The sequence below is a fragment of the Corynebacterium sp. NPDC060344 genome, assembly GCF_042725215.1.
In the GTDB taxonomy this organism is placed as follows: Bacteria; Actinomycetota; Actinomycetes; order Mycobacteriales; family Mycobacteriaceae; genus Corynebacterium.
Genome location: NZ_JBHXCS010000003.1, coordinates 1 through 57,671 on the forward strand (window position 1 = coordinate 1; position 57,671 = coordinate 57,671).

At 70.2% G+C, this 57,671-nt stretch carries 44 protein-coding genes and 1 pseudogene (1 of these 45 running past the window's edge); 22 read left to right on the forward strand and 23 right to left on the reverse strand.

What is annotated here, in order from left to right:
- Nucleotides 1–67: 67 nt before the first annotated feature.
- The 3 genes from ACFWGD_RS04995 to ACFWGD_RS05005 are packed head-to-tail and all read right to left on the reverse strand — an operon-like array spanning nucleotide 68 to nucleotide 2,764.
- Entirely contained in the window at nucleotides 68–784 is a 717-nt protein-coding gene (locus tag ACFWGD_RS04995; RefSeq protein ID WP_377777493.1) for a methionine ABC transporter permease, read from the reverse strand.
- Nucleotides 781–1,878 carry a methionine ABC transporter ATP-binding protein gene (locus ACFWGD_RS05000; protein ID WP_377777494.1) on the reverse strand — a complete coding sequence of 366 codons (1,098 nt, stop codon included), beginning with the start codon at nucleotides 1,876–1,878 and terminating at the stop codon, nucleotides 781–783. Before ACFWGD_RS05000 ends, ACFWGD_RS04995 begins: the two co-directional genes overlap by 4 nt.
- Nucleotides 1,868–2,764: a MetQ/NlpA family ABC transporter substrate-binding protein gene (locus ACFWGD_RS05005; protein ID WP_377777495.1), complete on the reverse strand. Its 897-nt coding sequence runs from the start codon at nucleotides 2,762–2,764 to the stop codon at nucleotides 1,868–1,870. The genes ACFWGD_RS05000 and ACFWGD_RS05005 overlap by 11 nt, the downstream gene beginning before the upstream one ends.
- A 250-nt stretch (nucleotides 2,765–3,014) precedes the next feature.
- Here ACFWGD_RS05005 and ACFWGD_RS05010 point away from each other — a divergent pair, with 250 nt between their 5' ends.
- From ACFWGD_RS05010 to ACFWGD_RS05035, 6 genes are all read left to right on the forward strand, one after another.
- Nucleotides 3,015–6,419: an error-prone DNA polymerase gene (locus ACFWGD_RS05010; RefSeq protein WP_377777496.1), complete on the forward strand. Its 3,405-nt coding sequence runs from the start codon at nucleotides 3,015–3,017 to the stop codon at nucleotides 6,417–6,419.
- A gap of 80 nt (nucleotides 6,420–6,499) precedes the next feature.
- Nucleotides 6,500–8,374: an alpha/beta hydrolase family protein gene (locus ACFWGD_RS05015; protein ID WP_377777497.1), complete on the forward strand. Its 1,875-nt coding sequence runs from the start codon at nucleotides 6,500–6,502 to the stop codon at nucleotides 8,372–8,374.
- Between the two features lie 218 nt (nucleotides 8,375–8,592).
- Nucleotides 8,593–9,210: a tRNA (cytidine(34)-2'-O)-methyltransferase gene (locus ACFWGD_RS05020; RefSeq protein WP_377777498.1), complete on the forward strand. Its 618-nt coding sequence runs from the start codon at nucleotides 8,593–8,595 to the stop codon at nucleotides 9,208–9,210.
- A 59-nt stretch (nucleotides 9,211–9,269) separates the two neighbouring features.
- Entirely contained in the window at nucleotides 9,270–10,124 is an 855-nt protein-coding gene (locus ACFWGD_RS05025) for a bifunctional methylenetetrahydrofolate dehydrogenase/methenyltetrahydrofolate cyclohydrolase (RefSeq protein ID WP_377777499.1), read from the forward strand.
- A 10-nt stretch (nucleotides 10,125–10,134) separates the two neighbouring features.
- Nucleotides 10,135–10,560, forward strand: coding sequence for a DUF3017 domain-containing protein (locus tag ACFWGD_RS05030; protein WP_377777500.1), 426 nt, complete (start codon nucleotides 10,135–10,137; stop codon nucleotides 10,558–10,560).
- Between the two features lies 1 nt (nucleotide 10,561).
- Nucleotides 10,562–10,957: a hypothetical protein gene (locus tag ACFWGD_RS05035; RefSeq protein WP_377777501.1), complete on the forward strand. Its 396-nt coding sequence runs from the start codon at nucleotides 10,562–10,564 to the stop codon at nucleotides 10,955–10,957.
- Between the two features lie 12 nt (nucleotides 10,958–10,969).
- On the opposite strand, the gene ACFWGD_RS05040 is transcribed toward ACFWGD_RS05035, so the two are convergent.
- The gene (locus ACFWGD_RS05040; protein WP_377777502.1) at nucleotides 10,970–12,082 is read right to left on the reverse strand and encodes a homoserine O-acetyltransferase; all 1,113 of its coding nucleotides are present in this window, start codon (nucleotides 12,080–12,082) and stop codon (nucleotides 10,970–10,972) included.
- Between the two features lie 52 nt (nucleotides 12,083–12,134).
- Nucleotides 12,135–12,728: a TetR/AcrR family transcriptional regulator gene (locus ACFWGD_RS05045; protein ID WP_377777503.1), complete on the reverse strand. Its 594-nt coding sequence runs from the start codon at nucleotides 12,726–12,728 to the stop codon at nucleotides 12,135–12,137.
- Nucleotides 12,729–12,833: 105 nt separating this feature from the next.
- On the opposite strand from ACFWGD_RS05045, the gene ACFWGD_RS05050 reads away from it, so the two are divergent.
- The 3 genes and pseudogenes from ACFWGD_RS05050 to ACFWGD_RS05060 all read left to right on the forward strand — a co-directional run bounded on the left by ACFWGD_RS05050 (nucleotide 12,834) and on the right by ACFWGD_RS05060 (nucleotide 19,043).
- Nucleotides 12,834–13,385 (forward strand): DUF1707 domain-containing protein, encoded by a 552-nt coding sequence (locus ACFWGD_RS05050; protein ID WP_377777504.1) that lies wholly within the window; start codon nucleotides 12,834–12,836, stop codon nucleotides 13,383–13,385.
- 8 nt (nucleotides 13,386–13,393) lie between these two features.
- A pseudogene (locus ACFWGD_RS05055) lies at nucleotides 13,394–18,226 on the forward strand (DEAD/DEAH box helicase); the annotation flags it as partial.
- Complete coding sequence (locus tag ACFWGD_RS05060) at nucleotides 18,216–19,043, forward strand: DNA-formamidopyrimidine glycosylase family protein (RefSeq protein WP_377777505.1); 828 nt, start codon at nucleotides 18,216–18,218, stop codon at nucleotides 19,041–19,043. The pseudogene ACFWGD_RS05055 and the gene ACFWGD_RS05060, both read left to right, overlap by 11 nt.
- Before the next feature lie 72 nt (nucleotides 19,044–19,115).
- Here the strand turns inward: ACFWGD_RS05060 and ACFWGD_RS05065 are convergent, their stop codons facing one another.
- From ACFWGD_RS05065 to ACFWGD_RS05075, 3 genes are all read right to left on the reverse strand, one after another.
- Complete coding sequence (locus ACFWGD_RS05065) at nucleotides 19,116–20,444, reverse strand: O-acetylhomoserine/O-acetylserine sulfhydrylase (protein WP_377777506.1); 1,329 nt, start codon at nucleotides 20,442–20,444, stop codon at nucleotides 19,116–19,118.
- A gap of 225 nt (nucleotides 20,445–20,669) precedes the next feature.
- Nucleotides 20,670–22,892, reverse strand: coding sequence for an NADP-dependent isocitrate dehydrogenase (locus ACFWGD_RS05070; protein WP_377777507.1), 2,223 nt, complete (start codon nucleotides 22,890–22,892; stop codon nucleotides 20,670–20,672).
- A gap of 226 nt (nucleotides 22,893–23,118) precedes the next feature.
- Entirely contained in the window at nucleotides 23,119–24,078 is a 960-nt protein-coding gene (locus tag ACFWGD_RS05075; RefSeq protein ID WP_377777508.1) for a hypothetical protein, read from the reverse strand.
- A 209-nt stretch (nucleotides 24,079–24,287) separates the two neighbouring features.
- Here ACFWGD_RS05075 and ACFWGD_RS05080 point away from each other — a divergent pair, with 209 nt between their 5' ends.
- Together ACFWGD_RS05080 and ACFWGD_RS05085 are read left to right on the forward strand one after the other, a co-directional pair.
- Entirely contained in the window at nucleotides 24,288–25,571 is a 1,284-nt protein-coding gene (locus tag ACFWGD_RS05080) for an MFS transporter (protein WP_377777509.1), read from the forward strand.
- Between the two features lie 86 nt (nucleotides 25,572–25,657).
- The gene (locus tag ACFWGD_RS05085; RefSeq protein WP_377777510.1) at nucleotides 25,658–26,614 is read left to right on the forward strand and encodes an exodeoxyribonuclease III; all 957 of its coding nucleotides are present in this window, start codon (nucleotides 25,658–25,660) and stop codon (nucleotides 26,612–26,614) included.
- A 28-nt stretch (nucleotides 26,615–26,642) separates the two neighbouring features.
- On the opposite strand, the gene ACFWGD_RS05090 is transcribed toward ACFWGD_RS05085, so the two are convergent.
- On the reverse strand, nucleotides 26,643–27,533 hold the full coding sequence (locus ACFWGD_RS05090) for an N-acetylmuramoyl-L-alanine amidase (RefSeq protein WP_377777511.1): 891 nt from the start codon (nucleotides 27,531–27,533) through the stop codon (nucleotides 26,643–26,645).
- 148 nt (nucleotides 27,534–27,681) lie between these two features.
- On the opposite strand from ACFWGD_RS05090, the gene ACFWGD_RS05095 reads away from it, so the two are divergent.
- From ACFWGD_RS05095 to ACFWGD_RS05105, 3 genes are all read left to right on the forward strand, one after another.
- The gene (locus ACFWGD_RS05095) at nucleotides 27,682–28,140 is read left to right on the forward strand and encodes a hypothetical protein (RefSeq protein ID WP_377777512.1); all 459 of its coding nucleotides are present in this window, start codon (nucleotides 27,682–27,684) and stop codon (nucleotides 28,138–28,140) included.
- Nucleotides 28,141–28,228: 88 nt separating this feature from the next.
- Nucleotides 28,229–29,329 carry a tryptophan--tRNA ligase gene (trpS, locus tag ACFWGD_RS05100; protein ID WP_377777513.1) on the forward strand — a complete coding sequence of 367 codons (1,101 nt, stop codon included), beginning with the start codon at nucleotides 28,229–28,231 and terminating at the stop codon, nucleotides 29,327–29,329.
- 158 nt (nucleotides 29,330–29,487) lie between these two features.
- The gene (locus ACFWGD_RS05105; protein ID WP_377777514.1) at nucleotides 29,488–30,513 is read left to right on the forward strand and encodes a YhjD/YihY/BrkB family envelope integrity protein; all 1,026 of its coding nucleotides are present in this window, start codon (nucleotides 29,488–29,490) and stop codon (nucleotides 30,511–30,513) included.
- A 3-nt stretch (nucleotides 30,514–30,516) separates the two neighbouring features.
- On the opposite strand, the gene ACFWGD_RS05110 is transcribed toward ACFWGD_RS05105, so the two are convergent.
- Nucleotides 30,517–31,932 carry a D-alanyl-D-alanine carboxypeptidase family protein gene (locus ACFWGD_RS05110; RefSeq protein WP_377777515.1) on the reverse strand — a complete coding sequence of 472 codons (1,416 nt, stop codon included), beginning with the start codon at nucleotides 31,930–31,932 and terminating at the stop codon, nucleotides 30,517–30,519.
- Nucleotides 31,933–32,064: 132 nt separating this feature from the next.
- On the opposite strand from ACFWGD_RS05110, the gene ACFWGD_RS05115 reads away from it, so the two are divergent.
- The gene (locus tag ACFWGD_RS05115; protein ID WP_377777516.1) at nucleotides 32,065–33,243 is read left to right on the forward strand and encodes an adenosine deaminase; all 1,179 of its coding nucleotides are present in this window, start codon (nucleotides 32,065–32,067) and stop codon (nucleotides 33,241–33,243) included.
- 73 nt (nucleotides 33,244–33,316) lie between these two features.
- Here the strand turns inward: ACFWGD_RS05115 and ACFWGD_RS05120 are convergent, their stop codons facing one another.
- From ACFWGD_RS05120 to ACFWGD_RS05130, 3 genes are all read right to left on the reverse strand, one after another.
- On the reverse strand, nucleotides 33,317–34,576 hold the full coding sequence (locus ACFWGD_RS05120; RefSeq protein ID WP_377777517.1) for a hypothetical protein: 1,260 nt from the start codon (nucleotides 34,574–34,576) through the stop codon (nucleotides 33,317–33,319).
- An 86-nt stretch (nucleotides 34,577–34,662) separates the two neighbouring features.
- A complete protein-coding gene (locus tag ACFWGD_RS05125; RefSeq protein ID WP_377777518.1) occupies nucleotides 34,663–35,691 on the reverse strand; it encodes a C40 family peptidase in 1,029 nt (342 codons plus the stop codon).
- The gene (locus tag ACFWGD_RS05130) at nucleotides 35,688–36,044 is read right to left on the reverse strand and encodes a hypothetical protein (RefSeq protein ID WP_377777519.1); all 357 of its coding nucleotides are present in this window, start codon (nucleotides 36,042–36,044) and stop codon (nucleotides 35,688–35,690) included. The genes ACFWGD_RS05125 and ACFWGD_RS05130 overlap by 4 nt, the downstream gene beginning before the upstream one ends.
- Nucleotides 36,045–36,162: 118 nt before the next feature.
- Between ACFWGD_RS05130 and upp the strand changes: the two genes are divergently transcribed.
- Entirely contained in the window at nucleotides 36,163–36,798 is a 636-nt protein-coding gene (gene upp, locus ACFWGD_RS05135) for a uracil phosphoribosyltransferase (RefSeq protein WP_377777520.1), read from the forward strand.
- Nucleotides 36,799–36,827: 29 nt separating this feature from the next.
- Here the strand turns inward: upp and ACFWGD_RS05140 are convergent, their stop codons facing one another.
- On the reverse strand, nucleotides 36,828–37,469 hold the full coding sequence (locus ACFWGD_RS05140; RefSeq protein WP_377777521.1) for a hypothetical protein: 642 nt from the start codon (nucleotides 37,467–37,469) through the stop codon (nucleotides 36,828–36,830).
- A gap of 167 nt (nucleotides 37,470–37,636) precedes the next feature.
- On the opposite strand from ACFWGD_RS05140, the gene ACFWGD_RS05145 reads away from it, so the two are divergent.
- From ACFWGD_RS05145 to ACFWGD_RS05160, 4 genes are all read left to right on the forward strand, one after another.
- Entirely contained in the window at nucleotides 37,637–38,860 is a 1,224-nt protein-coding gene (locus tag ACFWGD_RS05145) for an amidohydrolase (RefSeq protein ID WP_377777522.1), read from the forward strand.
- Nucleotides 38,861–38,929: 69 nt separating this feature from the next.
- Nucleotides 38,930–40,339 carry an NAD(P)H-quinone dehydrogenase gene (locus ACFWGD_RS05150; RefSeq protein ID WP_377777523.1) on the forward strand — a complete coding sequence of 470 codons (1,410 nt, stop codon included), beginning with the start codon at nucleotides 38,930–38,932 and terminating at the stop codon, nucleotides 40,337–40,339.
- Between the two features lie 557 nt (nucleotides 40,340–40,896).
- Nucleotides 40,897–41,187 (forward strand): hypothetical protein, encoded by a 291-nt coding sequence (locus tag ACFWGD_RS05155; protein ID WP_377777747.1) that lies wholly within the window; start codon nucleotides 40,897–40,899, stop codon nucleotides 41,185–41,187.
- A gap of 268 nt (nucleotides 41,188–41,455) precedes the next feature.
- The gene (locus ACFWGD_RS05160) at nucleotides 41,456–41,905 is read left to right on the forward strand and encodes a hypothetical protein (RefSeq protein ID WP_377777524.1); all 450 of its coding nucleotides are present in this window, start codon (nucleotides 41,456–41,458) and stop codon (nucleotides 41,903–41,905) included.
- Nucleotides 41,906–42,007: 102 nt separating this feature from the next.
- Here ACFWGD_RS05160 and ACFWGD_RS05165 read toward each other — a convergent pair whose 3' ends face one another.
- From ACFWGD_RS05165 to ACFWGD_RS05180, 4 genes are all read right to left on the reverse strand, one after another.
- Nucleotides 42,008–42,292 (reverse strand): mycoredoxin, encoded by a 285-nt coding sequence (locus ACFWGD_RS05165; RefSeq protein WP_377777525.1) that lies wholly within the window; start codon nucleotides 42,290–42,292, stop codon nucleotides 42,008–42,010.
- A 117-nt stretch (nucleotides 42,293–42,409) separates the two neighbouring features.
- Complete coding sequence (locus ACFWGD_RS05170) at nucleotides 42,410–42,904, reverse strand: dihydrofolate reductase (protein WP_377777749.1); 495 nt, start codon at nucleotides 42,902–42,904, stop codon at nucleotides 42,410–42,412.
- Between the two features lie 80 nt (nucleotides 42,905–42,984).
- Nucleotides 42,985–43,824 carry a thymidylate synthase gene (locus ACFWGD_RS05175; RefSeq protein ID WP_377777750.1) on the reverse strand — a complete coding sequence of 280 codons (840 nt, stop codon included), beginning with the start codon at nucleotides 43,822–43,824 and terminating at the stop codon, nucleotides 42,985–42,987.
- 52 nt (nucleotides 43,825–43,876) lie between these two features.
- Nucleotides 43,877–44,635: a 3'(2'),5'-bisphosphate nucleotidase CysQ gene (locus ACFWGD_RS05180; RefSeq protein WP_377777526.1), complete on the reverse strand. Its 759-nt coding sequence runs from the start codon at nucleotides 44,633–44,635 to the stop codon at nucleotides 43,877–43,879.
- A 66-nt stretch (nucleotides 44,636–44,701) separates the two neighbouring features.
- Here ACFWGD_RS05180 and ACFWGD_RS05185 point away from each other — a divergent pair, with 66 nt between their 5' ends.
- Together ACFWGD_RS05185 and ACFWGD_RS05190 are read left to right on the forward strand one after the other, a co-directional pair.
- Nucleotides 44,702–45,106 carry a YccF domain-containing protein gene (locus ACFWGD_RS05185; RefSeq protein ID WP_377777527.1) on the forward strand — a complete coding sequence of 135 codons (405 nt, stop codon included), beginning with the start codon at nucleotides 44,702–44,704 and terminating at the stop codon, nucleotides 45,104–45,106.
- Nucleotides 45,107–45,332: 226 nt separating this feature from the next.
- Nucleotides 45,333–45,887 (forward strand): lipoprotein LpqH, encoded by a 555-nt coding sequence (locus tag ACFWGD_RS05190; RefSeq protein WP_377777528.1) that lies wholly within the window; start codon nucleotides 45,333–45,335, stop codon nucleotides 45,885–45,887.
- A gap of 133 nt (nucleotides 45,888–46,020) precedes the next feature.
- Here ACFWGD_RS05190 and pgi read toward each other — a convergent pair whose 3' ends face one another.
- The 5 genes from pgi to ACFWGD_RS05215 form a co-directional block, all read right to left on the reverse strand.
- Nucleotides 46,021–47,655 carry a glucose-6-phosphate isomerase gene (gene pgi, locus ACFWGD_RS05195; protein WP_377777529.1) on the reverse strand — a complete coding sequence of 545 codons (1,635 nt, stop codon included), beginning with the start codon at nucleotides 47,653–47,655 and terminating at the stop codon, nucleotides 46,021–46,023.
- 203 nt (nucleotides 47,656–47,858) lie between these two features.
- A complete protein-coding gene (locus ACFWGD_RS05200) occupies nucleotides 47,859–52,061 on the reverse strand; it encodes an Ig-like domain repeat protein (RefSeq protein WP_377777530.1) in 4,203 nt (1,400 codons plus the stop codon).
- A gap of 96 nt (nucleotides 52,062–52,157) precedes the next feature.
- A complete protein-coding gene (locus ACFWGD_RS05205) occupies nucleotides 52,158–53,714 on the reverse strand; it encodes an Ig-like domain-containing protein (RefSeq protein WP_377777531.1) in 1,557 nt (518 codons plus the stop codon).
- Nucleotides 53,715–53,872: 158 nt separating this feature from the next.
- Nucleotides 53,873–56,191 carry an Ig-like domain repeat protein gene (locus ACFWGD_RS05210; RefSeq protein ID WP_377777532.1) on the reverse strand — a complete coding sequence of 773 codons (2,319 nt, stop codon included), beginning with the start codon at nucleotides 56,189–56,191 and terminating at the stop codon, nucleotides 53,873–53,875.
- Nucleotides 56,192–56,249: 58 nt separating this feature from the next.
- A protein-coding gene (locus ACFWGD_RS05215; protein ID WP_377777533.1) for an Ig-like domain repeat protein crosses the window boundary here: on the reverse strand, nucleotides 56,250–57,671 show its 3' portion. 1,167 nt of this gene lie beyond the right edge of the window; 1,422 of the gene's 2,589 nt are visible here — the last part of the coding sequence; the start codon falls outside the window, past its right edge; it ends in the stop codon at nucleotides 56,250–56,252.

Below are 57,671 nucleotides of genomic sequence, written 5' to 3' on the forward strand. Positions count from 1 at the left end.
AGTTAGATGTGGCGCACCACATCTAACTGGCCACTCGGCGTCTTATTGTGCGCGAGCGCGGCCGCGGCTAGCGGCGCATGACCTTCTTCGCCAGGAAGTTGCCCACCAGCTGGGCGGCCTGGACGATGAGGATGATGATCAGCGTGGTCACCAGCGTCACGTTCCAGTCGAACGCGCGGTAGCCGTAGACGATGGCGAAGTCGCCGAGTCCGCCGCCGCCGATGTAGCCGGCCATGGCGGACATGTCGACCACCGCGATGAACGCGAAGGTGTAGCCCAGGATCAGCGGGCCGAGCGCTTCGGGGACGATGACGGTGCGGATTATCCGCCACGGGCTCGCCCCCATCGCGCGGGCCGCCTCGATGACGCCCGGGTCGATGGCCATGAGGTTCTGCTCCACCAGGCGCGCGACGGCGAACGACGCCGCGATGACCATGACGAAGATCACCGCCTCGGTGCCGATGGTCTTGCCCACCGCGATTTTCGTCAGCGGGCCGACGGCGGTGACCAGGATGATGAAGGGGATCGGCCGCACGAAGTTCACGGCGATGTTGAGCAGCGTGTACAGCGGCCCCGACGGCAGCACGCCCGACGCGCGGGTCACGTACAGCAGCACGCCCAGCGCCAGGCCGAAGAATCCGCCGATGACCATGGTCACGGCGACCATCCACAGGGTTTCGCCGAAGGCTTCCCACATGCGCGGGCCGAGCTGGCCCCAGTCGGTGTCGCGGGCGAGGATCTCGGTGGTCGCGGACGCCGCGGCGGCGGTCGTGGTTGCGGTCATCGGATTACCTCGCTGTCGGTGAACTCGTTGAGCTTGGCGACGACCCGCTCGGCAGCCGCCGCGGCGTCCTCGCCGCTGAGGCGCAGCGTCAACCGGCCGAAGGACCGGGCCTGCACGTTGGTCACGGACCCGTGCGCCACGGTGGCGTCGAGCCCCTCGGCGCGCGCGATGTCGAGGACGCGGCCCAGGGGGACGTCGTCGTCGACGCGGACGGTGACCAGGGCGGCGGCACCGTCGTCAAGCGAACCGACCGCGGAATCCAGCTCCCGGCCCTCCGGGCGGTCGCGCAGTGCCGTGGCGGCGAAGCGGCGGCCGACCTCGGTGGTCGGGTGGGCGAAGAGATCGTGAACGGTGGCGTGCTCGACGACGCGGCCGTTTTCCATCACCGCGACGTGGTCGGCGATGGCGCGGACCACCGACATCTCGTGGGTGATCAGCACGATGGTCACGCCGAACTTCCGGTTGACCTCGCGCAGCAGCTCGAGGACGTCTGCGGTGGTCTCGGGGTCGAGGGCCGAGGTGGCCTCGTCGGCGAGCAGCAGCGACGGGTTCGTCGCCAGCGCGCGGGCGATGCCGACGCGCTGCTTCTGGCCGCCCGACAGCTGCTCCGGGTAGGAGCCGCCGCGGTCGCCGAGGCCCACGAAGTCGAGCAGCTCGGCGACGCGGGCCTTGCGCTCGGCCTTGCCCATGCCCGCCAGCTCCAGCGGGTAGGCGACGTTGCCGGCCACCGTGCGGGAGGTGAACAGGTTGAACTGCTGGAAGATCATGCCGATGTCCCGGCGGACCTCCCGCAGCTGCTTCTCCTTGAGCCCCGCGATGTCGGTGCCGTCGAGCAGCACCTCGCCGGAGGTGGGCGACTCGAGGCCGTTGATCAGGCGGATCAGCGTCGACTTGCCGGCGCCGGAGTATCCGATGACGCCCAGCACGCCGCCCGGCTCCACGGCGACGGTGACGTCGTCGAGGGCGCGGGTCACGTTCTTGCCGGAGCCGAAGACCTTGGAAACGCCGCGCAGCTCGACGCGGGTGCCGGACTTCGCGGAAGCGGAGCCGGCGGTGGCGTCGAGCTGGGAGGCGGTGCCGGAATTACTCGGCATCGGGGTTCTCGCGGGCGTCCTTCTCGGCGGCGTCGAGGATGGCCTCGAGGTCGGCGACGGGGCGCGTGACCGGGATGGAGGTGCCGCGGGAGTCGCGGGCGACGGCTTCGGTGACCTCGTCGCTGTGCCAGATCTCGGCGAGCTTCTTCAGCTGCTCGTTGTCCTTGTTGGCCTGGGTCGTGGCGAAGACGTTGATGTACGGCTCGGCGGCGGCGTCGTTCGGGTCGTCCTTGAAGATCGCCGAGTTCGGGTCGATGTCGGCGCGATCGAGGAAGGTGTTGTTGATCACGGCCGGGGTGCCCTCGCCGTAGGCGGCGGGGGTCTGGGCGGCGTCGATCGGGGTGACGGAGACGCGGGAGTTCTCGGCGTCGATGTCCAGCGGGGTCGGGTTGGCGGAGTCGCCCTTCAGGGCGATGAGGCCGGCCTTCTCCAGCACGCTCAGGGCGCGGCCCTGGTTGGTGGAGTCGTTGGGGATGACCACCTCGGTGCCGTCGGCGATGTCCTCGACCTTGTCGCCGCCCTGCCAGTACAGGCCCAGCGGGACGATCTCGGTCGACGCGATCGGGGTGAGGTCGGAGTCGGCGCCGACGTTGTACTGGGCCAGGTACTTGATGTGCTGGAACAGGTTGACGTCGAGCTCGCCCTCGTCGAGGGCGGTGTTCACCGGCGGGTACTCGGTGAAGGGCACGATCTCCATATCGATGCCGGCTTCGTCGGCCTTCTCCTCGAAGACCTTCCAGGCCTCCTTCTCGAAGTCGGTCGTGCCGATACGGATGGTGTCGCCTTCGGCGAGCGGCTCGGCGGGCTCGTCGTTGCCGCAGGCCACCAGGCCGGTGGCCGCGAAGGCCAGGGCGACGGCGCCGGCTGCGAATCGTCGCAATGCCATGTGCTTCTCCTTGCAGTGGGGGCCCGTCGCGCGGTTCGCGAATAGACCAAGCTGTCTTGTTGTGGGATCAGCGTAGCACCCTGGGCGGATCGAGTGGAAAGTGGCGTTCATCGGGCCGGCTCCGGGAAGGCTCGCCGGCGGTGTGCTTTCTGCTTTGCGACGGCCGCCCAGCGGCCGATAGAATCCCTTCGACCTGGCATGTTCGAATGAGTGTTCGCGTTTATCCGCGCCCGGGTCTACCGTGTGGGCCATGAGCGTGTGGAGGGGTTCCGCGGGAGGCATCGGCGAAGGCGCCGATGCTGGCGTCGGTGCTGGTGCCGGCAATGGCGACGGCGCAGACGCCGGTGCCGCCGGGTCGCGCCGTGACGGCCCCCTGAGCTGGTCGCGCATCGAGCGGATCCTGTCGGGCAAGTCGGTGGGGAAGCTCACGCCGGGCTACGGCATGAACGGGCAGCGGAGGTCGGGGGCGAGTGATGGTCGGGGAGCTGGTGGTGGAGCTGCGGATGGGGAAGCGAATGCCCGGTCGAATGCGGTGGCGGGCGCCGGTGGCGTCGATCTGCACTGCCGCTCCAGCTATTCCTTCCTGCACGGTGCGTCCGATCCGGCGGATCTGGTGGACGATGCCGTGCGGCTGGGCCTGACGGCGCTGGGCATCGCCGACCGCGACGGGCTCTACGGCGTCGCGCGGTTCGCCGAGTCCGCGGCGGAGGCCGGGCTGGACACGATCATCGGGGCGGAGCTGTCCCTGCCGCAGGCGCCGCTGACCGTGCTGGCCCGCGGGCCGGAGGGTTACCGGCGGCTCAGCCACGCCATCAACGACGCGCTGATGTCCGGCGGGGAGAAGGGCGTCGCGCGGTATCCGGGGCTGGAGGAGCTGGCGCGGGCCGCCGGCGGGCAGTGGCAGGTGCTGGCCGACGTCGCCTGGCTGCCGCATCTCGCGGATCTGGTGGGGGCGTTCGGTGCGGAGCATGTGGCGGTGGATCATCACGCGGACCTGACCCCGGCGGCCGCCGATGCCCAGCGCGACCTGGCCGCGGCGGCCGCCGAGCATGGACTGCGGCAGGTGGCGGGCGCGGCGGCGACGGCGGCGACGCCGTCGGATGCGCGGGTGGCCGGGGCGAAGCATGCGCTGGCGCAGCGCGAGTCGCTCGACGACCACGAACCGAAGCTCCCGCCGACCGGTGGCTCGTGGCTGCGCTCCGGCGCGGAACTGGAGGCCATGTTCGGCCACCTGCCCGGTGTTCTGGAGGCCACGGCGCAGGTGGCGGCGGAGTGCGCGTTCACCCTCGACCTCATCGCGCCGAATCTGCCGGCGTGGGACGTGCCGGAGGGCCACGACGAATCCTCGTGGCTGGCCCACATCGCCCGGGAGGGCGCGCTGCGGCGCTATGGTCCGGCCGCCGGGTTGGGTGAAGGTTTGTGTGAAGAAGTGGGCGAAGAGATGGGCGGAGCCCCCGGCGGGGGCGGTGCACCGGACGTCGTCAAGCAAGCTTGGAGCCAGCTGGAACGGGAACTGGCCGTGATCGATGAACTGGGGTTTCCGGGGTATTTCCTCATCGTCCACGACATCTGCGAGTTCTGCCGGCGCGAGAACATCCTGGCGCAGGGGCGCGGCTCGGCGGCGAATTCGGTGGTGTGCTTTGCGCTGGGCATCACCAACGTCGACCCGATTTCGGCGGGGCTGCTGTTCGAGCGGTTCCTGTCGCCCGAGCGCGACGGCCCGCCCGACATCGACCTGGACATCGAATCCGGGCGGCGCGAAGAGGTCATCCAATACGTCTACGGCCGCTACGGCCGCGACAACGCCGCCCAGGTGGCCAACGTGATCACCTACCGGCGCCGCGGTGCGCTGCGCGACGCCGCCCGCGCGCTGGGGCACGCGCCCGGCGTCATCGACGCATGGGTGAACAAGACCGCCGAACCGCCGGGCCAAGTCGCCGAACTGGCCGAAGGGCTGCGCGGGCAACCCCGCCACCTGGGCATCCACTCCGGCGGCATGGTCATCTGCGACCGGCCCATCGCCGACGTCGTGCCCGTGGAATGGGCGCGGATGGACAACCGGTCGGTGGTGCAGTGGGACAAGGACGACTGCGCGGCGGCCGGGCTGGTGAAGTTCGACCTGCTGGGGCTGGGCATGCTCGAGGCGATCCACCACTGCATCGACCTCGTGGCCGAACACCACGGCCGGACCGTGCGGCTGTGGGAGATCGACGTGGCGGAAAAGGCGGTCTACGACATGCTCTCGCGCGCCGACGCCGTCGGGGTGTTCCAGGTGGAGTCGCGCGCGCAGCTGGCCACGCTGCCGAGGCTGCGGCCGCGGGAGTTCTTCGACCTCGTCGTCGAGGTGGCGCTGATCCGCCCCGGCCCCATCCAGGGCGGCAGCGTGCACCCGTACATCCGCCGGCGCAACGGGCTGGAGAAGGTGACGTACGACCATCCGGTGCTGGAGAAGTCGCTGGGCAAGACGCTGGGCATCCCGCTGTTCCAGGAGCAGCTGATGCAGGTCGCCGTCGACGCCGCCGGCTTTTCCGGGGCGGAGGCCGACTCGCTGCGCCGGGCGATGGGCGCCAAACGCTCGGTGGAGAGGATGGAGGCGCTGCGCACCCGATTCCTCGACGGCCTGCGCGAGACCAACGGCATCGTCGGCGAGGTCGCGGACCGGTTGTGGGACAAGATCGTGGCGTTCGCGGCCTACGGCTTCCCGGAATCGCATGCGCAGTCGTTCGCGTCGCTGGTGTATTTCTCGGCGTGGTTCAAGCACCACTACCCGGCGGAGTTCTGCGTCGCGCTGCTGCGGGCGCAGCCGATGGGCTTCTATTCGCCGCAGTCGCTGGTCGCCGACGCCCGCCGCCACGGGGTCGGCTGCGACGGCCCGGACGTCAACGTCTCCGGCGTGGAGCCCGACTGCCCGGGCGGCCGGATCCGGCTGGGGCTGGGGTCGGTGGCGGGGCTTGGCGACGCCGCCGCGCAGCGCATCGTCTCCGCACGCGGCGGCGCCGGGGAAGCCTCCGGCGCTTTCCGCACCGGCCCCTTTGCCGACGTCGCCGATTTGGCGCGCCGGGCGTCGCTGACCGTCGCCCACGTCGAGGCCCTGGCCAGGGCGGGGGCGCTGGAATGTCTGGGCATGGATCGTCGTCAAGCATTGTGGGCGGCCGGCATCGCCGCCACGGAACACGAGGGCATGCTGCCCGGGCTGACGGTGGCCTCCGCGCCGGCGCTGCCCGGCATGACCGAATTCGAGCTGGCCGCGGCGGACCTGGCGGGCACCGGCGTCACCCCGGAGGAGTACCCCGTGGCGCGGCTGCGCGGGGAGCTCGACGCGCTCGGCGTGGTCCCGGCGGCGGGGCTCGGGGCGGTGGAGGACTCGTCGCGGGTGCTGGTGGCGGGGATCGTCACCCACCGGCAGCGGCCGGGCACCGCCGGCGGGGTGGTGTTTTTGGGGATGGAGGACGAAACCGGGCTGATGAACGTCCTGTGCACCCCGGGGCTGTGGAACCGGTTCCGCACCATCGCCACCACCGAACGGGCGCTGGTGGTGCGCGGCATCGCCCAAAACGCCTCCGGGGCGGTGACCATCGTCGCCGACAAGCTCACCCCGCTGCGCGACGCCGTCGCCGCGCCCGTCGTCGCCGGGCGCAGCCGGGACTTCCGGTGACGCGGGCGCCCCGGGCGCCACGGGCGCAATCCAGGGGCGCAGCGCCGCCGCCTCCGGGGGCTTTCCTATGATCGGCGGGTATGCGGCACACCTACGGCTCCTCACTCGCGCCCGACGGCAGCGCGATCGCGTACGTCGTGCGCGAACGCGGCTACCCGAAGGCCGTGCAGGTGGCGCTGACCGACGACGGCCTCGGCGACGAGCGGACGGTGAAACTGCCCGTCGACGGCCCCGTCACCCGCGTGCTGCATTCGCCCGATGCCCGCTGGATCGCCTGCGAGGTCTCTCCGCTGGGCACCGAGCGCCTGGAGACGTGGCTGGTGTCCACCGACCCCGCCGTGCCCGGGGCCAAGCGCCTGCAGCTGTCCGGCGACGCGAAGACGACGCTGGTGGAATGGGACCGCGACAAGCTGGCCATGGACGCCGTCGCCGCCGACGGCATCACCGAGGGCCGCCTGGTCGACCCCGTCACCGGCGACTACACGGTGCTCGACCGGCGCACCGACTCGCTGCTGGTCTCCGCCGAGGCCGGCCATGCGCTCATGCGCGTCGGCCCCCGCGGCAGCCGCGAGCTGCTGCTGGTCAAGCCCGACGGCACGTGGCTGCCGCTGCTGCGCCCCGAACCCGGCGCGATGACCGACGCCGGCACGATCCTGCGCGAGGAGACCACCGCCGCCGACGGCCGCGTGACCGTCATCGTGTGCTCCGACCATTCCTCCGACCGCCGCCGCGTGCTGCGGGTGGCCGTCGACGGCCGGGAGGTCACCGCCGAGGAGATGGTGGGCAACGCGGATTCGGACGTCGACGAGTTCGTCATCAGCGAGGACCTGTCCACCGCCGCCGTCCTGTGGAACACCTCCGGCGTTTCCCTGCTGGATCTGCTGACCCTCGGCGAGGACCAGAAGGTGCTGGTCCGCCGGTCGGTTGAGCTTCCCGGCATGGTCGCCTCGGATTTGTCCATCACCGATGACGGCGAGCTGCTGTCGCTGACGGTGGAGGGCCCGAATCTGCCGCCGACGGTGGAGATCATGCGCACCAGGACCGGCAAGATCGAGCCGATTAACGTCGACCGCACGCGCCGCATCGCCGAGCGCGCGCAGGAGAACTACATCCCGGAGCTGGTCCACTTCACCGCCCGCGACGGCCTGGAGTTGTCGGGCTGGCTCTACCACGGCGAAGGCGACGACGCCGCGGGCCCGCAGCCGGTGTACATCCACCTCCACGGTGGCCCGGAGCTGCAGTCGCGGCCGGTCAACCACGATATTTTGACCACGCTGGTCGACTCCGGCGTCACCGTCTTCACCCCGAACATCCGTGGTTCGTCGGGTGCGGGCCGGCCGTTCCTCCACGCCGACGACCGCTACGGGCGCTTCGCCGCCATCGACGACGTCGCCGACACCGCCCGCTTCCTCGTCGACACCGGCATCGGCGACCCGGACCGGCTGGCGCTGGGCGGCCGCAGCTACGGCGGTTTCCTGTCGCTGCTCGTCGCCGCGCGCTACCCGGAGCTGTTCAGCGCCGTCGTCGACGCCTGCGGCATGACCAGTTTCGAGTCCTACTACGGCTCCACGGAGCCGTGGCTGGCGTCGGCGGCGTACCCGAAATACGGCTACCCGTACCACGACGCCGAGCTGCTGCGGCAGGTCTCGCCGCTGAACCAGGCCGGGAACATCACCGCCCCGGTGCTGTTCATCCACGGCGAGTGGGACACCAACGTCCCGGAGCGCGAGTCGCTGCAGATGCGCGACGCCCTCGGCGCCCGCGGCGTGCCCACCGAGTACCTGCAGGTTCCCGGCGAGGGCCACAAGTACGCCAAGCCGAAGAGCCGCCGCCTCATCGCCGCGGCGCTGCTCGACTTCCTCGGCCGTCATGGGCTGGTGACCACGCCGAACCTGTCGCTCCTCGATGCCCGCATCGCCGAGATGAAGGCCGGTGCCCCGGGCGTCGACGATTAGCCGGGGCCGGCTCGCCTTGCCCCACCCCACCCGCCCACTCGCTAACCCACCTCGAATGTCTTAACCCACCCGTTAAAACGGGCCATTTTCGCCATTCGAGGTGGGTTTACCGGGGAGGGGTCGGTGGCGGGCCCAATTGAGTCTAGGCCGCGAGCGCCAACGCCGAATTGGACCTGGCTGGCTTTTGGCACCCGCCCCGCGGCGTACCCTTTCCCACCGTGACCGCTTCTCCCGAATCCGCCAATACGACCAGCACTGCCAGCACCACCAGCACCGATCCCACGAGCACGGCCCCCTTTTGCCACGTGCTCTTCGCCAGCCCGCAGATCCCGCCGAACACGGGCAACGCGATCCGCATGTGCGCGGGCACGGGCGCGGCGCTGCATCTGGCGGAGCCGCTGGGCTTCAACTTCGACGAGAAGCACGTCCGCCGCGCGGGCCTGGACTACCACGATCTCGCGGAGGTCCACGTCCATCCCTCGCTCGACGCGGCGCTCACGGCGCTGGTGGGCCCGGCTTCTCGGATGCTTGACGACGGCCACGGGGACGGCGGCGTCGCAAAGCAGCCCGGGGAAATGGAAGGTGCGCGGCGCGTGTTCGCGTTCACGGCGCACGGGGAGAAGTGGCACACCGACGTCGACTACCGGCCCGGGGACGTGCTGCTGTTCGGGCCGGAGCCGACGGGATTGCCGGAGGAGGCGCTGGCGGACCCGCGGGTGACGGAGCAGATCCGCATCCCCATGATCCCGGGGCGGCGGAGCATGAACCTGTCCAACGCGGCCGCCGTGGCGGCGTACGAGGTGTGGCGGCAGATGGGTTTCCCGGAAGGGAAGTAAAGGCGGGGCCCGGGAGGGAAGTGACGGTTTTCCGGATCGGCTTTGCCATACTGGGAGCCATGACGGCGACGAAGCTTGACGGCAAACTGTATCGCGACGAGATTTTCCAGGATCTCGCCGCCCGGGTGACGAAACTGAAGGAAGCCGGCGTGACGCCGGGCCTGGCCACCGTGCTGGTCGGCGACGACCCGGGCAGCCACTCCTACGTGAAGATGAAGCACCGCGACTGCGAGCAGATCGGCGTCTCCTCGATCCGCCGCGACCTGCCGGCGGAGACGTCGCAGGAGGAGCTCGAGGCGGTCATCGCCGAGCTCAACGCCGACGACGCCTGCACGGGCTACATCGTGCAGCTGCCGCTGCCGAAGCACATCGACGAAAACCGCATCCTGGGCCTCATCGACCCCGACAAGGACGCCGATGGCCTGCACCCGGTGAACCTGGGCAAGCTGGTGCTCAATGAGCCGGCGCCGCTGCCGTGCACGCCGAATGGGTCGATCCACCTGCTGCGCCGCTTCGGCGTGGAGCTGGCCGGCGCGAAGGTGTGCGTCATCGGCCGCGGCGTGACGGTGGGCCGGCCGATCGGCCTGATGCTCACGCGCCGCAGCGAGAATTCCACGGTCACGCTGTGCCACACGGGCACGAAGGATCTGGCGGCGGAGACGAAGCAGGCGGACATCATCATCGCGGCGGCGGGCAAGCCGCACATGCTCACGGCGGACATGGTCAAGCCGGGTGCGGCGGTGCTCGACGTGGGAGTGTCCCGCCTCGACGGCAAGCTCGCGGGCGACGTGCACCCCGATGTCTGGGACGTCGCCGGGGCGGTCTCTCCGAACCCGGGCGGCGTCGGCCCGCTCACGCGCGCCTTCCTGGTGCGAAACGTCGTCGAACGCGCCGAGCGCCTGGCGGGTCTGTAGGGGGTTTGGCTTGACGACGCCGCCCCGCAACCGCCCACCCCGTCGCCCCGAAGGCGGCGCGGTGCGGTTCGGCGCGCGCGAAATCGCCAGGAGGGCCGACCGGGGTGATCTGCCGGATCCGATGGTCAACCCGCATTCGCCGGATGAGCCGGCGCCGGGGGAGAAGTGGCCGGATCGCATCCGGTGGCTGCTGTACGGGCTGCTGTTCTTCGGCCTGGGCGCGGCGGTGGTGTTCCTCGGTTTGGAGCGGTGGCGGCGGGCGACGTTCATGCTCGGCGTGACCATGATGTACCTGGGCGTGATCCGGCAGTACCTGCCCGATTCGCTGCTGGGCGTGTTCAGCGTCCGGTCGAAGAAGTTCGACCTGTGGTTCTGCCTTCTCGTCGGCGGCGCCATGGTGTTCCTGGCCAGTTCCGTCGACGCGCTGGGGAGCTGACGTGGCCGCCGGGCGGGTGCCGCTGATCGCGTACACGTGGCTGGCGTGCGTGCTGGTGCCGGTGGCCGTCTTCGTCATTTCCTCGGGCGCGCCCATCGACGACACGGCCGTCATGATGGTGATGTACATGTGGCTGCCGTCGTTCGTGCTGGGCAACGGCATGCTGGCGGTCTACCTGGGGCAGGTCCCGCCGCGCGTCGTGCGGCCGCTGCGCTGCCTGCTGATGTGGGTGTTCGTCCTCATCTTCCACGCGACGTTCATCCTCGGCGCCGTCATGCGCATCGAACGCGAGATCGCGGGGCTCGCGGCGAAGGCCGCGTTCCTGGCCACCGTCGTCGCCTACGCCGCCTCCATGCTGGTGGTGGTGCGGGCGATCAGGGCGGGCCAGGCGTCGTAAAGCGGGCGGGACCTAGACGTCGGCGGACAGGAAGCCGCGGACGATGCCGTCGACGCGCTCGAACTCGGTGAGGAAGCCGTCGTGGCCCGTCGCCGACTCGATCTTCTCCAGCCCCATGCAATTGCCCAGGTTGCGGGCCAAATGCTCCTGCTGGTGGAAGGGGTAGAGGATGTCGGTGTCGACGCCCGCGACGAGCGTGGGCACCGTCGAGGCGGCCAGCGCGTCGTTCATGCCGCCGCGGCCGCGGCCGATGTCATGGCGGTTGAGGGTGTCCGTCAGCGTCACGTAGGAGCCGGCGTCGAAGCGGGCGGCGAGCTTGTCGGCCTGGTGGTCGAGGTAGCTCTCCACCTGGAAGCGATCGCCGGTGCGCATCGGGCCCAGCGGATCCTCGCCAGGCTGGGCGGCGGTGCCGAAACGATCGTCCATCTCCAGCTCGCCGCGGTAGGTCAGGTGCGCCACCCGGCGGGCGAAGCCCAGGCCCTTGACCGGCATGTCGCCGGTGCCGTGGTAGTCGCCGCCGTGCCAGGCGGGGTCGTTTTCGATGAACTGGATCTGCGCCGACTGGATGCCGATCTGCCACGCGCTGGCGCGGGCGCCGACGCACAGGACCAGCGCCCGGCCGACCTCGTCCGGATGCATGAGCGACCACTCCAGCGTGCGCGCGCCGCCCAGCGAACCGCCGAGCACCGCGACCACCGAATCGATGCCGATCGCGCGCAGGGCCATGCGCTCGACGGTGACCGTGTCGCGCACCGAGATCGCCGGGAACCGCGAGCCCCACTGGCCGCCGTCCGGGTGCGGCGACGACGGGCCCGTCGTGCCGCGGCAACCGCCGATGACGTTGGTGCAGATGATGAAGTACCGGTCGGTGTCCAGTGCCCGGCCCGAGCCGATCATGCCGTTCCACCAGCCCGCCGTCGGATGCTCCTCGTCGCACGGGCCCGACGCGTGGGCGTCGCCCGTCAGCGCATGCTGCAGCAGGATGACGTTCGACGCGTCGTCGTTGAGGCGCCCCCACCGCTCGTAGGCGACGGTGACGTCCCCGATCGTGGCGCCGGCTTCCGTGGTGACGTCGCCGATCTGGACGTACCCGGGCTGGCCTTCGGGCGGGAGAGTGGTGTTCATCAGGTTAAAGACTACTCGGTCTACCGGGGCCGGGGGAACCTCGGCCCGGAGCTCACCGTCCCCGCGGGGTGCCCGCCGCGTAGTCGGCTTCGGCGGCAAGCCGGGCCAATTGGCGGTCGATGAGGGCGCGCCCGCGCTGCGCCGGCATGCGGCCGGGCTCGGTGAGGCGGGCGACCGCGATGCCGTCGAGCATGGCCAGCAGCAGCGCCGCCTCCTCCGCATCGCCGACGGCGGCGGCGAGGTTGTCCTCCACCTGCTGCCACGCATCGCGGTAACCCGGGGCGGCGGGCCCGCCCGTGGCGGCGATGCCGGCGAACGCCAGCCACGCGGCGGTGGCCTCGCGGGTCCGGGCGGAGTCGTCGGCGCAGCCGGCCAACAGGTGGCAGGCCGCCCGGAACCTCTCGGCGGGGGAGTCGATGCCGGCGACGGTGGCCTCGAGCGCCGCCCGGAACAATTCGGCCGTGTGGCCGTAGGCGGCGGCGATGAGGTCGTCGCGGGTGCGGAAGTGGTGCTGCACCGCGCCGGGCGACAGCCCCGCTTCGGCGGCGACCTTGCGCACGGTGGCGAATTCGGGGCCGCGGGTGGCCAACAGGGACGTGACCGCGCCGAGGATGAGCTCTCGTGTCGCGGCGGAATCCCTGGTCATACCACCACCGTAGGTCGTGGCCGCGAAAAAATACAATCGTATTGACGGCCGGGTGAATCGCTTGCATAATGGTGCAAAACCATACGAGCGTATTGGAGAAGGGCCATGACCGACATCTCGCGAACCAACCCCGCCAATCCCGTCAGCACTGACCATGCAGCCAGCGCCGCCGGGGCAGCCGAGTCCCGCCGACTCTCCGATTCCGAGCGGGCCACCGCGCTCGACGCCCTGGGCACCCACCTGTCCGAGGGCCGCATTGACGTCGGCGAGTTCGACGATCGGTCGGCCATCGTCGCCGGCGCCGTGCGGGAATCCGATCTGCTCCCGGCCTTCGACGGCCTCGGCGGGCTGCCCGCGAAGCTGGCGCCGAAGGAGGAGCCGGACGCCGAGCTGGAGCGGATCCGCACCCGCGGACGCCTGGCGGAGAACATCGACTGGATCGGCGTCGCGCTGGCCATCGGCCTCGGCGCGCTGTTCATGGCCACCGGCTGGGCGCCGCCCGGGTTCGCGCTGCTGGCCATCGCCGTGTGCTCGATCGGCGGCCGCATCGTCCTCGACTTCGACGAGGACACCGAGTACGAGGCCCTGAAGAAGGCCGACCGCCGCAAGCGCCTCGACCGCATCGAGGGCGCCCGCGATCCGGAGGCCGGTGTTTAATCGGGGTCATGCCCGCAACGCCCACCCCGGATCCGCTGGGCCGGTTCGCCCCACCGGTCGCGACGTGGTTCCGCGACGTCTTCGCCGAACCGACGAACGTCCAGGTCGGCGCGTGGAGCTCCATCTCCCGGGGCGACAATGCCCTCGTCGTGGCGCCGACCGGCTCCGGAAAGACGCTGGCGGCGTTCCTGTGGGCCATTAACTCCCTGGTCGCGGGCACTGAAACACCCGCTCCTGACCCCGCCACTCCCGACGCCTCTGCCGACCCCGGCACCCCGCCCCGCGGCGTCCGGGTCCTCTACATCTCGCCGCTCAAGGCGCTCGGCGTCGACGTCGAGAACAATCTGCGGGCGCCGCTGACGGGCATCAATCGCGTGGCGGCGCGGTTGGGCCGCGAACCCGCGGAAGTCTCCGTCGCGGTCCGGTCGGGCGATACGCCGCCGTCGGAGCGGTCGCGGCAGGTCCGCAATCCACCGGACATCCTCATCACGACCCCGGAGTCGCTGTACCTGTTGCTGACGTCGAAGGCGCGCGCGATCCTGCGCACGGTCGACACCGTCATAGTCGACGAGATCCACGCCATTGCCGACACCAAGCGGGGCGTGCACCTGGCGCTGAGCCTCGAGCGCCTGGAGCGGCTGACCGGCCGCGGCGTCCAGCGCATCGGGCTGTCGGCGACGGTGCGCCCGTTGTCCACCGTCGCGCGCTTCCTCGGCGGCAAACGCCCCGTCGAGATCATCGACCCGCCGTCGAGCAAGGAATGGGAGCTCCGGGTCCGCGTGCCCGTCGAGGACATGGGCGACCTGCAGGACCAGCCCGTCCCGGTTCGCGATTCGCTTGTCGACGGCCCACCGCTCGCGCCCCTCCACCCCCTTGCCCCACTCAGCCCCCTCGACCCCTTGGCCCCGCAGGACCCCGCCGACCCCCTCCAGCCGCCGGGCGCCGCGGAATCGGCGCTGCCGACGCAGGGCTCGATCTGGCCGTACATCGAGGAGCAGGTCTACGACGAGATCGCGGGCCACCGCTCGACCCTCGTCTTCGTCAATTCCCGCCGCACGGCCGAGCGCCTGACCAGCAGGCTCAACGAGATCCACGCGCTGCGCCACGATCCGGAGTCGCTGTCGCCGGAGCTGCGGCGCCCGCCGGCGCAGATCATGAAGGCCACGGACACGGCCGGCACCGCCCCGGCCGCCTTCGCCCGCGCCCACCACGGCTCGGTGTCCAAGGACGAGCGCGCCGGCATCGAGTCGATGCTCAAGGAGGGCACGCTGCGCGCTGTCGTGTCCACCAGCTCCCTGGAATTGGGCATCGACATGGGCGCGGTGGAGAAGGTCATCCAGGTCGAGTCCCCGCCGTCGGTGGCCTCGGGCCTGCAGCGGGTGGGCCGCGCCGGGCACGTCGTCGGCGCGGTGTCCAGGGGCACGTTTTACCCGAAGCACCGGGCGGATCTGCTGCAGACGGCGGTGGTCGTCGACCGGATGCGGCAGGGGCGCATCGAGGAGCTCCACGTGCCGGTCAACGCCCTCGACGTGCTGGCCCAGCACACGGTCGCGGCGGTGGCGGTGGAGGACCTGGGCGCCGACGATTGGTTCGCCACGGTCACCGCCTCGCATCCGTATCGGGAGCTGTCGCGGGAGCTTTTCGACGCCGTCATCGACCTCGTCTCCGGCGTCTACCCGTCGACCGATTTCGCCGAGCTTCGCCCGCGCGTGGTCTACGACCGCATCACGGGCGTGCTGTCGGCGCGGCCGGGCGCCCAGCGCACGGCGGTCATCAACGGCGGCACGATCCCGGACCGCGGCATGTTCGGGGTCTTCCTGGCCGGTGGTGGCGACGGGGTGCCGCGCCGCGTTGGCGAGCTCGACGAGGAGATGGTCTACGAGTCCCGCGTCGGCGACGTCTTCACCCTCGGGGCGTCGAGTTGGCGGATCGAGAAGATCGACCGCGACCGCGTGCTGGTCACGCCGGCTCCGGGCCACACCGGGCGGCTTCCCTTCTGGAACGGCGATCAGCCCGGGCGCCCCGCCGAGCTGGGCCGGGCGCTGGGTGCTTTCCGACGTCTCGCCGCAGCCGATGCCGCCGCCCTCGCCGACCTCGGCCTGGACGAGTGGGCCCGGGACAATCTGGTGGCGTACCTGCAGGACCAGGCGGAGGCCACCGGCGTCATCCCGGACGAGAAGACGCTGGTCCTGGAGCGTTTCCGCGATGAGCTCGGCGACTGGCGCGTGGTGCTGCACAGCCCCTATGGCCGCGGGGTCAATGCGGCGTGGGCGCTGGCGGTCGGCGCGAAGTTCTCCGAGGCCACGGGCATGGACGCCCAGCCAGTGGCCTCCGACGACGGCATCGTGCTGCGCGTGCCGGATTCGGCGGCCGAACCGTCGTCGGATCTGTTCCTCATCGATCCCGGCGAGATCGAGGCGATCGTGGCCGAGCAGGTGGGCAACTCCGCCCTGTTCGCCGCCCGGTTCCGGGAATGCGCCGCCCGCGCGCTGTTGTTGCCCAGCCGCAATCCCGGCAAGCGGGCGCCGCTGTGGCAGCAGCGGCAGCGTTCGGCGCAGTTGTTGGACGTCGCCCGGCAGTACCCGACGTTCCCCATCGTCCTGGAGACGGTCCGCGAATGCCTGCAGGACGTCTACGACCTGCCGGCGCTGGTGGAATTGTGCAGTCACCTGCACGAGCGCACCGTCCGCGTCGCCGAGGTGACCACCGAGACCGCCAGCCCCTTCGCCTCGTCGATCCTGTTCACCTACACCGGCGCCTTCATGTACGAGGGCGACAGCCCGCTGGCGGAAAAGCGGGCGGCCGCACTGGCGCTGGATGCCGCGCTGCTCACCCAGCTCCTCGGCGGGGTCGAGCTGCGCGACCTGCTCGATCCGGAGATTATTGCCGAGGTCGACGGGGATCTGCGGCGGAGGTCGGAGCGTCGCAAAGCAACCACGGCCGAGCAGCTCATCGACGCCCTGCGGGTCCTCGGGCCCGTGCCCCTGGACGAGGTCGGCCTGATTTCCCGGGTCACCGCCGAGGAGGCGGAGAGGGAGCTGGGCCGCCGCATCATGCGGGTGCGCATCGGCGGCGTCGGGCACCTCGCGCAAGCGCAGGATGCCGCTTTGCTTCGCGACGGCCTCGGCGTGCCCGTGCCTCCCGGCATCCCGGCCCATCCCGCGGTCATCCCCGATGCGCTCGAGCAGCTGGTGTCCCGGTGGGCGCGGACGAGGGGGCCGTTCACCCGCGGCGACGTCGGGGCCGCGTTCGGGGTGGCGGCGAGCGTGGCGCATGGGGTCGTCGGCACGCTCGTCGGCGCGAAAACCCTGGTGGAGGGGCGATATCGGCAGGGTGTCGACGAGCCGGAGTTCCTCGCGCCGGAGGTGCTGAAGACCATCCGGACGCGGTCGCTCGCCGCCGCCCGCGCCCAGACCGAGCCGGTCAGCCCGTCGACCTTCGGGCGTTTCCTGCCGCAGTGGCAGCAGGTCGCGCCGGTGCTGCCGGCGGGGAGGTCGCCGGAGCTGCGCGGCGCCGACGGGGTGTTCGCGGTCGTCGAGCAGCTGGCGGGCGTGCGGCTGCCCGCCTCGGCGTGGGAGACGCTGGTGCTGCCGCAGCGGGTGCGCGGGTATCAGCCGCGCGACCTCGATGAACTCACCGCCAACGGCGAGGTCCTCGTGGTGGGCGCGGGCAACGCCGGTGCCGCCGACCCGTGGGTGATGCTGCTGCCGGCCGACTACGCGGCGCAGCTGGTCGAAATTCCCGATGCGCCCGGTCCCGATGCCGATCCCCAGTCCGGCCTCGGCGACCTCCACCGGCGGATTCTGGGCGTGCTCGCCGACGGTGGTGGCGGCGGCTTCCTCTTCAGCCTCATCGCCCAGCAGATCGGGGCGGGGGACGGGGCCGCCGCAGAAACCGCCACCGAGATCCGCGAGGCACTGTGGACGCTTTTCGAGCTCGGCCTGGTCAGCCCCGATGGCTTCGCGCCGCTGCGGGCCCGGTTGAGCAGGGGCGGCGGAGGTCGCACGGCGCATCGGGCGCGCAGGGCCCCGGCCCGCGGCCGGCTGCGCATGGGCCGCACCAGTTTCGCCCAGGCCCAGCATGCGATGGCCCCGGTGGACATGGTGGGCCGCTGGTCGCTGACCGTCGCCGCCGACACGGAGGCCACGGCGCGTTCGGTCGCCCATGGCGAGGCGTGGCTGGACCGTTATGGCGTGGTCACCCGCGGCAGCGTGGTCGCCGAGGCGACGGTCGGCGGGTTCGCGCTGGCCTACGGGGTGCTGTCCCGTTTCGAGGAAGCCGGCAAGGCCATGCGCGGCATGGTCATCGACGGTCTCGGGGCGGCGCAGTTCTCCACGCCGGCCGTCATCGATCGACTGCGCGGCCTGGCCGATTCGCCCGACGTCGAGGGTTGGCCCTCGGGCACCGCCGCCCCGGAGGTCCACGTCCTGTCGGCCGTCGACCCCGCCAACCCCTACGGCGCCGCGTTGCCCTGGCCGGAGCGGGGGCCGACCAGGTCGGCGGGTGGTCTGGTGGTGCTTGTCGACGGCCTGCTCGCCGCCCACCTCACCCGCGGCGGGCGCACGCTGAGCCTGTTCGACCCGCCGCCCGGTCTCGGCCACGCGGACGTGCTGCCGCTGGTCGTCAGCGGTCTGGAGGAGGCGATCGGGCGCAATCTGGTCTCGCGCATCGTCGTGGAGAAAGTTGTTGCAGGAAAGAGCGGCACAGGAAAAGCGAGCGGCGAGGCGGTCATCGGCTCCGAATGGGCGGGGCTGCTGCGCGACGCCGGTGCGCGGATCACCCCGAAGGGCGTGCGCATCGGCGCCGCCGGCGCGGGATCGGCGGGTGGCCATGCCCGAGGGTGATTCCGTCTACCGGCTGGCGCACCGGATGCAATTCCTGGTCGGCCGCGAGGTCCAGTCCACGAGCATCCGCGTGCCCGCCTTCGCCGTCGCCTCGTTCGATGGGTTGGCGGCGGAGAGGGTGTGGCCCGTCGGCAAGCATCTGTTCATGCGCTTCGGGGACGACGTGCTGCAGACCCACCTGCGCATGGAGGGGACGTGGTCCGTGCACCGGCTGGGCACGCGGTGGCGCAAGCCGGCGCACACCGCCCGGGTGGTGCTCGCCGTCGATGGGGCGCCGGAGGCCACGCCGATCGAGGTCGTCGGCCATGAGCTCGGCCTGGTGCGGGTGTTCCCCATCGCCGAATACGCCGACCGCGTGGCGTATCTCGGCCCCGACGTGCTGGGGGAGCAGTGGCTCACCGGCGGGCGCGAGGAGGCGCGGCGACGGCTGCTGCGCGAGCCCGGCGTGGCCGTGGGCGTGGCGCTGCTGGATCAGCGGAATCTGGCGGGCGTCGGCAACGAGTACCGCGCCGAGGTCTGCTTCCTGTGCGGCGTCCACCCCGCGACCCCGGTCGGCGATGTCGACGTCGACCGCATCCTCGACGTCACGCGGCGGGTGATGTGGGCCAACCGGATGTCGCCGATGCGCGTGATCACCGGGATCAACCGGCCCGGCCAGACCAGCTACGTATTCGGCCGCAATCACCGGCCCTGCCGCCGCTGCGGCACGGAGATCCGCAAGGAGACGTTGGCGGGGGAGAACCAGCGCGACGCCGAGCGCATCATCTGGTGGTGCCCGACATGCCAATCCCCGCCCGCCCGCGGCGCGGGCTGAGACGGGGACGGGGGCGGGGGAGGGGGCGCGGGGCGTCGTCAAGCAAACTGCCCGCACGCCACCGGCGGGGACCTACTTGCCGATGGCCGCGAACGCGCCCTCGAGATCGGCGATGATGTCGTCGACGTTCTCGATGCCCACCGCCAGGCGCACCGTCGCCTGCGAAATGCCGGCGCGGGCCAGGCCGTGCTCGTCGGACTGCGAGTGGGTCGTCGTCGCCGGGTGGACCACCAGGGAACGGACGTCGCCGATGTTGGCCACGTTGGAGTGCAGCTTCAGGGCGTCGATGAAGGTCCACGCCTCGTCCTTGCCCGCGTCGGCGAGGTCGAAGGACAGCACGCCGCCGGCGCCGGCCAGGCCCAGCTTCTGCTGCGTGGCGTGCCACGGCGACGACGCCAGGCCGGCGTAGTTGACCGTGGCCACGCCGTCGCGGTTCTCCAGGTACTCGGCGACCTTCTGGGCGTTGGCGTTGTGGCGCTCGATGCGCAGCGCCAGCGTGTCCAGGCCCTGCGCCAGGATCCACGCGTTGAACGGGGCCGGGGCGGCGCCGGTGTCGCGGAGGATGCCGGCGCGGGCGCGCAGCGCGAAGGCCGGTGCGCCGAGGTCGGCGAACTTCAGGCCGTGGTAGGCGGGGTCGGCCTCGGTGAAGTTGGGGTGGACGTCGCCGCGGCCCTCGCGGGTCTGCGTCCAGTCGAAGTTGCCGCCGTCGACGAGGATGCCGCCCAGCGCCGAGCCGTTGCCCGTGAGGTACTTCGTCGTCGACGACACCACGATGTCCGCGCCGAGCTCCAGCGGGCGCAGCAGCGCCGGCGTGGCCACCGTGTTGTCCACGATCAGCGGCACCGAGTTGCGGTGCGCGACGTCGGCGATGGCGGCGACGTCGAGGATGTCGGCCTGCGGGTTGGCGATCGTCTCCGCGTAAAAGCCCACCGTGTTGTCCTGCACGGCGGCCTGCCACGACTCGGGGTCGTCGGGGTCTTCCACGAAGGTCGCCTCGATGCCCAGGCGCGGCAGCGTCACCTTGAACAGGGTCTCGGTGCCGCCGTAGAGGCGCGGCGAGGTGACGATGTGATCGCCCGCCCGCGCCAGCGTCAGAATCGCGGCGGTCTCGGCCGCCTGCCCGGAGGCGAAGAGCACGCCGGCGACGCCGCCCTCGAGGTTGGCCAGGCGCTGCTCGACCGCGTCGACCGTGGGGTTGGTCAGGCGGGAGTAGATCGGGCCCGGGTCCGAGAGGTTGAAGCGGTTGGCGGCGTGCTCCGCGGAGTCGAAGACGTAGGAGGTGGTGTTGTAGATCGGCAGGTTGCGGGCGCTGGTCTGCGCGTCGGGGGCCTGGCCGATGTGGATGGCGCGGGTTTCCAGCGCCCAGTCGGCGGCACCGGAGTTGTCGTAGCGGGTGGTCATGGCGGGAGTCCTTTCGTCGTTGCGCCGCGGACGGCGTGCGCGGCGGCACTCCCGCCACGCTAGTGAACCGAGCTGTCTAGTGCAAGGAAGTCGCCGAACGCGACCTTAGGGAATCGCCGGACCATGCGGTACGCGCGAATGTGGGGGAGGTGGGCGTCGCAAAGCGAAGCGCCCCGCCTCCCGGGAATCGGGAAGCGGGGCGCTGCGGGCCAGATCAGGCGGGTCCTACTTGCGCAGGCCGTCGATGATCTCGTTGAACTCGGCGGACGGGCGCATGACGGCGTTGGCCTTCTCGTCGTCCGGCAGGAAGTAGCCGCCCACGTCGGCGGGCTCGCCCTGCGCGTCGATGAGCGCCTTGGCGATGGACTCCTCCTTCGCCGCGAGCTCCTCGGCGACCGGGGCGAAGGTCTCCTTCAGCTCGGCGTTGTCGTCCTGCGCGGCCAGCTCCTGCGCCCAGTACAGGGCCAGGTAGAAGTGCGAGCCGCGGTTGTCGATCTCGCCGACCTTGCGCGACGGGGACTTGCCGTTCTCCAGCAGCTTGGAGGTGGCGCGGTCGAGGGCGTCGGCGAGGACGGCGGCACGCGGGTCGTCGTCATGCGAACCGGCGTAGCGCAGCGACTCGGCCAGCGCCAGGAACTCGCCGAGGGAATCCCAGCGGAGGTGGTTCTCCTCCTGGACCTGCTCGACGTGCTTCGGGGCGGAGCCGCCGGCACCGGTCTCGAACAGGCCACCGCCGGCCATCAGCGGAACGACGGACAGCATCTTCGCCGAGGTGCCCAGCTCCATGATCGGGAACAGGTCGGTCAGGTAGTCGCGCAGCACGTTGCCGGTGACGGAGATGGTGTTCTTGCCCTCGCGGATGCGCTCGACGGAGAACTTGGTGGCCTCCACCGGATCCATGATGCGGATGTCCAGGCCCTCGGTGTCGTGGTCCCCGAGGTACTCCTCGACCTTGGTGATCAGGTTCGCGTCGTGGGCGCGGGCCGGGTCGAGCCAGAAGACGGCCGGGTCGCCGGTGGCGCGGGCGCGGTTGACGGCCAGCTTCACCCAGTCGCGGACCGGGGCGTCCTTGGTCTGGCAGGAGCGCCAGATGTCGCCGCGGGCGACGTGGTGCTCGATGAGCACGTCGCCGGCGGAGTTGAGCACCTGCAGCACGCCGTTCTCCGGCAGCTGGAAGGTCTTGTCGTGCGAGCCGTACTCCTCGGCCTTCTGCGCCATGAGGCCGACGTTGGGGACGGTGCCCATGGTCGTCGGGTCGTAGGCGCCGTTCTCGCGGCAGTCGTCGATGACGGCCTGGTAGACGCCGGCGTAGGAGGAATCCGGGATGACCGCGAGGGTGTCCTTCTCCTCGCCCGACGGGCCCCAGCCCTTGCCGCCGTTGCGGATCAGGGCCGGCATGGAGGCGTCGACGATGACGTCGGAGGGGACGTGCAGGTTGGTGATGCCCTTGTCGGAGTTGACCATGTACAGCGCCGGGCCGTCGGCCAGGTCGCGCTCGATGGCGGCCTTGACGGCGGAGGCGGTGCCCGGGTCGAGCTTGTGCAGGCCGTCGAGGATGGCGCCGATGCCGTAGTCCGGGGTGAGGTTGACCGAGGCCAGCTTCGACTCGAACTTCGGGTAGACCGACGGGAAGAAGGCCTTGATGACCTCGCCGAAGATCAGCGGGTCGGAGACCTTCATCATGGTGGCCTTGAGGTGCACGGAGAACAGGACGTCCTGGCGCTTGGCCTTCTTGATCTGCGACTTCAGGAAGGACGACAGGATCTGGGCGTTGATGCCGGTGCCGTCGATGATCTCGCCCTCGAGGACGGGCATGTCCTTCTTCAGCACGATCTCGTGGCCGTCGTCGGTCTCGAGGACGTAGGTCAGCTTGTCGTCCTGCTCCATGATCACGGACTTCTCGTTGTGGCGGAAGTCGTTGGAGGCCATGGTGGCCACGTTGGTCTTGGAGTCGGAGGACCACTCGCCCATGCGGTGGGGGTGCTTGCGGGCGAAGTTCTTCACGGCCTCCGGCGCGCGGCGGTCGGAGTTGCCCTCGCGCAGGACGGGGTTGACGGCGGAGCCCTTGACCTTGTCGAACTTGGCGCGGTCCTCGCGGTCTTCCTCGGTCTCCGGCTGCGACAGGTACTTCGGGATGTCGTAGCCCTTCTCCTGCAGCTCGGCGACGGCGCGCTTGATCTGCGGGATGGAGGCGGAGATGTTCGGCAGCTTGATGATGTTGGCCTCGGGCTCCTTGACCAGCTCGCCGAGCGCGGACAGTTCATCGTCGACCCGCTGGTCCTCGTTGAGGCGCTCCGGGAACTGGGCGATGATGCGGCCGGCGAGGGAAATGTCGCGGGTCTCGACGTCAATGCCGGCCTGGGCGGCGAACGCCTCGACGATGGGCTTCAGCGAGTAGGTCGCGAGAAGGGGCGCCTCGTCGGTGCGGGTCCAGATGATCGTGGCCATGTGGTGGGTTCTCCTATTTGTTGCAGGATCCGTGGAAAAACAACGAACGGTTGCAGACCAGGGTAACGCAATTCGCGGATTCGCTTCGGTGAGCGAAATGCCGCCCCACCTGCGGTGTGACCTGCGTAACTCCGGGTTGTGCCGCAGGTCACGGGTTATTCCGGAAGTAATTGCTTTGCGACGGTCACGTTATGCAATCTGGCCATTACTAATTACAGATACAAAACTACCCCCGCGATGGGGAGGACGGCGGGGTGCCGTACTGCTGGGCCGCCGCCGAAGGGGCCGGCTTTTCCCACGAACCGTTGAACCAGGCGCGGGTGTCGGGGAGGAACGACAGGACGATGACGGCGATGTAGGCGATGGCCAGGAGGATCATCACCGCGATGGTGCCGCCGCCCGTGAAGGTGACGCTGAGCCCGAGGACGAGCACGAGGAACGTCGCCGCCGTGCCGATCAGCGTGATGGTCAGACCGTTGTCGCGGCCCCGCAGGACCTTGGGCAGCAGGAACGCCGCGGCGACCGCCGAGCCGACCATCGGCAGGGCGTAGGCGGAGATGAAGACTGCCGCGAGGTCGCCGAGGTCGCCGAAGAAGGTGTCGTAGCTTTCGGCGGCGACGCCGACGATGCTCACCAGCAGCGCCAGCAGGCTGACGGTGAAAATGGCCACCAGCGCCACCGCCATCGCCTTCACGGTCCCGGGAGGGGAGGTGAGCAGCGTCTTCAGGTGCGGGTTGTCCGGGTCCTCCGGCATCGGCGGCCGTGGCGGCGCCTGCACTGGAGCGGCCATCATCGGAGTGGCGTTCGCGCCCGCCTGGTCCGCGACCGGGTCGTAGGGACCCGGCTGCTCATCCCGGGGAGCCTCCGCCTGCGCCTCCTGCTGCTGCGCCGGCTGCTGCTCCGCCTGCTCGTCGGGGAACCGGCCGGTCGCGGCCAGGCCGCGCAGCTCGCGGATGCCCATGCGGGGCGCGGCGTCGTCGGCAAGCCTGGCGTCGTACTTCGTGCGGTTTCCCTCGTCGCCGAGGACGGACAGGGCGACGGAGTTCTCCTGGACGCGCGCGTCGTGCCCGGGGACGCCGTCGCGCTGGAGGCCCTCGAGCGTGGCGATGATCGACGACCGCAGGTCGCCGGTGGAGGAATCCCGGTCCAGGCCGAGGCTCTCGTAGAAGTCGTAATGCGCGTTCACGCGGGTCCTTTCACGGGTTGGCCGAACGGCCGACGGGAGTGCGGCGGCCGTGCGGAATTGCACGATTGTTCACGATAACCAACCTTCGCGGCATCCGCTATGATGACCGGTTTCCTCCGGATGGCCCCATAACCTGCGGATTCGCCATCCGGACCAGCACTTTGGCCGTATCGATCAAGATTGGCCGCAACCCGTACCCGGGAGGATCATTGCCCATCACCGCTCATGCAGAGTCATTCTCGTCACACCGGCGGCCCCTGCCGCGCCAGGACGACGTCTCCGACGCCCGCCGCAATTGGGTCATCGCCGCGATGTCCGTCGGCGCCTTCGGCATCGGCGTCACGGAGTTCGTCGCCATGGGCCTGCTGCCCTACATCGCCGCCGACTTCGGCCGCAGCGAGGCCGAGTCCGGCGCGGTGATCTCGATGTACGCCCTCGGCGTCGTCGTCGGCGCCCCGCTGATCACGGTGCTCACCGGCTCCATCCCGCGCCGCCGAATGCTCTTGCTGCTCATGGCCGCCTTCACGGTCGGCAATGCCGCAACCGTGTGGGCCGGGTCGCTCGGCTCCTTCGGGGCGGTGATGGCGTCGCGCTTCATCGCCGGCATCCCGCACGGGGCCTACTTCTCCGTCGCCGCGCTCGTCGCCGCCTCCCTGGCCGCGCCGGGCAAGCGCGGCCGGGCGGTGGCGCTGTCGGGGATGGGCCTGTCGGTGGCCACGGTCGCCGGCGTGCCCGCCGCCCAGGCGCTGGGCCAGCAGTTCGGCTGGCGCTCGGCGTTCGTGCTCGTCGCCGTCATCGGCGTCGCGGCGCTGGTGGCGCTGTGGTTCGCGGTGCCGCACATGAACCGCATGCCCGCCACCCGCCCGCTCGACGAGCTCGGCGCGCTGGCGACGCCGCAGGTGTGGTTCACGGTGGCCATCGGCACGGTCGGCTTCGGCGGCATGTTCGCCGTGTACACCTACATCACGTGGACCATGACGGAGGTCGGCGGTTTCGCCGAGAACCTCATGTGGCTGGTGCTCATGTCCTACGGCGTCGGCATGGTCGCGGGAACGTACCTGGGCGGCTGGGTCAGCGACCGCGTCGGCGACATGGGCCTGCTGTGGACGCTCATCGCCATGGCCATCGCGCTGGTGGCGTTCTTCTTCACCGCCCCGCACGGCTGGGCCGCGGTGATCAACTTCGGCGTCATCGGCATGCTCGGCTCGACGCTGGTGCCCAACCTGCAGACCCGCCTGATGGACGTCGCCGGCCGCGCCCAGACGCTGGCCGCCGCGCTGAATCAGGCGGCGCTAAACATGGCCAACGCCGGTGGCGCGGCCATCGGCGGCGCGGTCATCGCCGCGGGCATGGGCTACCGCGCCCCGGCGCTGGCCGGTGCCGTGATGGCCGTCGCCGCGATGTTCGTGTGGGCCCCGGCGGCGTGGCTGCGCGCCCGGTCGCTGCGCTCGCGCGCCGAGGCAGACAAGACCGTCCTCGAGGCCAAGTCCTGATCAAGGCCGCAGCCTGATCGGGGGCCGGGCGGCGGGGGCGCGGGCCGTCGTCAAGCGGATCCGGGCGGGGAAGTAGGCTGCCGGGCATGCCGCTCACCATCGCAACCCTCAACGTCAACGGCATCCGCGCAGCCGTGAAAAAGCGCCACGACGACAATCTGGGCATGCTGCCCTGGCTGGAGGAGACCTCCGCCGACGTCGTGCTGCTGCAGGAGGTCCGCTCCACCGACGATCAGGCCCGCGCGGCGCTGGCGCCGGCGCTCGAGGCCGGCTGGCACTGGGTCGGGGCGGACAACGAGCTGGCCAAGGGCCGGGCCGGGGTGGGCATCCTGTCGAGGGTGGAGCTTGACGACGTCCACGTGGGATTCGGTTCCGACGAATTCGACCGCATGGGCCGCTACGTCTCCGGCGTGCTGCGCGCCGCGGATTCCGGCATCGGCGAGGACGTGCGCGTGGCCAGCCTGTACCTGCCGTCGGGGTCGGCGAAGACGGAGAAGCAGGACGAGAAGTTCCGGTTCCTCGACGCCTTTTCCGGCCACCTCGCCGAGCTCGGCGCGGCGGGGCGCGGGGGAGCGCATGCCGTCATCGGCGGCGACTGGAACATCTGCCACCGCGAGCAGGACCTGAAGAACTGGCGCACCAACCGCACCAAGTCCGGCTTCCTGCCGCAGGAGCGGGCGTGGATGGATTCGGTGTTCGGCACCTTCCCCGACGACGCCCCGCAGGACACCCGCATCAAGGCGTCGGCCCGCGAGCTGGCGGCCGGCGCGTTCACCGATGGTTCGGCGTGGACGCCGCCGGAGGTCAACGAGAATCCCGACTGGTTCGACGTCACCCGCCGCCTGCACCCGGAGGTCGAGGGCCCGTGGTCGTGGTGGACCTACCGCGGCCAGGCGTTCGACACCGACGCCGGGTGGCGCATCGACTACCAGGCGGCGACGAAGCCGATGCTCGACCGCGCGGTGACGGCCGTGGTGGACAAGCCCGCGGCGTACGACCTCCGCTGGACCGACCACGCGCCGGTGATCGTCGAATACAAGTAGTCGCGTACAAGTAGCCGCGTACCAGCAGCTACCCGCGGGCGTCGAGCGCTGCCTCGATGCCCGCGACCACCGCGCCGGCCATCCGCGCCCGGCCCTCGGCGGAGCGCAGGACGGCGATGTCGGCGGAGTCGGTCATGTTGCCGAACTCCACCAGCGCCTTCGGCTTTTCCGACAGGTTCAGGCCGGTGAGGTCGGCGCGCAGGTCGATGCCGTCGCTGCCCAGGTAGTTCGACGGCGCGAAGCCGGCGCCGACGAATGCGTCGCGGATGGCTTCTGCCAGCTGCAGGGACCCGTCCGCGTCGTTGCCGGGCAGCGGGTCGGCGATGGCGATGACGTGGAAGCCGCGGTTGCCCTCGCCCGCGCCGTCGGCGTGGAGGCTGACCACGAGGTCGGCGTCCGACGCGTTTTCCTTCCGCGCGCGCTCGTCGATGCAGTCGGCGGGCCCGGAGTCGTCGGGGCGGCTCATGGTCACCGTCGCGCCGCGCGCCTCGAGCCCCTCGCGGATCGCCTCGGCGATGAGCCAGTTGAACGTGTGCTCCGGCCATCCGTCGGCCGCCGCGGTGCCGGTGACCTGGCACGGCTTCATCCCGCCGCGGCCGTCGACGACCTGCGGATTGCCCTCCGGCATCACCGCAGCGTGGCCCGGATCGAGGTGGATCGTCCGCCCCTCCAGCGTCGCGCCCTCCGCCTCGGGCGCCGGGGTCGTCTCCGGGCCCGGGGCGCTCGGCGACGGGCGGGCGGTGGTCGCCCGAGTGCTGTGCGACGCCACCGTTTCCTCCGTTCCGGCCGCGGCTCCGGTGTCATCGCCGGACGCGGCCGTGCCGCCGTCGATGGTGCACGCCGATGCGAGCAGCGCGCACGCCGTGATGAGCAGGGCGGGGACGATGCGGGCGCGGGGCCGACGGTGCGAGAGCGTCACGCCCCGAATCATATGCGCCACGTCACCTCCGATACGGGGGAGGGTGTCGGAGTCGCCGCCGGAGTGTGCGAAACTCTGAATCGAATGGACCCCGGAGTGACCCGCGTGCACCCAGCTGCGCGGGCCGGGGCAGCGAAAGGGGAGTGCCGTGGACGATTCGACGCACCGCTCCGGCATCGGGGCGGGTTCCGAGCCGGGCCCCGGACCGGGCGCCGGCCGCGGGCGCGAGCATGATTCCACCGCCGACGTCGACTTCGACGCCCTGGCCCGCAGCCTCTCCGGCGGCGACGCATCCTCGGTGAGCGTGCCGCTCATCGTCTCCGGCGGCGTGCTGGTGGCGCTGCTCGTGCTGTCGCTGGTCTACGGCTGGCCGGTGTGGGCGCCGATCCTGTGCGTCATCGGCCTGGTGGTGCTGATGGGCGTCGCAAAGCTGCGCCGCCCGCCCGTCGCCCCGCTGGAGCTGACCTCGAGCGAGCGCGACCGCGTGCGCCGCGTCATCGCCGAGCACGGCGTCCGCCCGGCCGTGGCGCTGGTCCGCGCGCTGTACCCGGGCGAATCGAGCGTCGCCGCGGTCAAGACCGTCCGCCAGGTGCTCGAGCGCGGCTGACGCTTTCCCTCCCCGCCCCGCTCCACCGCTGAACTGCCGCCGGTCCCCGCCGCGAAACCGCGCGCCCGCCCGAACTAGACTTTCGGGCATGGCAACTGAGCAGGAACCGACCACCACCGACTCGACCACCGACTCTCCCGCGGCGGCCGCCGGCCCCGCAGCCGGCGCCCCGCAGCGCCGTCAGCGCGTGCTCTCCGGCATCCAGCCGACGGCGGACTCGTACCACCTGGGCAATTACCTGGGCGCGGTGAAGCAGTGGATCGGCCTGCAGGACGACTTCGACGCCTACTACTTCATCCCCGACCTGCACGCCATCACGGTGCAGCAGGATCCGAAGGACCTGCGCAAGCGCACCGTCGCCGGTGCCGCGCAGCTCATCGCGCTGGGCATCGACCCGGCGAAGTCGGTGCTGTTCGTCCAGTCCCACGTGCCGGAGCACGCGGAGCTGAGCTGGGTGCTCACCTGCCTGACCGGCTTCGGCGAGGCGTCGCGCATGACGCAGTTCAAGGACAAGTCCGCCAAGCAGGGCTCGGACCACACGTCGGCGGGCCTGTTCGCGTACCCGATGCTGATGGCCGCCGACATCCTGCTCTACCGCCCGCAGCTGGTGCCGGTGGGCGAGGATCAGCGCCAGCACCTGGAGCTGTCGCGCACGCTGGCGCAGCGCTTCAATTCGCGCTACAAGAAGACGTTCGTCGTCCCCGAGGCCCATATCCTCGAGGGCTCGGCGAAGATCTACGACCTGCAGGATCCGACGTCGAAGATGAGCAAGTCGGGGTCGAACCCGAAGGGCATCGTCAATCTCCTCGACGACCCGAAGGTCTCGGCCAAGCGCATCCGCTCGGCGGTGACGGACAACGACGGCGAGATCCGCTTCGACCGCGAGAACAAGCCGGGCGTGTCCAACCTGCTGGTCATCCAGTCGAGCCTGACGGGCGTGCCGGTCGACGACATCGTCGCCGGCTACCAGACCGCGGGTGCCGGGTATGGCCAGCTCAAGGGCGATACGGCGGAGGCGCTGGAGGCGTTCACCACCCCGCTGCGCGCCCGCTACGACGAGCTCATGGCCGACCGCGGCGAGCTCGAGCGCATCCTCGCCGATGGCGCCGATCGCGCCCGCGAGGTCGCCTCCCGCACCCTGGAGCAGGTCTACGACCGGGTCGGTTTCCTCCGCTCTGCGGGACGGTAACGGCTTCGCTTCTTTCCGGCTGCTTTACGACGCTCCCCGCGTCGTCATGGGCGTCTGCCGGTAAACTGGCTCCGACACGTTCGCCCGGGTGGCGGGGCCGTCCACCGGTCCGGAAGGCACGATCCCGCCATCCACCTCGACGAAAGCAGGTTCGACCGGTGGCAACATCGACGCGCCCAGACCCGAAGAAGACCGATCGCTACGGCATCGAGCGAGTCACGGATGACGAGCCCGGCTTCGTCGACAAGATGCGTATGAAGTACGGGTGGTTCGACCACCTCATGCGCATGCAGGACCGTTACGCGCAGGAGGGCGGCAACCACTTCGCCGCCGGCGTCACGTACTTCTCCGTGCTCTCGGTCTTCCCGCTGCTGATGCTCGCCTTCGCCATCATGGGCTTCGTCCTGCGCGGCAACGACGAGATGATGCAGAACATCGAAAACGCCATCACCGAGAACATCAGCGGCGAGATGGGCGAGACGATTTCGTCGATCATCGACAGCGCGGTCAATCAGGCCGGCGGCGTGTTCACCATCGGTTTCATCACCGCACTGTGGTCGGGCCTGAGCTGGATGGGCAACTTGCGCATGGGCGTCACGGCCCTGTGGAAGCGCCCGATCATCGCCGAGAATTTCGTCCTGGGCAAGCTGCGCGACTTCATCCGCCTGCTGGGCATGATGGTGATGATCGCCCTGACCTTCGCCATCACCGCCATCGGTTCCTCGGGCCTGACGTCGTCGCTGGTCGAGCGCGTCGGCCTGGACGGCGTGCCGGGCATCGGCATCCTGACCACGGTGGTGGCCATCGCCATCGGCCTGCTGGCCAACTGGGTGCTGTTCTTCTGGATGCTCGCGTCGCTGCCCCGCGGCAAGGTCCCCATGAAGCCCGCGGCGCAAGGCGCCGTCATCGGCGCCATCGGCCTCGAGGTGGTCAAGCAGCTGGGTTCGCTGTTCTTCTCCAACGCGCTGTCCAACCCCGCCGGCGCGGTCTTCGGCCCGATCATCGGTCTGATGGTCGTGTTCTACCTGATCTGGCGCATCACCATGTACGCCTCGGCGTGGACCGCCACGACCGAAGAGGCGATGGACATGGAGGAGCCGGACCTGCCCCCGCCGGCGGTCATCCACATCCGCCCGGAGGCCGCCCGCGAGAACCGCGGCCTGGCCAAGCTCCTGCGCATGTAGGCGTCAGCGCCGCCGCGAGCGGACGGCCCACGCGCCGACCGCGACGAGCACCATCCCGGCCACGCCGGCGACGATCGCCAGATCGGACGCCGACGGCCCGCCGTCATCCTCGGCGCCACCATCCCCGGTGGCGTCGAGGATTTCTTCTTCCATGTCCTCCGGCCCCGGCTCGTCGCCGCCGTCGAATTCGGCGGGCACGTCCATGTCGGCGATGGTGGAGCCGGTGGGCGTCGCAAAGCCGGATTCCAGCAGGGCCGCGGACTGCTGCCATGCCCGGGGCCCTTCCTCGACCGTGGTGTCCAGGACGACGGTGCCCAGGCGGCGGCCGTCGCGGGCGGCGAAGCCGACGAAGGTGTGGCGCGAGTCGTCGGTGAAGCCGGTCTTGCCGCCCAGCGCGCCCTCGAAGCCGGAGGCGAGCAGCTGGTTGTCGTTGGACATGGTGAAGCCCTCGATGTCGGCATCCTCGTCGCCCGGCATCTCGGTCAGCGGGGTGCCGCTGAGGCGCTTGTACTCGGGGTCGGCGAACGCGGCGCGGTAGAACAGCGCCATGTCGAACGCGGAGGTCGTCTGCCCGGGACCGTCCAGGCCGGTGAAGTCGGCGATGCGCGTGTCGGTCGCCCCCAGCTCGCGGGCCTTGCGGTTGACCTTCCGCAGCGTCTCCCCACGGCCGCCCAGCGCCCCGGACAGGGCCGACGCGGCGTCGTTGCCCGAGCTCATGAGCAGGCCCAAAAGGAGCTTTTCGACGTCATAGTCCACCCCCTCCAGAATTCCCGCCCGCGACCCCTCGATGGCCGCGTCCTCGTACCGGGCGGTGATGGTGCGGTCCATGGGCAGTTCGTCGATGGCGACCAGCGCCAGCAGGACCTTCGCGATCGACGCCGGGCGGTAGCGCCCGTGGGGGTCCTTCGCGGCGATGACCTCGCCGGAGCCGGCGTCGAAGACGATCCACGACGACGCCGCGACATCGTCGGGGACGTCGAAGCCGCGGGAGGCGACGACGTTGCAGTCGGCCATGCGCGGCCCGCCGGCGGGCGTCGCCGGCACCGGCAGCGGATCCGGCGACGGCAGGCCGGGCGCCGGGACCTCGGAGGAATCGACCGGCGGCGGGGGAGTGGTGCGGAACGCGCAGCCCGCGGTGTCGCGGCGACCGGGGGCGGGGCCGGTGGGCTCGTCTTCTTCTTCGCTCTCGTGCCCTCCGTCCTGGCCCTGATCCTGGTCCTGATCCTGCTCCGCGCTCGTCGGGTCCGGCTGCGCCGGCTCGCCCGGGGAGGCGGGCATGGCGGCCGGCTCGGCCGTCGGTGCCGCCTCGGCGATCGGTGCGGCGATCGGTGCGGTGCCCAGCGTCAGCGCGGCGGCGACGGCCAGTGCGGTGCCGCGCGGTATCCGGCGGGCGGGGCGATTCGGCGTCGTGGTGTCCACGCCGGAATACGCTAGTCCGCCTCCCCGGTCCGCCCGGCGTCGGGGGACCGGCGCGGCGGGAGGGATCCTGGCGGGGCATGGAGCGGGGCACGGAATGGAGTGGGCGGTGAATCTGTAATACGCTGCCCTGTCATGCACAACTCCTCCGAGATGACCCTCGATCCCCGCCAGGTCGAGGCGGATGTCGTGGCTGATCTGCCGAAGGTCGTCCTCCACGACCACCTCACCGGCGGGATGCGGCCCTCCACCCTCATCGAGCTCGCCGCGAGCGCCGGTTATGGCGGATTGCCCTCCGATGATGCGGAGGAGGTCGCCCGCTGGTTCGTGGAGGCGGGCAACGCCGGCAACGTCGCCGGGCACCTGGAGGCCCTGGCGCACACGACGGCGGTGACGCAGACCGCGGAGTCCCTGACCCGCATCGCGCGCGAGGCCGTCGAGGACCTCGCCGGCGACCGCGTCGTCTACGCCGAGCTGCGCATCGCCCCGGAGCTCCACGTCGATGGCGGACTGTCCATGCAGGAGGTCGTCGACGCCGTCGTGGACGGCCTGGGCCAGGGCGAGCAGGCGGCCTCCGAGGCCGGCCACGACATCACGTCGCGCCTGATCCTGTCGGCGATGCGCGACCGGGACCGTTCGGTCGAGGTCGCCCAGCTGGTCATCGACAACCTGCCGGACAACGCCGACCACGATTACGTCGTGGCGTTCGACCTCGCCGGCCAGGAGGAGGGAAACTCCCCGGCCGGTCACGCGGAGGCGTTCGCGCTGCTGCGCGACCACCTCGCGCCGGTGACCATCCACGCCGGCGAGGGCGCGGGCCTGGATTCGGTGCGCGCCGCCGTCGTCGCGGGCGCCAACCGCATCGGCCATGGCCCGCGCGTGTTCGAGGACCTCACCTCGAGCATGGACGGCATCGAGCTGCAGCGCCTGTCCGGCCACATCCGCGACCGGTGCATCCCCCTCGAGCTGTGCCCGACGTCCAACGTGCAGACGGGCATCGTCGACGCGATGGCCGATCACCCGTTCCCGCTTCTCGACGACCTCGGGTTCACCTGCACCGTCAACACCGGGAGCCGGTTGCTCGGCGGCACGACGATGACGCGCGAGATGATGATCCTCGTCGAGGTCTTCGACTACGGCTACACCGAGCTGTTCCAGCTGACGTGCAACGCCATCGAGAGCGCCTTCGCGGATCTGCCGACCCGCGAGCGCATCCTGGACACCCTGATCTACCCGCCGTACCTGGAGCTCACCGACCAGGACGGCGACGGCGAGATCGACCCCTGCGAGGAGGAGCAGCCGACGATCGGTTGATCGCCGCGGACCCGACGAAAAGGGGCCGCCGCCCGGAGCAATCCGGGTGGCGGCCCTTCGCCGTGGCCGCTTCCTAGAGCTTGGAGGTGAAGCGGGCGGTCAGCCCCTTCTCCAGGCGGGCCCAGCCGTCGGCCTCGTCGTCGTACGGCGGCACCGGCTCGGACTGCTCGCCGGTGTCGAGCAGGTAGTTGAGCAGCCACTGCAGCTGCTGGTTGCCGGCGAGGACCTCGTTGACGGCGTCGTCGCCCGCCCAGTCGGCGGAGTCGGCCAGCAGCTCGTAGGCGCGGCCCAGCTGCGCGGTGTCCACGTTGGCGGGGCCGGACTTGATGTCCTCGATGAGGCCGGTGAACGAGTACTCGTTGTCCGGGTGGACGACGGTCTCCAGCTCGCCGGCGTTGGCGGCGGTCATGACCTCTTCCCACGTGCTCAGCGAGGCGAGATCATGGTCGTCGTTTTCGATGAGCCAGCGCACCATCGTGCGCGGCTGGGGGAAGGTGTTGATCGACCCGTGGCGGCCCAGGAACACCGGGGCGCCGTCGAGGTAGCAGCGCAGGGTGTACACGGTGCGTCCGCCGATGGCGATGCGCACCGGATCGATGCCGGCGCGTGCCCACACGGTGGAGTCGTAGGGGTCGGCCTCTTCGGCGGCAGCGGCGGCGGCCGCCTTCTCCTTCTCGCGGGCCTCCTTCGCGGCGGCGCGGCGGGCCTCGACGGTCTTCTCCGCGTCGGCGAGCTCGGCTTCGGCGGCGGTCACGGCATCGGCGTCGACGTCGCCGGCGGCCTTGCGGCCCTGGGCGAACAGCTCGTCGAGGGAGTCGACGCAGTTGTCCCAGTTGAGCAGGATGACCCGGCCGACGGCGGACCACTGCGCGGCGCCCGCGCCGTGGAAGTGGTCGGCGCCGTTGGCGGTGGCGGCCAGCACGGAGTTCGACGCGAACATGCGGTTGACCGGGGTGAGATCGGCGATGGTGCCGATCGACCGGGTGATGGTGAACGCCCGGTCGACGGTGGAGACGTGGTCGTAATCGGCCTTGCCGGCCAGCGTGTCGGGCAGGCCGACGAGGTCGTGCCGGTCGCGCGGGTCGGCGACGGCGGAGGCGGGCAGCTCGTTTTCGAAGCGCCGCCATGCCGGGTGGGCCGTCATGTCGTGGTCGGCGCCCGAGCGCAGGTAGGCCAGCAATTCCGCGCGGGACGCGAACATGAGGGCGTCGTCGCCGTTGCCCAGCAGGGCCTGCCATTCGGCGTTGCCCTCCCGCCAGCTCGGCGCCCACAGCGTGTACGCCGTGCCTTCGGTCAGCTCCAGCTCAATCGCGACGATGCCCTGCCTGGCCATGGTTCGTCCTAACGTCATTCCATCGGTGATCGGTGCACCCGGAAGGATACCCGGCCCCGCCGCCGACCAGGCCACGGCACGGCGGATCAGCCGGTCGGCCGCCAGAACCCCTGGAACCCCATGTTCATGTTGGTGGTCCGGATGGGATTGACCTGCACGGGATCACCCGCCTCGACCATCTGCCCGTCGCCGATGACCATGGCCACGTGGCCGTCCCACACGACCAGGTCGCCGGGCAACAGCTCCGAGGCGTCCACCGGACGGCCGACGGCCTGTTCGGCGGCGGTGCGCGGGATGTCGACGCCGGCCTGCCCGTAGGCCCACTGCGTCAGCCCCGAGCAATCCAGGCCCACGCCGGGCGTGGTGCCGCCCCATTGGTACGGGGTGCCCAGCTGGGACAGCGCATTGTCCACCGCCGCCCGCGCCTGGGGAGTGGGCGCGCCGTCACCGGCACTCGCGCCGACACCGGAACCCGCGCCCAAATTCTCCGCGCCAGATTCGCCCGAACCCGAACCGCCCGCACCCGAACCGCCCGCGCCCACACCTCCCACCTGCGCCATCGCGGGCGTCATGGGCGTCGTGGGTGCATCGGGGATGTCCACGTCGGCGGCGGCGACGGACTCCAGCGTCGACGTCGGTGCGGCGAGATCGGCGTCGAGGCGCGACACCCGTCCGCCGGCCTCGGCCAGCGCCTCGACGGCGTGGGTCTGCATGTCCGCCGCCGCCAGCAGGGGAGCGGCGGGTCCGGCTCCCGCGGCGCCGGATGCGGTGCCCGCGCATTTGGCCAGGAATTCGGCGGCCACGCCGGCCAGGTCGACGGCGGCCGCGGCGATGAGCGCCATCCCCTCGGCGGCGGAGGAATCGATGCCCGTGGCGTGCCCGTCGAGCGTGCCCGCCCCGGTGGCGGCGCGGCGCAAACTCTCGGCGGCGGCCTCTCCGGCACCGCCGGTCCACTGCCCGGCGACGGCGTCGGCCACGCCCCACCAGTCGTCGACGAAGCCCGGGACGGCGGCCGGCACCGCAGCAGGCACGGCACCCGCCCCGGCCCCGGCCAGCGCCGGCACGGCCGAGGACACGAGCTTCACCACGTCCTGCACGGGAAACGCCCCGATCATGCGAGCACCTCCCCTTCGCGGCCGAAGCGCGCGGACGACGAGTCCTCCGCCCCTCCGACTTCGCCGGCGAACCAGTCCAGGGCGCCGGCCGCGCCGCCGGCGTACCGGCCGAGCGCCGCGACCCGGCCCTCCTGCGCCCGCGACGCCGCGGTCAGCGCCGACAGGAACCGCGCCACGCCCGAATCGGGGGCGGATGCGGGGACGGTGGCGTCGTCAAGCAAGAACATGCCGTCGACCTGCGGCGGCGAGACGGGGACGAGCCCGCGCAACCGCGACGCGGACAGGATCAACCCCTGCGGATCGGCGGCCAGATGCGGGCCGGGGGACGGTGATGGTGAAGGCGACGGGGCCATGGTGCTCCTCGGATCGTGGTGTGCGTGTCAGCCCTTTAGACGCGCCCCGGCGCCGATCGGTTCCATCGGATTTTGGCGCGCCCCCGCACGCCGCCCCCGTCGTTGTATTTTGGAGGCCATGGACATCACCGTCGTCGACCATCCGCTCGCCGCGTCGCGCCTGACCATCATGCGCGATGCCCGCACCGACAATTCGGGCTTCCGGGCCGCTCTCGCCGACCTCGGCGCGATGCTCATCTACGAGGCCAGCCGCGACCTGGACGTCGAGGATTTCGACGTCGAGACGCCGGTGACCACGGCGCGCGGCCACCGCCTGCGCAAGCCGCCGATCGTGGTGCCGGTCATCCGCGCGGGCCTGGGCATGGTCGATCCGGCGCTGTCGATGATCCCGGATGCGCAGGTCGGCTTCATCGGTCTGGCGCGCGACGAGGAGACCCACGAGCCGGTGCCGTACCTCGAGGCGCTGCCGCATGACCTGTCGGGCCAGCCGGTGTTCCTGGTCGATCCGATGCTGGCCACGGGCGGTTCGCTGCTGCATGCGCTGCGGCTGCTGGTCGATCGCGGCGCCGACGACATCACCGCGGTGTGCATGGTGTCGGCGCAGGCGGGCGTCGATGCGCTGGCCGATTCGGGCCTGCCGGTGCGCCTGGTCACCGCGACCGTCGACCCGGACCTCAACGACGACGCGTACATCGTGCCGGGCCTCGGCGACGCGGGCGATCGCCTGTACGGCCCGCGCAACATCGACCTGTAGGTCGCTTTACGACGGCCCCGTCCCCGACCTCAGGCCTGCCCCCACACGGTGGCGTCCTGGGAGTCGCGGACCTCGTTGTTCTCGGTGATCAGGATGCCGTCGGGGCTGATCTGGTACTTCCACGAGCCGTTCTGGGCGACGATGCGGTCGCCTTCGTCGACGATGATCGGCGCTTCCAGCGACCCGGATTCCCCGGCGTCGCCGCGGTAGTACTTCGAGCCGTCGGGCGCCTCGCAGGCCGCGGCGCGGGTGCCGGCCTCGGTGGCCACCACGGCCAGGGCCCGGTCGCCGTCGTGGCAGCGGGCGCGTTCCGCCCGCCAGCCGCGGGCGTCGACGTCGCTGCGCCCCGTGCCCAGGTCGTCGCGGGGTTCGGTGGTGGGCGACGAACTCGAGCTTGCCGACGTGCTCGTCGACGAGCTGGTGGAGGAACTCGTCGACGAACTCGTGGATGAGCTCGTCGAGGATTCTGATTCGGTCTCCGAGTCGGACGAAGACTCGGTATTCGACCTCGTCGCCGGCGGCGCGCCGGTGGGCACTTCGGGGTCGTCGTCGACGGCGAGGAACAATCCCAGCGCGACGGCGACGACGAACGCGAGTGCCGCGGCCACCACCCCGATGGCGATGGCCAGGGTCTTCGTCGTCGCATTGCCGCGATTGCCGGGAGTGCTCATGGGCTCATTGTGGCAGGCATGTGTGGTGGGTGGGAAAGGTGGGGCTGAAGTTGCAGTGACGGTGCAAGAGGCCGTCGTCAAGCAAAGCCCGTAGCGCAATTCCCGCCGACCCGCCCCGACCACCCCGCAAAGCCCGGAACCCGGTGCGCCTACACTCGGAAATCGTGATGGAGGACTTCATTCGGGAATGGTGGACGCGCAACGAGGGCCAGGTGCTCGCCTGGCGACGTCATCTGCATGCCCACCCCGAGCTGTCCCACATGGAGCAGGGCACGACCCAGTTCGTCGCTGACAAACTGCGCGCCGCCGGGCTGGAGCCCGTCATGTTCCCCAACACCGGCCTCATGGTCGACGTCGGCGAAGTCGGCGCCAGTGCCGACGCGGCGGGGGAGCGCGCCGGGCGGCTGGCGTTCCGCGGCGACATGGACGCGCTGCCGATCACCGAGGCGACCGGTTTGTCCTACGCCAGCGTCAACGAGGGCGTGATGCACGCGTGCGGCCATGATTTCCACACGATCATCACCCTGGCCACGGCCGTCGCCATGGCCGAGTACCAGAAGACGCACCCGCTGCCGGTCCCGCTGCGCTTCATCTTCCAGCCCGCCGAGGAGGTCATGGTCGGCGGTGCGCCGGACGTCATCGACTTCGGCGCGCTCGACGGCGTCGAGCGGATCTTCGCCGTCCACTGCGAACCGAAGCTGCGCGTGGGCCAGGTCGGCGTGCGCGTCGGCGCGATCACCTCGGCATCCGACACCCTGGACATCCGCGTGGAGGGCCCGGGCGGCCACACCTCGCGGCCGCACCTGACCGCCGACGTGGTCTACGCCCTGGGCAAGCTGGTCACCGACCTGCCCGGCTTGCTCAGCCGCCGCGTCGACCCGCGCACCGGCACCGTCCTGGTGTTCGGCTCGGTCAACGCCGGCTACGCCGCCAACGCCATTCCGGCGGAGGGGCGGCTGCAGGGCACGATCCGCACCGCGGACATCAAGACCTGGCGGGCCATCGACCCGCTGCTGCGCGAGCTCATCGCCGAGGTCCTCGCCCCGACCGGCGTGACCCACCGCCTCGACTACGAGCGCGGCGTGCCGCCGGTGCTCAACGACGACTACTGCACCGCACTGGTCGCCGAGACCGTCCGCCGCGTCGACGAGAACGCGGTCATCGAGGCCCCGCAGTCCTCCGGTGGCGAGGACTTCGGCTGGTACCTCGAGCACGTCCCCGGCGCGATGGCGCGGCTGGGCTGCTGGTCGGGCCGCGGCGAAAAGCACGACCTGCACCGAGACGACATCGTCGTCGACGAGCGCTGCCTGGGCGTGGGCGTCCGGCTGTTCGGCGGCATCGTGGCGCGCTACGAAAGCGGCGACCCGGACCGCACCGGCCGCGTGATGTGACACCGTCCGGCGGATTCCGGAGCCTCCACTAGACTGGGCCGGGCATTGCAAGGCGAACATGGAGGACCCGTGACCAAGAGGATCGTGATCATCGGCGGTGGCCCCGCCGGCTACGAGGCTGCGCTCGTCGGCGCCAAGTACGGTGCCGAGGTCACCGTGGTGGAAGACGCCGGCATGGGCGGCTCCTCCGTCCTGTACGACTGCGTTCCGTCGAAGGCGTTCATCGCCGCCACCGGCGTGCGCACGGACATGCGCCGTGCCGACGACATGGGCCTGCGCCCGGACTTTTCGTCGCGCAAGATCGACTTCACCGCCGTCAACGACCGCGTCCGGCACCTGGCCGAGTCGCAGTCGGGCGACGTGCGCGCGCAGATGGACCGCGAGGGCATCCGCATGCTGCAGGGCCGTGGCCGCCTGGACGACTACGAGCCGGGCCGCATCACCCACTACGTCACCGTGGAGCTGCTGGAGGGCGGCGAGGAGACCATCGAGTGCGACCTCGTGCTCGTGGCCACCGGCGCCTCCCCGCGCATCCTGCCGGGCGCCCGCCCGGACGGCGAGCGGATTCTGACGTGGCGCCAGGTCTACGACCTCGAGGACATGCCCGAGCACCTCGTCGTCGTCGGTTCCGGCGTCACCGGCGCGGAGTTCGTCTCCGCGTTCACGGAGCTGGGCGTGAAGGTGACCATGGTCGCCTCCCGCGACCGGATCCTGCCGCACGAGGACGCCGACGCGGCCGACGCCCTGGAGGGCGTGCTGCTCGAGCGCGGCGTCGACGTGGTGAAGAACGCGCGCTGCGACCTCGTCGAGCGCACCGACGACGGCGGCGTCCGCGTGGTCACCTCCGACGGTCGCGAGGTTCTGGCCTCCCACGCGCTGATCACCGTCGGTTCCATCCCGAACACCGCGGACCTGGGCCTGGAGGCCGTGGGCGTGGACATGGCGCCGTCGGGCCACATCAAGGTCGACCGCGTGTCCCGCACCTCCGTGCCGGGCATCTACGCCGCCGGCGACTGCACCGACCTGTTCCCCCTGGCGTCGGTGGCGGCGATGCAGGGCCGCATCGCCATGTACCACGCGCTGGGCGAGGGCGTGACGCCCATCCGCCTGCGCACGGTGTCCTCGGCCGTGTTCACGCGCCCGGAGATCGCCACCGTCGGCGTCTCGCAGGCGCAGATCGAATCGGGCGAGGTTTCCGCCCGCGTCGAGGTCTTCCCCCTGGCCGGCAATCCGCGCGCGAAGATGCGCTCGCTGCGCCGCGGCTTCGTCAAGCTGTTCTGCCGCAAGAACTCCGGCATGATCATCGGCGGCGTCGTCGTGGCGCCGACGGCCTCGGAGCTGATCCTGCCCATCGCGGTGTGCGTGTCCAATCAGCTCACCGTCGCCGACCTGGCCAGCTCCTTCTCGGTGTACCCGTCGCTGTCGGGCTCCATCACCGAGGCCGCGCGCCAGCTCATGGCGCACGACGACCTGGATTAGCCGCAGCCGCCTCCTCAAGCCCGCCATGCAGTGACGGATCATCGGGGGCGGGGATCCACGCTGCTTTCGCTCACCTGGGTGGTAGGACGAGTTGCCGCGCGTGGGGTGGGAGCGACCACGCCCAACGTGCTGGTACTGCCCGTTGTCCATAGCGGTGCTACCTCACAGTAGGAGGGCGCTACTACGGGACGGGCAGGAGAATCAGGCCGGAACTCTGTTCAAACCCACAGGTGAGCCACGAGGTAGACGTACTCTGCAGGTCGAACTGCGACGTGAGGGCGACGCTATGTGAGGTAAGGATCTGGCAACAGAAAAGTAAAGCTTCGATTTCAAAATTGAAAGAGTGTTGTGCTTTCATCGACGCGCTGTATCGTCAGCCGCAATGGTGCGATTCGGCAGAGAATTGCTCCCGAATTGGAAGGGTGATTGCAGTGCGATCACTACTAAGATGTACGTTAGTCTCCGCCGCTATGCTGGTGCCGGCCTCTGGGCTGGCGAACGCAAGTGAAGTGGAGGGTCCTGGCTCAGAATCTGAGATCCTGGCTGCGGGGGAATCAATGAGGATTAGTGAGGATCACTGGGAATCTATTCAAACGGGACTTCCGGGCGAGGAGGTAAACTCGGGAATTCCAACTGGCCCTACGTTTTCAAATACGCCCGCACCTGCATGTGTCAATGCAGTGGTTGAATGGGGTTTTGTTCAGGTTTACAATAACTGTGGATTTGACGTTCGTGTCAAAGTAGTAATGGCACTTGGTCCTGATTCCCCATGCAGTCTCGTTGTGAATGGTACGCGGCACAACATTTCGCCAGCGGCTGGCCGCATTGATCGCGTTGAAATGTGCTGAGGTGGCTGACATGTGGGACGTGCGAAGGCTGATCGCGGCCGTGTTGCTCGTTGGGCTTCTAACGATTAGTGGGGCGGGTTCGGCGGCGGCGGCTGACCAGCATATGTTTGAGTTTGAGCACGAGTGCCGGTCGACGTTGAGTGAGTACCGGATTAATCCGGGACTTAGGTCTTGGGCTGTATATGCTGATTGTCATTGGCATCCCGAGTTGGGCCCTCGTGGAATGTGGTATTTGTACTAGATTGGAGTGTTGGAAGTGGGAGGTAAAATGTCGGACATTTCCGTCGTGTACGCCCGTCGTCTCGATCATCTCGCCGCTCGTGCCCGGGCCTGCATCATTGAACATCAGGTCTCGGAGGCTAAGTTGATCGACCCCGGATTAAATGCTAATGACCTCGGGGCATCTGAGTTTCCACGGGCCTCGATAGAGCGGGTGCGGGACTCCAATCTGCCGGACGAAGAAAAGCAGAAGCTGCTCGCGTTCCTGCTAGGTACATGGTTCGTCGACAGTTCCGGCGGCCGATGGGCATACGTGCCAATGCTTGCCGATGAGCCGGAGCTTTACCTGCATTTCGGGCTGGGAGGCCAGGTCGGTGGCATGTACTGGAACGCCGCGGAGTCCGCGCGGGGGATCATCGACGGAGATGACCTTGATCTGAAGGAAGAAATGCTGCGCACCGACATTCGGTTGGCGAAGCGTCGCGTGAACATGGAGTAGCGGGACTCGCTCTACAGCGAACAACCCCAGTGCTTAGCTCAGCCACCCGGGAATCCGGGCGGCTGTCGTCATTGTTTTTGTTGGGGCCGGCGGCGTGCGACCCTACTTCGCCGTCAGCTCCGCGTGCTTGATCTCCACCTCGGCGGCGGCGGGGTTGGTGGCGTGGGTGCCGTCGGAGTAGAGGACGGTGGGCACGACGCGGTTGCCGCCGTTGACGGACTCGACCCACGACGCGAGGTCGGCGTGCTTCTCCACGTCCCACGCCTCGAACGGCACGCCGCGCTTCTTCAGGCCGCCGATCAGCGACTGGCAGTACGGGCACCAGCTGGTGGCGTAGATGGTGACGGCCTCGGTGGTCTTCGGCAGGGTGATCTTGTCGTTGCTCATGAACGGTGCAACGCGCGAACCGGCCGCGAATGTTCCGCGGGCCCGGGTGGGGTGGCGAACATCACGGCTTTTGCGTGGCGACGCCTCCGCGCACCCCTCGGCGCACCCCTCAGCCCCTCAGTATTCGTCTTCCGGGCGCGGCCGCCACGTGGTGAAGCGGTAGCGCGGGCCGTTCGACGACGTCGCCCACTCGCCCTTGCGCACGGGCTTCCAGCCGATCAGCTCGGGGGCGCGCACCGGGGTGTCCACCTCGAAGGTGCCGTCGACCTCGGTGACCTCGCACTCGTCGGCGATGCGCAGCCCTTCGCGGTAGACGCGGCCACCGCCGATGACCCACGCCACGGGCACGTCGCCGAGCAGGTCCAGCGCGGCGTCGAGGGAGTGGGCGAGCTCCGCGCCGGGGACGTCCTCCGGCGCCAGCGACCGGGACAGCACGACGTTGCGGCGCCCCGGCAGCGGGCGGAATTTGGCGGGCAGCGAATCCCACGTGCGGCGGCCCATGATCACGGGCGCGCCCATCGTCGTGGCCTTGAAATGCGCCAGATCCTCGGGGATGTGCCACGGCATCGAGTTTCCGTCGCCGATGACGCCGTCGGAGGTCTGCGCCCACATCAGCCGGATGGAGGCCGGGCGGGCGGGGCGGTGGCCGTCGTCAAGCGAACCCGGACCCGGACCCTGCTCGTGCCCGGACATCAGACCGCCACCTTGCCGCGGATCGGGGGATGGGGGTCGTAGCCGACCACCTCGACGTCGTCGAAGTCGTAGTCGAACAGCGACTCCGCCTTGCGCAGCTTCAGCGTGGGGTAGGGGCGGGCGTCGCGGGAGACCTGCAGCTCGCACTGCTCGACGTGGTTGTCGTAGATGTGGCAATCGCCGCCGGTCCAGATGAACTCGCCGACCTCCAGGCCCGCCTGCTGGGCGAACATGTGCGTCAACAGCGCGTAGGAGGCGATGTTGAACGGCACGCCCAGGAACATGTCCGCGCTGCGCTGGTACAGCTGGCAGCTCAGCTTGCCGTCGGCGACGTAGAACTGGAACAGCAGGTGGCACGGGGGCAGTGCCATGTTCTCCAGCTCCGAGACGTTCCACGCCGAGACGATGTTGCGGCGGCTGTCCGGGTTGGTCTTCAGGGTCTCCAGCGCCCGGGAGATCTGGTCGATGTGCCGACCGTCCGGCGTCGGCCACGACCGCCACTGCACGCCGTAGACCGGGCCCAGATCACCGTCGGCGTCGGCCCACTCGTCCCAGATGGTCACGCCGCGGTCCTGCAGCCACGTGGCGTTGGAATCGCCGCGCAGGAACCACAGGAGCTCGTAGATGATCGACTTGAGGTGGACCTTCTTCGTGGTCAGCAGCGGGAAACCCTCGGACAGGTCGTAGCGGATCTGCCGGGCGAACAGCGACCTGGTGCCGGTGCCCGTGCGATCGGCCTTCGGGGTGCCGTCGGCGAGGATCTCGCGGAGGAGATCCTCGTACGGGGTCTTCACGGCCGCCCCCGCGGCGGCGTCGGCGGTAACGGGAGGGGTGGTCATCGCGCTCATGCGGCCCAGGGTACCGGTGGGAGCCCGGGCCGCCGCGCGCCACCTAGAAGTCGCCGTGGTCCTTCTTGTACTCGGCGACGGCGGCGAGGATGTCGTCGGCGATTTCCGGGCGGCAGAACAGCATGTCCGGCATGAAGGTGTCCACCTGGTTGTACTCCGGCTTCGAGCCGTCGAGGCGCGAGACGTGCAGGCCGGCGGACGTGCACACGCCGACCGGAGCCGCGGAGTCCCACTCGTACTGGCCGCCGGCGTGGATGTACGCGTCGGCGTCGCCGAGCAGCACGTGCATGGCCTTGGCGCCGGCGGAGCCCATGTGGACAAGCTCGCTGCCGAGCTTCTCGGCCACGAACTTGCCCACGGCCGGCGGGCGGGTGCGCGAGACGACGATCTTGTTCGACAGCGGGCCGGTGACGGCCTTGGCCTCGCCGGTGTGGAAGACCTGCCCCAGGTCCGGCAGGCCGACGGCGGCGTGGAGGGGGAACCCGTCCTCGATCAGGGCGATGTGCACCGCCCAGTCCTGGCGGCCGCCGGCGAATTCGCGGGTGCCGTCGAGCGGGTCGATGATCCACACGCGGGAGTTGTCCAGGCGGTCGCGGTTGTCGGCGGCCTCCTCGGACAGGACGGCGTCGTCGGGGCGGTGCTGCTGCAGCACGCGGGAAATCCACTCCTGCGACAGGGCGTCGCCGGCGTCGCCGAGCACGCGGCCGCGGAGCAGGCCGACGTTGCGCACGCCCTTGAGAATTTCGCCCGTGCCCTGGGCCAGTCGGAGGGTCAGGATGTCGTCATCGACGTAGGCAGACATGCCTCCGATCATAGGGCGTGCCCGACCGCCGCGCCCGATGCGGCCCGGGTGAATACGCTCGGGGCCATGAACCTTCTGCTCAACCTCATCTGGCTCATCTTCGGCGGCATCTGGCTGGCCCTCGGCTACATTGCGGCGGGCATCGTGGCCTGCATTTTCATCGTCACCATCCCGGCGGGCATCGCGTCGTTCCGCATGGCGTCCTACGCGCTGTGGCCGTTTGGCCGGGTGGTGGTGGACAAGCCGGGCGGATCGGCCGGCCTCAACGTGGTCATGAACGTCGTGTGGTTCGTCATCGCGGGCATGTGGCTGGCCATCGGGCACATCACCACGGCCTTCGCGCAGGCGATCACCATCGTCGGCATTCCGCTGGCCATCGCGAACGTGAAGATGATCCCCGTCACCTGCTTCCCCTTCGGCAAGGACATCGTCGACGCCGATCGGGTGCGCGGCGGTTTCTCGCCGTTCTGATCCCCGGTTCCCGCGCCGGCGTGGCTGCTTGACGACGAAAAGCCACTTTTCGTGGTTCGGTGTCAAGTTGGTAACGATTGTCGGTTTGACCGGTGTCGGCTATTGCCGCACCGGGTTAACGCCCGTTACCCTTGGTGAAGTGCCCGGAGGCGGGGAAAATCCGCCCGACGGCGAACGAACGACGAGAACAGTCGGAACAGTCCCCGAAGCGAAGAGGTAGATGACCATGAAGCTCCGCAACCGCACCGCCGCACTCCTGGCGATCCCGGCCCTGACCCTGGCCATGGCGGCATGTTCCAGCGACGAGGACACCACGGTCGTCACCGACGCCCCGGATGCGACGAAGGTGTCGGAGGCCGTCTCGGGCGATGGTGACGCCGCCGCCACGACCACCGACGGCGACGCGACCACCACGACGACGCAGGCCCCGGTCGGCCAGGAGGCCGCCGTCGTGCAGGTCGCCGGCAATGACGTCGACGGCCAGTTCACCCCGGTGCGCTGCACCATGGACAACGACGACAATGACCTGGACATCGAGATCGGCGCAGACGATTCCGACACCGGCCAGGTCGACATCGACATCAACGACCCCAACGGCACCCCGGTGCTCGAGTCGCTGGACATCGACACCGCCAACCTGGACATCGAGATCGACGACCAGAACGCCGAGGGCGCGGTGATCAACCGCGACGGCGACAAGTGGACCATCACGGGCACCGGCAAGTACGACGACGAGGACCGCACCGACGAGGTCCGCGTCGAGGTCATCTGCCCGGTGTAGAACCGGCAGCATGCACTCGCCGGACTTGCTTTAGATCGGCTGGGCGGTGGCTCGCCTTCGGGCCCACCGTCTGACGCGAACCCCCGCTCCGAATCATTCGGAGCGGGGGTTCATTGTCGTGTCCGGGCCTGCGCTACTTCTTCGAGCGGTACCAGGACAGCAGCGCGTCGGTGGACGCGTCGCCGGAGTCCGGCTGCGCCTCGCCGGTGACGGCGGGCAGCAGATCGCCGGCCTGCTTCTTGCCCAGCTCCACGCCCCACTGGTCGAAGGAGTTGATGTCCCAGATGACGCCCTGCACGAAGGTGATGTGCTCGTAGAGCGCGATCAGCGCGCCCACCGCGGCGGGGGTCAGCTCCTCGGCCAGGATGGTGGTCGACGGGCGGTTGCCCGGCATGACCTTGTGGGGGATCAGCTCGGCGGGGACGCCTTCGTCGGCAAGCTCATCTTCGTCCTTGCCGAAGGCGAGGACCTTCGACTGCGCGAAGAAGTTCGACATGAGCAGGTCGTGCATGGACCCGGTGCCGTCGGCCGTCGGCAGGTCCTGCCGGGGGCGGGCGAAGCCGATGAAGTCCGCGGGCACCAGGCGCGTGCCCTGGTGCAGCAGCTGGTAGAACGCGTGCTGGCCGTTGGTGCCCGGCTCGCCCCAGTAGATCTCGCCGGTATCGCAGTCGACCCACTCGCCGTTGCTGTTGACGGACTTGCCGTTGGACTCCATGGTCAGCTGCTGCAGGTACGCCGGGAAGCGGGAGAGATCCTCGGAGTACGGCAGGACCACGTGGGAGTCGGCGCCGAGGAACTCGCCGTACCAGAGGCCCAGCAGGCCCATGAGGACGGGGACGTTCTTGTCCAGCGGGGTGTCCAGGAAGTGCTCGTCCATGAGGCGGAAGCCCTCGAGGAAGCGCATGAAGTCCATCGGGCCGACGACGGCCATGATGGACAGGCCGATCGCGGAGTCGACGGAGTAGCGGCCGCCGACCCAGTCCCAGAAGCCGAACATGTTGTCCGTGTCGATGCCGAACTCCGCGACCTTCTCGGCGTTGGTGGACACCGCGACGAAGTGCTTGGCCACCGCGGCCTCGTCGCCGAGCTTCTCGATGAGCCATCGCCGCGCGGCGTGCGCGTTGGACAGGGTCTCCTGCGTGGTGAAGGTCTTCGACGCGACGATGAACAGCGTCGACTCCGGATCGACCTCGTCGAGCACCGCGCACAGGTCGGAGGGGTCGACGTTGGAGACGAAGCGGGCGTCGATGCCGGCGGTGGCGTAGGTGCGCAGCGCCTTGGTCACCATCGCCGGGCCCAGGTCGGAGCCGCCGATGCCGATGTTGACCACGGTCTTGATGGTGCGGCCGGTGTGGCCCAGCCAATCGCCGGAGCGCAGGGCGCGGGCGAAGTCGCGCATGCGGCCGAGGACGTCGTGGACGTCGGCGGCGACGTCCTGGCCGTCGACGACCAGGTCCTGGTCCACGGGCAGGCGCAGGGCCGTGTGCAGCACGGCTCGGTCCTCGGTGTGGTTGATGTGCTCGCCGGCGAACATGCGGGCGCGGGCGCCCTCGACGTCGGCGGCGCGGGCGACGTCGACCAGCGCGGCCAGGACGCCGTCGTCGACGAAGTTCTTGGACAGGTCGACGTGCAGCCCCGCGGCATCGAAGGTCAGCTTGCCGGCGCGCTCCGGATCATCGGCGAACAGGCCGCGCAGATCCAGATCGATGATGCGGTTCTGCTGCACTTCGAGCGCCTCCCACTGGGGGGTGGTGGTGATGTCCGTCATGGGTTTCTCCAGCTCCTTCGGTATGGCGGTTTCGCTCCGTCCAGCCTAGTTGCGGTTGGCGGCGTGCGTCGGGTGGGCGATGGCCGGTGGCGGGCCGGTGCTTGACGACGAACGCCCCGCCTCATCCAGAGGCGGGGCGTTGCGTCAGGTGCCGGTGCTCGCCGGCGTTACCGGGATCGGCGGGATCGGCCGGTTCGGCGGGGTCAGCGGGAGCTGCCCAATCCGAAGATGGAGATCAGGAACTGCCCGATGATCCCCAGCCGCTGCAGGAATCCCACGACCGAGTCGAGGAAGTCCGCGGAGCTCGAGCCGGAGGAGCTGCTCGAACCGGAGCCGATGCCCGGGTCCGGGGTCGGGGTGTCGGGATCGTTGCCCGGATCCTCGCCCGGGTCCGTGCCCGGGTCGGTGCCGGGGTCGGTGCCGGGGTCCTCACCGGGGTCGGTGCCCGGATCCTCGCCCGGGTCGGTGCCGGGGTCCTCGCCCGGATCCGTGCCCGGGTCCGTGTCCTCGGCGTCCTTGATGTCCAGGGTGATTGGATCGGAGGACGACGGCTCGATGACCTCGGTGATCACGCCCTCCTCGTCCTTCTTCTCCTGGCCGCTGAAGACGGCGCGGATCTGGCGCTCGCCGGGCTGGTCGAAGCGGTGCTCGAAGACCGCCTGGCCGGTGGCCGGGTCGACCGGGGCCGTGCCCAGCAGGGTGTCGCCGTCGAAGAAGGACACGGTCGCGCCCTCCTGGAGGGCCGAGTCGCCGGCATCGACGGTGGCGATGAAGCGGATCAGATCGCCGGTGACAACTTCGGCGTCGACCTCGACGTCGGGGGTGGTGTAGGTCAGGTCGGTCGTCGTGTCCTGGTCGGCGGGCTCGGCGACGGTGAGCATCGCGGCCTCCGACTCGGCGCGCGGGTACGTCCGGCCGTCGACCTCGCGGGCCTCGACCACCGCGGTGATCGACTTCGAGCCGGCGGCGTCGAAGGCATGGGTCAGCGTGGCGGTGCCGTCGGCGCCGACGGTGGCGGTGCCGATCTCGGTGCCGTCGGCCAGGAAGGTGACCTCGGTGCCGGCCGGGACCGCCGGGTTCGCCGTGTAGCGGGCGGTGATCGTCGCCTGCTGGCCGACGAGGACGCCGTCCTCGGCGAGCTCGACGGACAGGGCCGTGGTGCCCACCGGCGCGATGTCCACCGATGCGGTGTCCTCGGCGCCGGCGACTTCCTGGGTGTCCGTCTCGAAGTTCTCGACGGCGGCGCGGAAGGTGCGCGTGCCCTGCTCGTCGGCGACGGTCGTGCTCAGCGAAGCCACTCCGTCGACGGTCGCGGCGCGGCCGATCTCCTCGTCGCCCTCGTAGAAGACGACCTCCACGCCATCGGCGAGCCGGGCATCGCCCTCGGCGCCGACGGTGGCCCGCAGCTCCACCGGAACCCGGCCATCGGTGATCGCGTCGGCGTCGGCCTCGGCGGTCAGCGCGACGGTGGCCTGGACCTGGTCGCGCGGGACCGGGTTGACCGTCACGGAGGTGGTGTCCTCCGACGGGTTGGTGCGGCCCTCGACGCCGAGGTAGCGGGCGGTGGCCCGGTACGGCGCGGGGGTGCGGTCATCGAGCTCCGGGTAGGTGTGCTCGGTGGTGGCCACGCCATCGTTGACCGGGACGGTGACGGTGGGGGAGCCGTCGCCGAAGTCGAACTCGACCTCGCCCTCGGTGACCGGGGTGCCGTCGTCGAGCGTGACGTTGGCGGTCAGCGTGGTCGGGCCGGAGCCCGAGGTGACCTCCAGGTCGGTGGAGGTCTCGGCGAAGCTGGTGCTCGTGCCGCGCTCCGTGACGGTCACGGTGCGGGCCTCCGACTCGGCGCGCGGGTAGCTGCGGCCGTCGACCTCGCGGGCCTCGACCACCGCGGTGATCGACTTCGCGCCGGCGGCATCGAAGGCGTGGGCCAGCGTGGCCACGCCCTCGGCATCGACCGTGGCGGTGCCGATCTCCGTGCCGTCGGCCAGGAAGGAGACCTCGGTGCCGGCGGGGATGGACGGGGTGGCCGAGTAGGTGGCGGTGATGGTGGCGTCCTCGCCGACCTTGACGGTCTCGTCGGCGGTGACGGTGATCGACGTCGCCGCGACGGGCGCGACCTCGACGTCGGTGGTCGCCTCGGCGCCGGTGAGCTCCTGGGTCTCGGTCTCCATGTCCTCGACGACGGCGCGGAAGGTCAGGGTGGCCTTCTCGTCCGGGACGTCGATGGTCAGGGTGGCGGTGCCGTCTGCCACGGGGGCGCGGCCGACTTCCCGGTCGCCCTGGAAGAAGATGACCTCGACGCCCTCGGGCAGCGTCGCGCCATCCGCGGCGCCGACGGTGGCGGTCAGCTCGACCGGGACCTGGCCGTCGGCGGCCTCATCGACCTTGGCGGCGCCGGTCAGCGCGACGGTGGCCTGGACCTGCTCGCGGGGCACCGGGGTGACCGTGACGGTCGTGGTGTCCTGCGACGGGTTGGTGCGGCCCTCGACGCCCAGGTATCGGGCGGTGGCGGTGTGGGGGACCGGGTTGCGGTCGTCGAGCTCCGGGTAGGTGTGCTCGGTGGTGGCCACGCCGTCGTTAACCGGGACGGTGACGGTGGGGGAGCCGTCGCCGAAATCGAATTCGACGGTGCCCTCGGTGACGGGCGAGCCGTCGTCAAGCGTGACGTTGGCGGTCAGCGTGGTCGGGCCGGAACCCGAGGTGACCTCGAGGTCCGTGGACGTGTCGGCGAAGCTGGTGCTCGTGCCCTGCTGGGACACCGTCAGGGTGCGGGCCCCGGACTCGGCGCGCGGGTAGGTGCGGCCGTCGACCTCGCGGGCCTCGACGATGGCGGTGATGGACTTTTCGCCGGCGGTGTCGAAGGCGTGGTTGAGCGTGGCGGCGCCCTCGGCATCGACCGTGGCGGTGCCGATCTCGGTGCCGTCGGCCAGGAAGGTGACCTCGGTGCCCTCCGGGATGGAGGGGCTGGCCGAGTAGGTGGCGGTGATGGTGGCGTCCTCGCCGACCTTCACCGGCTGCCCGGCGTCGAGCGCCAGGGAGGTGGTGGCGACCGGCGCGATGTCGATGGACGTGGTGTCCTCGGCGCCGGTTACCTCCTGGGCGTCGGTCTCGAAGTCGGCGACGACGGCGCGGAAGGTCACGGTGGCCTTCTCGTCCGGGACCGTGGTCGCGAGCTTTGCGACGCCATCGTCCGCCGTCACGCGGCCGATCTCCTCGTCGCCGCGGTAGAAGATGACCTCGGCGCCCTCTGGCAGGGTCTGGCCGTCGGCGGCGCCGACGGTGGCGGTCAGGTCGACCGGGACCTGGCCGTCGGCGGCCTGATCGGCACGGGCCTCGCCCGCCAGATCGACGGTGGCCTGGATCTGGTCGCGGGGGACAGGGTTGACGGTGACGTTGGTGGTGTCTTCCGACGGGTTGGTGCGGCCCTGGACTCCCAAGTAGCGGGCGGTCGCCTGGTAGGGCGCCGGGTTGCGGTCATCGAGCTCCGGGTAGGTGTGCTCGGTGGTGGCCACGCCGTTACTGACCGGGACGGTGACCTTCTCGGAGCCGTCGCCGAAGTCGAACTCGACGTCGCCCTCGGTGACCGGGGTGCCGTCGTCATGGGTGACGTTGGCGGTCAGCGTGGTCGGGCCGGAGCCCGAGGTGACCTCGAGGTCGGTGGAGGTCTCGGCGAAGCTGGTGTTGGTGCCGCGCTCGACGACCCGGGTGGAGGTCAGGGTGCGTCCGGAGGCGTCGGCGTTGCAGAAGACGGCGTCGTTGGACCAGAAGCCGTCTTCGCCGAAGGAGAGCGTGTTTTCGATGTTCGAGTCGTTCTTGGGGCCCGCGGGAACGCCGGCGCCGCGCACGCCGGTGACGATCGTCGTTCCGGCGGTGTCGGGGGCCGTGACGGTGAAGGTGACCGCCGGGAGGCGGAAATCGGTGTTCCCACCGACGGTCAGACCCCTTTTAGGATCGTCGTTGTTCGAGCTTGGGCCGTTGTTGACCGTTTCCCTCTCGCCGGAAATGCGGGCGTACTGGCCCGCGGAATCGGCGTTGCCGCTGCCGTTGACTCGCTCGACGATGGTGTTCTTGCCGCCGGTGCCAAGGGCGCCGCCGGCGAGGCGGATGTTGGAGACATCGACGCCGGTGGGCAGTGCGAAGTCGTACTTGATGCGGCCGATGTTTTCGCCGCCGGTGCGCATCTGGCCGGGCTGGACGGTCACGTCGAAGACGTCGCCCGGGTACACCTCTTTCGGGTAGGTGACCGAGACGTTGTCGGGGTTGACGGTGGTGTGCTGATTTCCTCCCCACACGGTGCACGCGTGGGTGAGGGGCTTGGTCTCATTGACGGGGGCTGCCAGGGCGTCATCGCCGCCGGGCAGGGTGATCAGCCCGAAGGTCAGCGCCGCGACCGCGGTGGCTGCCATGGGCAGTCGGAAAGCCTTGAGGTTCACTTCCATATTCCTTGTCTGGGAAAGTGGTCGACCGGCCCCGCGGTTGCAGCGGGGCCGGTCTGGGGCCGCTTAGGAGTTGGACGAGCCCGCGATGCCCGGCGTCAGCTTGCCGGTGAACAGGTCGACGATCCACTTCCACACGCGCTCGAAGAACGAGGTGAAGTCGGAGGATCCGGAGCTGGACGAGTCGTTGCCCGGGTCGACCGGAACCTCGCCGCCCACATCCGGGTTCTCTTCCTCGCCCTCGCCCGGGTTCGGCTCTTCGCCGGGCGCGGCGGTGATGGTGACCGTCTTCGTGGCCGAGCCCTCGACGCCCTCGGAACCGACGAAGTCGACCTTGAGGTCCTTGGTGCCGGCCTGATCCCAGGTGACGTCGAACGTGGCGACGCCGCCGACGACGGCGATGCGGGCTTCCGCGCCGTCCTTCATGATCTTCTTGCCGTTGTTCGTCAACGTGATGTACCCGTTGACCTCCGACTTGTCGCCGCTATTCGGGACGAGATCGGCCGTGAAGTCGAGCTTCTGGCCGGTGGTGCCCTCGGCGGGGCCTGCGATGGACATTTCGACGGAGTCGTACTTCGGTGCGACGACCTCGACCCGGACGTTGGTGCTCGACGGCTTCGCGTAACGCTCATCCGCCGGGGTGAACTGGATCGGCACCGTGAACGTGCCCGCTTCCGGGAAGACCAGCGGAAGCGTGGCCGTACCGTCCTCGGGGTTGACCGGCGCGCTGATCTCTTCGCCGTTGATGGTCGCGGTCACGGTGCCCGCGTGGGCGGGGGACACGGTGACGACGGTGTCGGCCTTCTCTCCCGGAGCGACCGGGGCAGGTTCCGTGGCGGAGAGGGTGGTGTCGGCGGCGACGATGCGCTCGATGACGCGAGTGGACGTCAGGGTCTGGCCAGCCGCGTCGGCGTTGCAGAAGACCGCGTCATTCCAGACATTGCCGTCCTCCATGAAGGAGATGGTGTTCTCGATGTTGGCGTCGCTGTCCGGACCTTTGGGAACTCCGGCTCCGCGCACGCCGGTGACGATCGTCGATCCTGCGGTGTCGGGAGCCGTGACGGTGAAGGTGACGGCGGGGAGACGGAAATCCGTGTCCTTCTGGACGGTCAATCCGTCCTTGGGGTGGTCGTTTCCAGGCTTGGGGCCGTTGTTGACGGTGTTTCCGTCGCCGGAAATGCGGGCGTACTGGCCGGCCGGATCGGGATCGCCGGACGCGTTAATGCGCTCCACGATCGTCGTCGCGCCGCCGGTGCCGGAGTCGCCGCCGTCGAGTCGGATGTTGGAGACGTCAACGCCGGTCGGCAGTGCGATGTCGTACTTGACGCGGCCGACGTTCTCGCCGCCCGCGCGCATCTGGCCGGGCTGGACGGTCACGTCGAAGGCCTCGCCGGGGAACACCTCTTGCGGGTAGGTGACCGAGACGTTGTCGGGGTTGACGGTGGTGTTCATCGAGGCGCCACCCCATGCATGGGACCACACGGTGCATTCGTGGTTCAGCGTCTTGGTCTCGGTGACGGTCGCGGCGACCGCGTCATCGACGACGGCGATGTTAATCAGGCCGAGGGCCAGGCCCGCGATGGCGGTGGTGGCGGCCGGGCGGCGGAGGTTCTTGAGGGTCACAGTCAGTGTCCTTGTCTGGAGGGGAGAAATCTGGAGGGGAGGAATCTGTGCAATTGGGGATTGGGGAAGTCGGACCTGGTGTGGATGCCGGTGCGATCACAAAGGCCGGCCCCGGGTTCGGAAACATCCGCACCCGGGGCCGGCCGCGAATGGGGCGCTTACTTCGCGCCGAGGCCGAACAGGGAGATCAGGAACTGGCCGATGATGCCGAGGTTGCCCAGGACTCCGATGATCGAAGACAGGAAGCTCGTCGAGCTGGAACCGCTGGAACCGCTCGAGTCGGAACCATCACCGGGGTTCGGGCCCGGGTTCTCGCCGGGCTCCTCACCGGGGTTCTCGCCCGGGTCAACCGGCTCCTCGCCCGGCTCCTCACCGGGGTCGACGGGCTCCTCGCCCGGCTCTTCACCGGGCTCCTCGCCCGGCTCTTCGCCGGGGTTGTCGATGACCACGTCATGCGGCTGGACGTCGAGCGTGACGGCCTCGGACTCGGACGGCTGGAGCACTTCGGTGATCACGCCCTCCTCGTCCTTCTTCTCCTGGCCGTTGAACACGGCGCGGACCTGGTGCTCGCCGCGCTCGGCGAAGCGGTGGTCGAAGACGGCCTGGCCGGTGGCGGGATCGACCGGGGCGGTGCCCAGGAAGGTCTGGCCGTCGAAGAAGGACACCGTGGCACCCTCCTCGATACCGGCGTCACCGGCGTCGACGGTGGCGATGAAGCGGATCAGGTCACCGGTGAGCACCTCGGCCTCGACCTCGACGTCGGGGCGCACGTAGGTCAGATCGGTGGAGGTGTCCTGGTCGGCCGGGTCGGCGACGGTGAGCATCGCGGCCTCGGACTCGGCGCGCGGGTAGATGCGGCCATCGACCTCGCGCTCCTCGACGAGGGCGGTAATGCGCTTCGGGCCGGCGGCGTCGAAGGCGTGGTTGATCGTGGCGGTGCCGTCGGCGCCGACGGTCGCGGTACCGATGCGCACGCCATCGGCGCGGAAGATGACCTCGGTGCCCTCCGGGATGGACGGGGTGGCCGAGTAGGTGGCGGTGATGGCGGCCTGCTGGCCGACGAGGACGCCGTCCTCATCCAGCGCCACGGCGATGGAGGTGCGGGACACCGGGGCGACGTCGACGTCGACGGAATCCTCGGCGCCGGTGAGCTCCTGGGTCTCGGTCTCCATGTCGGCGACGACGGCGCGGAAGGTCAGGGTGGCCTTCTCGTCCGGGACGGTGACGGTGGTGGCGGCGGTGCCGTCGGTCACGGGAGCGCGGCCGACTTCCTCGTCACCCTGGTAGAAGATGACCTCGGCGCCCTCGGGCAGGGTCTTGCCGTCGGCGGCGCCGACGGTGGCGCGCAGCTCGACGGGGACCTGCCCGTCGGTGGCCTCATCGACCTTGACGTCGCCCGTCAGATCGACGGTGGCCTGGACCTGCTCACGCGGGACCGGGTTAACGGTGACGTTGGTGGTGTCTTCCGACGGGTTGGTGCGGCCCTGGACGCCCAGGTACCGGGCGGTGGCCTGGTACGGCACCGGGTTGCGGTCATCGAGCTCCGGGTAGGTGTGCTCGGTGGTGGCGACACCGTTGTTGACCGGGACGGTGACCTTCTCGGAGCCATCGCCGAAGTCGAACTCGACCTCGCCTTCGGTGACCGTTGAGCCGTCTCCGAGGGTGACGTTGGCGGTCAGGGTGGTCGGGCCGGAGCCGGTGATGACCTCGAGGTCCGTCGAGGTCTCGGCGAACTGGGTGTTGGTCGAACCCACGACGCGGGTGCTCGTCAGATTGCGGCCGGTGGCTTCCGGGGTGCAGTAGACGGCGTCGGCGACGTTCGCGTGGGCTACGAAGGACAGGGTGTTGCGGGTGTTCGAGTTGTTGGCCGGGCCCTTGCCGGCGCCGGCGGCGCGCAGGCTCGTGGTGATTTCCGCGCCAAGGGTGTTGGGGGCGGTGACGTCGAAGGACACCTGGGGCAGGCGGAACGTCTGGTGCGTGGCCACCTGCATGCCATGGTCGACGGCATCCCGGGTGTCATTGGAATACGGGCCGTTGTTGACGGTGCGCTGTTGGGCCCAGATGCGGGCGTAGGCGCCGTTGGGGTTGGGGTGGCCGTCTTCGCCGACTCGGGTGACCTCCGGCGTGGTGTTGCGGAGGTTGGAGCCCGGGGCGGAGATGCGCAGATTGGAGATAGCGACGCCGGTCGGCAGCTCGATGTCGTACTTCATGCTGCCCAGGCGCTTGGAGCGGGAGATCATCTGGCCGGGCTGGACGGAGACGGTGAACGTTTCTCCGGGTTCGACCTGCTCGGGGTAGGTCATGGTCAGGTTGTCGGTGCCGACAGTGGTGTCTGAACCGTTCGTGAACCAGCCTCCGTCCTCGACGCACTGGTGGTTGACGGTGCGGTTCTCGGTGATCGGGGCTGCCAGGGCGTCATCGCCGTTGGGCAGGGCGATCAGCCCGACGGTCAGCGCCGCGACCGCGGTGGCTGCCATGGGCAGTCGGAAAGTTTTGAGTTTCACTTCCATGTTCCTTGTCTGGGAAGGTGCCGGGTCAGTTCGCGGCGGCCGCGGACTCGGTGGTGGACGGGGTGTCGGTCGGGGTGGAGTCCCCGGTGGAGTCGGTGGCCGGGGCCTCCGTCTCATCCGAGGGCTGCTCCGGCTGGGCCGGGGTGACGTCATCCGCGGAGGGGCGGTCGTTGTTCGAGGAGCCGTTCGACGACCCCTCGGACGAACCCAGCGAACCCGGCGTCAGCTTGCCGGTGAACAGGTCGACGATGAACTTCCACAGGCGCTCGAAGAACGACGTGATGTCGGAGGAGCCCGTGCCCGGGTCGGTCGGGATCTCACCGCCGGTGTCCGGATCCTCGTCCTCGTCGACCGGCGGGAGCTCGCCGTTCTCGTCGTAGATGGTCACCGACGTGGTGCCGGTGCCCATGGCCTCGCCCTCGGCGCCGACGAAGGTGCCCTCGAGGGTCTTCACGCCCGGGGTCGGCCAGACCATGTCGAATTCGGCGATGCCGCGCACCACGGGGATGCGTACCTCGGCGCCGTCCTTCATGACCTTCTCGCCGTTGTTCGTCAGCGTCAGGAAACCGGACACGTTGGACTTGTCGCCGGCATTCGGGGTGACGTCGGCGCGGAAGATGTGCTTCTCGCCGATGGTGCCCTCGGGCTCATTGGTGAAGGCCACCGAGACGGAGTCGTACGTCGGGGCGGCGACGGTGACGTCGATGCTGGTGCGCGCCGGCTTCGCGGTGCGCGGATCGGCCGGGGCGAACTCGACCGGGACCGAGTACTCGCCCTCGCGAGGGAAGACCAGCGGCAGGGTGGCGGTGCCATCCTCCGGGTTGACCTCCGCGGTGATCTTGCGGCCGTCGATGGTCGCCGTCACGGTGCCGGCGGCGGCCGGGGAGACGGTGACGGAGGTCGGGGCCTCGACCATCGGTTCGACGCCGGTCGGCGCCTCGGCGGTGATCGCGGTGTCGCCGGCGGCGACGACCGTCAGGGTGGCCTCGGCCTCGGCCGGGGTCTGGGTCTCGTCGGCGGGCACGAAGCGCGCCTTGACGGGGAACTCGCCGCCACGGTCCGGGATGACCTCGATGGACGCGCGGTTGTCGGCGACGTCGGCCGGGATGTCACGGCCCTCGATGGTGAAGATCACCTGTCCGGCGGCGTTCTCGGTGTTCTCGGCCGGGACGACCTCGGCGGTCAGGGTCACGGTCTCGCCCGGATGGACGGGCTGCTCGGCACCGGACAGCTCGAGGGCGGTCTCGGTGATGGCCGTGATCTCGATGGGGGTTTCGACCTTCGCCGGGGCGAAGGGCGAGCCGGTGGTCGGGCGGAACTCGGCGGTCAGCTGCTGGGCGCCGACCGCGGTGCCGGTGGGCACGGACGCGGTCGCCGTGCCGGTGGTCGCGTCGACCTCGGCGGTGACCTCCGCACCTTCCCCGATGCGGAAGGACACGGTGCCGGT

Coding starts and splice junctions, on each gene's coding strand:
- ACFWGD_RS04995 (WP_377777493.1), bottom strand. CDS start 784: ATGACCGCAACCACGACCGCCGCCGCGGCGTCCGCGACCACCGAGATC.
- ACFWGD_RS05000 (WP_377777494.1), bottom strand. CDS start 1,878: ATGCCGAGTAATTCCGGCACCGCCTCCCAGCTCGACGCCACCGCCGGC.
- ACFWGD_RS05005 (WP_377777495.1), bottom strand. CDS start 2,764: ATGGCATTGCGACGATTCGCAGCCGGCGCCGTCGCCCTGGCCTTCGCG.
- ACFWGD_RS05010 (WP_377777496.1), top strand. CDS start 3,015: ATGAGCGTGTGGAGGGGTTCCGCGGGAGGCATCGGCGAAGGCGCCGAT.
- ACFWGD_RS05015 (WP_377777497.1), top strand. CDS start 6,500: ATGCGGCACACCTACGGCTCCTCACTCGCGCCCGACGGCAGCGCGATC.
- ACFWGD_RS05025 (WP_377777499.1), top strand. CDS start 9,270: ATGACGGCGACGAAGCTTGACGGCAAACTGTATCGCGACGAGATTTTC.
- ACFWGD_RS05040 (WP_377777502.1), bottom strand. CDS start 12,082: ATGAACACCACTCTCCCGCCCGAAGGCCAGCCCGGGTACGTCCAGATC.
- ACFWGD_RS05045 (WP_377777503.1), bottom strand. CDS start 12,728: ATGACCAGGGATTCCGCCGCGACACGAGAGCTCATCCTCGGCGCGGTC.
- ACFWGD_RS05050 (WP_377777504.1), top strand. CDS start 12,834: ATGACCGACATCTCGCGAACCAACCCCGCCAATCCCGTCAGCACTGAC.
- ACFWGD_RS05060 (WP_377777505.1), top strand. CDS start 18,216: ATGCCCGAGGGTGATTCCGTCTACCGGCTGGCGCACCGGATGCAATTC.
- ACFWGD_RS05065 (WP_377777506.1), bottom strand. CDS start 20,444: ATGACCACCCGCTACGACAACTCCGGTGCCGCCGACTGGGCGCTGGAA.
- ACFWGD_RS05070 (WP_377777507.1), bottom strand. CDS start 22,892: ATGGCCACGATCATCTGGACCCGCACCGACGAGGCGCCCCTTCTCGCG.
- ACFWGD_RS05085 (WP_377777510.1), top strand. CDS start 25,658: ATGCCGCTCACCATCGCAACCCTCAACGTCAACGGCATCCGCGCAGCC.
- trpS (WP_377777513.1), top strand. CDS start 28,229: ATGGCAACTGAGCAGGAACCGACCACCACCGACTCGACCACCGACTCT.
- ACFWGD_RS05115 (WP_377777516.1), top strand. CDS start 32,065: ATGCACAACTCCTCCGAGATGACCCTCGATCCCCGCCAGGTCGAGGCG.
- ACFWGD_RS05120 (WP_377777517.1), bottom strand. CDS start 34,576: ATGGCCAGGCAGGGCATCGTCGCGATTGAGCTGGAGCTGACCGAAGGC.
- ACFWGD_RS05125 (WP_377777518.1), bottom strand. CDS start 35,691: ATGATCGGGGCGTTTCCCGTGCAGGACGTGGTGAAGCTCGTGTCCTCG.
- ACFWGD_RS05130 (WP_377777519.1), bottom strand. CDS start 36,044: ATGGCCCCGTCGCCTTCACCATCACCGTCCCCCGGCCCGCATCTGGCC.
- upp (WP_377777520.1), top strand. CDS start 36,163: ATGGACATCACCGTCGTCGACCATCCGCTCGCCGCGTCGCGCCTGACC.
- ACFWGD_RS05140 (WP_377777521.1), bottom strand. CDS start 37,469: ATGAGCACTCCCGGCAATCGCGGCAATGCGACGACGAAGACCCTGGCC.
- ACFWGD_RS05145 (WP_377777522.1), top strand. CDS start 37,637: ATGGAGGACTTCATTCGGGAATGGTGGACGCGCAACGAGGGCCAGGTG.
- ACFWGD_RS05155 (WP_377777747.1), top strand. CDS start 40,897: ATGAGGATTAGTGAGGATCACTGGGAATCTATTCAAACGGGACTTCCG.
- ACFWGD_RS05160 (WP_377777524.1), top strand. CDS start 41,456: ATGTCGGACATTTCCGTCGTGTACGCCCGTCGTCTCGATCATCTCGCC.
- ACFWGD_RS05165 (WP_377777525.1), bottom strand. CDS start 42,292: ATGAGCAACGACAAGATCACCCTGCCGAAGACCACCGAGGCCGTCACC.
- ACFWGD_RS05170 (WP_377777749.1), bottom strand. CDS start 42,904: ATGTGGGCGCAGACCTCCGACGGCGTCATCGGCGACGGAAACTCGATG.
- ACFWGD_RS05175 (WP_377777750.1), bottom strand. CDS start 43,824: ATGACCACCCCTCCCGTTACCGCCGACGCCGCCGCGGGGGCGGCCGTG.
- ACFWGD_RS05180 (WP_377777526.1), bottom strand. CDS start 44,635: ATGTCTGCCTACGTCGATGACGACATCCTGACCCTCCGACTGGCCCAG.
- ACFWGD_RS05185 (WP_377777527.1), top strand. CDS start 44,702: ATGAACCTTCTGCTCAACCTCATCTGGCTCATCTTCGGCGGCATCTGG.
- ACFWGD_RS05190 (WP_377777528.1), top strand. CDS start 45,333: ATGAAGCTCCGCAACCGCACCGCCGCACTCCTGGCGATCCCGGCCCTG.
- pgi (WP_377777529.1), bottom strand. CDS start 47,655: ATGACGGACATCACCACCACCCCCCAGTGGGAGGCGCTCGAAGTGCAG.
- ACFWGD_RS05200 (WP_377777530.1), bottom strand. CDS start 52,061: ATGGCAGCCACCGCGGTCGCGGCGCTGACCTTCGGGCTGATCACCCTG.
- ACFWGD_RS05210 (WP_377777532.1), bottom strand. CDS start 56,191: ATGGCAGCCACCGCGGTCGCGGCGCTGACCGTCGGGCTGATCGCCCTG.